This is a genomic window from Amycolatopsis melonis (assembly GCF_040064235.1).
Taxonomy (GTDB): Bacteria; Actinomycetota; Actinomycetes; order Mycobacteriales; family Pseudonocardiaceae; genus Amycolatopsis; species Amycolatopsis melonis.
On sequence record NZ_JBDZYD010000025.1, the window covers coordinates 1 to 55355 of the forward strand.

General features: G+C 71.4%; 57 protein-coding genes (1 of these 57 running past the window's edge). 29 read left to right on the plus strand and 28 right to left on the minus strand.

Translation table 11 applies throughout. The features are described 5' to 3' along the window. Nucleotides 1-688 precede the first annotated feature (688 nt). Nucleotides 689-1900: a L,D-transpeptidase gene (locus ABJI51_RS43170; RefSeq protein WP_348956727.1), complete on the minus strand. Its 1212-nt coding sequence runs from the start codon at nucleotides 1898-1900 to the stop codon at nucleotides 689-691. A gap of 103 nt (nucleotides 1901-2003) precedes the next feature. Beyond that, entirely contained in the window at nucleotides 2004-2873 is an 870-nt protein-coding gene (locus ABJI51_RS43175) for a patatin-like phospholipase family protein (RefSeq protein ID WP_348956728.1), read from the minus strand. A 69-nt stretch (nucleotides 2874-2942) separates the two neighbouring features. Between ABJI51_RS43175 and ABJI51_RS43180 the strand changes: the two genes are divergently transcribed. The 3 genes from ABJI51_RS43180 to ABJI51_RS43190 all read left to right on the plus strand — a co-directional run bounded on the left by ABJI51_RS43180 (nucleotide 2943) and on the right by ABJI51_RS43190 (nucleotide 5293). Continuing rightward, a complete protein-coding gene (locus ABJI51_RS43180) occupies nucleotides 2943-3890 on the plus strand; it encodes a LysR family transcriptional regulator (RefSeq protein ID WP_348956729.1) in 948 nt (315 codons plus the stop codon). A 99-nt stretch (nucleotides 3891-3989) separates the two neighbouring features. Further along, nucleotides 3990-4556: a papain-like cysteine protease family protein gene (locus tag ABJI51_RS43185; RefSeq protein WP_348956730.1), complete on the plus strand. Its 567-nt coding sequence runs from the start codon at nucleotides 3990-3992 to the stop codon at nucleotides 4554-4556. Then, nucleotides 4553-5293 carry a hypothetical protein gene (locus ABJI51_RS43190; protein WP_348956731.1) on the plus strand — a complete coding sequence of 247 codons (741 nt, stop codon included), beginning with the start codon at nucleotides 4553-4555 and terminating at the stop codon, nucleotides 5291-5293. Before ABJI51_RS43185 ends, ABJI51_RS43190 begins: the two co-directional genes overlap by 4 nt. A gap of 298 nt (nucleotides 5294-5591) precedes the next feature. On the opposite strand, the gene ABJI51_RS43195 is transcribed toward ABJI51_RS43190, so the two are convergent. The 4 genes from ABJI51_RS43195 to ABJI51_RS43210 are packed head-to-tail and all read right to left on the minus strand — an operon-like array spanning nucleotide 5592 to nucleotide 8805. Continuing rightward, nucleotides 5592-6248: a DedA family protein gene (locus ABJI51_RS43195; protein WP_348956732.1), complete on the minus strand. Its 657-nt coding sequence runs from the start codon at nucleotides 6246-6248 to the stop codon at nucleotides 5592-5594. 45 nt (nucleotides 6249-6293) lie between these two features. Continuing rightward, complete coding sequence (gene lipA / locus ABJI51_RS43200; protein WP_348956733.1) at nucleotides 6294-7295, minus strand: lipoyl synthase; 1002 nt, start codon at nucleotides 7293-7295, stop codon at nucleotides 6294-6296. Between the two features lie 25 nt (nucleotides 7296-7320). Beyond that, entirely contained in the window at nucleotides 7321-8265 is a 945-nt protein-coding gene (locus ABJI51_RS43205) for an oxidoreductase (protein ID WP_348956734.1), read from the minus strand. A gap of 18 nt (nucleotides 8266-8283) precedes the next feature. Beyond that, complete coding sequence (locus ABJI51_RS43210) at nucleotides 8284-8805, minus strand: hypothetical protein (RefSeq protein WP_348956735.1); 522 nt, start codon at nucleotides 8803-8805, stop codon at nucleotides 8284-8286. 131 nt (nucleotides 8806-8936) lie between these two features. Here ABJI51_RS43210 and ABJI51_RS43215 point away from each other — a divergent pair, with 131 nt between their 5' ends. Next, complete coding sequence (locus ABJI51_RS43215; protein WP_348956736.1) at nucleotides 8937-9548, plus strand: TetR/AcrR family transcriptional regulator; 612 nt, start codon at nucleotides 8937-8939, stop codon at nucleotides 9546-9548. Between the two features lie 5 nt (nucleotides 9549-9553). Then, nucleotides 9554-10489, plus strand: a complete 936-nt coding sequence (locus ABJI51_RS43220) for an LLM class F420-dependent oxidoreductase (RefSeq protein ID WP_348956737.1) — start codon at nucleotides 9554-9556, stop codon at nucleotides 10487-10489. Between the two features lie 109 nt (nucleotides 10490-10598). On the opposite strand, the gene lipB is transcribed toward ABJI51_RS43220, so the two are convergent. The 6 genes from lipB to lpdA form a co-directional block, all read right to left on the minus strand. After that, on the minus strand, nucleotides 10599-11339 hold the full coding sequence (lipB, locus tag ABJI51_RS43225) for a lipoyl(octanoyl) transferase LipB (protein ID WP_348956738.1): 741 nt from the start codon (nucleotides 11337-11339) through the stop codon (nucleotides 10599-10601). Next, nucleotides 11336-11959, minus strand: a complete 624-nt coding sequence (locus tag ABJI51_RS43230; RefSeq protein WP_348956739.1) for a phosphatase PAP2 family protein — start codon at nucleotides 11957-11959, stop codon at nucleotides 11336-11338. Before ABJI51_RS43230 ends, lipB begins: the two co-directional genes overlap by 4 nt. Beyond that, nucleotides 11956-12831: a TIGR01777 family oxidoreductase gene (locus ABJI51_RS43235; protein WP_348956740.1), complete on the minus strand. Its 876-nt coding sequence runs from the start codon at nucleotides 12829-12831 to the stop codon at nucleotides 11956-11958. Before ABJI51_RS43235 ends, ABJI51_RS43230 begins: the two co-directional genes overlap by 4 nt. Continuing rightward, a complete protein-coding gene (locus ABJI51_RS43240) occupies nucleotides 12819-13766 on the minus strand; it encodes a serine hydrolase (RefSeq protein ID WP_348956741.1) in 948 nt (315 codons plus the stop codon). The genes ABJI51_RS43235 and ABJI51_RS43240 overlap by 13 nt, the downstream gene beginning before the upstream one ends. Nucleotides 13767-13858: 92 nt before the next feature. Beyond that, nucleotides 13859-15619 (minus strand): 2-oxoglutarate dehydrogenase, E2 component, dihydrolipoamide succinyltransferase, encoded by a 1761-nt coding sequence (gene sucB / locus ABJI51_RS43245; RefSeq protein ID WP_348956742.1) that lies wholly within the window; start codon nucleotides 15617-15619, stop codon nucleotides 13859-13861. Between the two features lie 55 nt (nucleotides 15620-15674). Continuing rightward, nucleotides 15675-17048 (minus strand): dihydrolipoyl dehydrogenase, encoded by a 1374-nt coding sequence (gene lpdA, locus ABJI51_RS43250; RefSeq protein WP_348956743.1) that lies wholly within the window; start codon nucleotides 17046-17048, stop codon nucleotides 15675-15677. 182 nt (nucleotides 17049-17230) lie between these two features. Between lpdA and ABJI51_RS43255 the strand changes: the two genes are divergently transcribed. Together ABJI51_RS43255 and ABJI51_RS43260 are read left to right on the plus strand one after the other, a co-directional pair. Then, nucleotides 17231-17575, plus strand: a complete 345-nt coding sequence (locus ABJI51_RS43255) for an oxidoreductase (RefSeq protein WP_348956744.1) — start codon at nucleotides 17231-17233, stop codon at nucleotides 17573-17575. Beyond that, nucleotides 17576-18520 (plus strand): SMI1/KNR4 family protein, encoded by a 945-nt coding sequence (locus ABJI51_RS43260; RefSeq protein ID WP_348956745.1) that lies wholly within the window; start codon nucleotides 17576-17578, stop codon nucleotides 18518-18520. It begins immediately after the preceding gene. Nucleotides 18521-18876: 356 nt separating this feature from the next. On the opposite strand, the gene ABJI51_RS43265 is transcribed toward ABJI51_RS43260, so the two are convergent. From ABJI51_RS43265 to ABJI51_RS43275, 3 genes are all read right to left on the minus strand, one after another. Next, entirely contained in the window at nucleotides 18877-19848 is a 972-nt protein-coding gene (locus tag ABJI51_RS43265; RefSeq protein WP_348956746.1) for a TAXI family TRAP transporter solute-binding subunit, read from the minus strand. Continuing rightward, nucleotides 19845-21809 carry a TRAP transporter permease gene (locus ABJI51_RS43270; RefSeq protein ID WP_348956747.1) on the minus strand — a complete coding sequence of 655 codons (1965 nt, stop codon included), beginning with the start codon at nucleotides 21807-21809 and terminating at the stop codon, nucleotides 19845-19847. The genes ABJI51_RS43265 and ABJI51_RS43270 overlap by 4 nt, the downstream gene beginning before the upstream one ends. 135 nt (nucleotides 21810-21944) lie before the next feature. Continuing rightward, a complete protein-coding gene (locus ABJI51_RS43275; protein WP_348956748.1) occupies nucleotides 21945-23444 on the minus strand; it encodes a leucyl aminopeptidase in 1500 nt (499 codons plus the stop codon). Between the two features lie 109 nt (nucleotides 23445-23553). Between ABJI51_RS43275 and ABJI51_RS43280 the strand changes: the two genes are divergently transcribed. Both ABJI51_RS43280 and ABJI51_RS43285 read left to right on the plus strand, forming a co-directional pair. Then, nucleotides 23554-24399: a hypothetical protein gene (locus tag ABJI51_RS43280; protein ID WP_348956749.1), complete on the plus strand. Its 846-nt coding sequence runs from the start codon at nucleotides 23554-23556 to the stop codon at nucleotides 24397-24399. Next, entirely contained in the window at nucleotides 24392-25066 is a 675-nt protein-coding gene (locus ABJI51_RS43285; RefSeq protein ID WP_348956750.1) for a DUF402 domain-containing protein, read from the plus strand. The genes ABJI51_RS43280 and ABJI51_RS43285 overlap by 8 nt, the downstream gene beginning before the upstream one ends. On the opposite strand, the gene ABJI51_RS43290 is transcribed toward ABJI51_RS43285, so the two are convergent. Then, nucleotides 25023-25322: a hypothetical protein gene (locus ABJI51_RS43290; RefSeq protein ID WP_348956751.1), complete on the minus strand. Its 300-nt coding sequence runs from the start codon at nucleotides 25320-25322 to the stop codon at nucleotides 25023-25025. The genes ABJI51_RS43285 and ABJI51_RS43290 overlap by 44 nt on opposite strands. Before the next feature lie 96 nt (nucleotides 25323-25418). Here ABJI51_RS43290 and ABJI51_RS43295 point away from each other — a divergent pair, with 96 nt between their 5' ends. Then, nucleotides 25419-26522, plus strand: a complete 1104-nt coding sequence (locus tag ABJI51_RS43295; RefSeq protein ID WP_348956752.1) for a branched-chain amino acid aminotransferase — start codon at nucleotides 25419-25421, stop codon at nucleotides 26520-26522. A 68-nt stretch (nucleotides 26523-26590) separates the two neighbouring features. Here ABJI51_RS43295 and cobT read toward each other — a convergent pair whose 3' ends face one another. Then, nucleotides 26591-27667, minus strand: coding sequence for a nicotinate-nucleotide--dimethylbenzimidazole phosphoribosyltransferase (cobT, locus tag ABJI51_RS43300; RefSeq protein ID WP_348956753.1), 1077 nt, complete (start codon nucleotides 27665-27667; stop codon nucleotides 26591-26593). A 142-nt stretch (nucleotides 27668-27809) separates the two neighbouring features. On the opposite strand from cobT, the gene ABJI51_RS43305 reads away from it, so the two are divergent. Further along, on the plus strand, nucleotides 27810-28487 hold the full coding sequence (locus ABJI51_RS43305; protein ID WP_348956754.1) for an IspD/TarI family cytidylyltransferase: 678 nt from the start codon (nucleotides 27810-27812) through the stop codon (nucleotides 28485-28487). Here ABJI51_RS43305 and ABJI51_RS43310 read toward each other — a convergent pair. Continuing rightward, the gene (locus ABJI51_RS43310; protein WP_348956755.1) at nucleotides 28484-28939 is read right to left on the minus strand and encodes a hypothetical protein; all 456 of its coding nucleotides are present in this window, start codon (nucleotides 28937-28939) and stop codon (nucleotides 28484-28486) included. The two genes, ABJI51_RS43305 and ABJI51_RS43310, sit on opposite strands and share 4 nt — an antisense overlap. Nucleotides 28940-29076: 137 nt before the next feature. Here ABJI51_RS43310 and ABJI51_RS43315 point away from each other — a divergent pair, with 137 nt between their 5' ends. The 3 genes from ABJI51_RS43315 to ABJI51_RS43325 are packed head-to-tail and all read left to right on the plus strand — an operon-like array spanning nucleotide 29077 to nucleotide 30870. Further along, complete coding sequence (locus ABJI51_RS43315) at nucleotides 29077-29826, plus strand: GntR family transcriptional regulator (protein ID WP_348956756.1); 750 nt, start codon at nucleotides 29077-29079, stop codon at nucleotides 29824-29826. After that, nucleotides 29823-30665 carry a phosphoribosylaminoimidazolesuccinocarboxamide synthase gene (locus tag ABJI51_RS43320; protein ID WP_348956757.1) on the plus strand — a complete coding sequence of 281 codons (843 nt, stop codon included), beginning with the start codon at nucleotides 29823-29825 and terminating at the stop codon, nucleotides 30663-30665. The genes ABJI51_RS43315 and ABJI51_RS43320 overlap by 4 nt, the downstream gene beginning before the upstream one ends. Continuing rightward, entirely contained in the window at nucleotides 30658-30870 is a 213-nt protein-coding gene (locus tag ABJI51_RS43325) for a hypothetical protein (RefSeq protein WP_348956758.1), read from the plus strand. Before ABJI51_RS43320 ends, ABJI51_RS43325 begins: the two co-directional genes overlap by 8 nt. 32 nt (nucleotides 30871-30902) lie before the next feature. On the opposite strand, the gene ABJI51_RS43330 is transcribed toward ABJI51_RS43325, so the two are convergent. Both ABJI51_RS43330 and ABJI51_RS43335 read right to left on the minus strand, forming a co-directional pair. Continuing rightward, nucleotides 30903-31892, minus strand: a complete 990-nt coding sequence (locus ABJI51_RS43330; RefSeq protein ID WP_348956759.1) for an aldo/keto reductase family protein — start codon at nucleotides 31890-31892, stop codon at nucleotides 30903-30905. A gap of 83 nt (nucleotides 31893-31975) precedes the next feature. Continuing rightward, complete coding sequence (locus ABJI51_RS43335; RefSeq protein WP_348956760.1) at nucleotides 31976-32623, minus strand: DUF3043 domain-containing protein; 648 nt, start codon at nucleotides 32621-32623, stop codon at nucleotides 31976-31978. Between the two features lie 147 nt (nucleotides 32624-32770). On the opposite strand from ABJI51_RS43335, the gene ABJI51_RS43340 reads away from it, so the two are divergent. Further along, entirely contained in the window at nucleotides 32771-33148 is a 378-nt protein-coding gene (locus tag ABJI51_RS43340; protein WP_348956761.1) for a HesB/IscA family protein, read from the plus strand. A gap of 71 nt (nucleotides 33149-33219) precedes the next feature. On the opposite strand, the gene ABJI51_RS43345 is transcribed toward ABJI51_RS43340, so the two are convergent. Continuing rightward, a complete protein-coding gene (locus ABJI51_RS43345) occupies nucleotides 33220-33390 on the minus strand; it encodes a hypothetical protein (RefSeq protein WP_348956762.1) in 171 nt (56 codons plus the stop codon). Between the two features lie 148 nt (nucleotides 33391-33538). On the opposite strand from ABJI51_RS43345, the gene ABJI51_RS43350 reads away from it, so the two are divergent. After that, nucleotides 33539-34531, plus strand: a complete 993-nt coding sequence (locus ABJI51_RS43350) for a carbohydrate kinase family protein (RefSeq protein WP_348956763.1) — start codon at nucleotides 33539-33541, stop codon at nucleotides 34529-34531. A gap of 72 nt (nucleotides 34532-34603) precedes the next feature. Here the strand turns inward: ABJI51_RS43350 and asnB are convergent, their stop codons facing one another. After that, the gene (gene asnB, locus ABJI51_RS43355) at nucleotides 34604-36538 is read right to left on the minus strand and encodes an asparagine synthase (glutamine-hydrolyzing) (RefSeq protein ID WP_348957011.1); all 1935 of its coding nucleotides are present in this window, start codon (nucleotides 36536-36538) and stop codon (nucleotides 34604-34606) included. Between the two features lie 184 nt (nucleotides 36539-36722). Between asnB and ctaC the strand changes: the two genes are divergently transcribed. Together ctaC and ABJI51_RS43365 are read left to right on the plus strand one after the other, a co-directional pair. After that, a complete protein-coding gene (gene ctaC / locus ABJI51_RS43360) occupies nucleotides 36723-37667 on the plus strand; it encodes an aa3-type cytochrome oxidase subunit II (RefSeq protein WP_348957012.1) in 945 nt (314 codons plus the stop codon). Nucleotides 37668-37697: 30 nt separating this feature from the next. Then, nucleotides 37698-38117 carry a cytochrome c oxidase subunit 4 gene (locus ABJI51_RS43365; protein WP_348957013.1) on the plus strand — a complete coding sequence of 140 codons (420 nt, stop codon included), beginning with the start codon at nucleotides 37698-37700 and terminating at the stop codon, nucleotides 38115-38117. Between the two features lie 187 nt (nucleotides 38118-38304). On the opposite strand, the gene trpD is transcribed toward ABJI51_RS43365, so the two are convergent. The 3 genes from trpD to ABJI51_RS43380 all read right to left on the minus strand — a co-directional run bounded on the left by trpD (nucleotide 38305) and on the right by ABJI51_RS43380 (nucleotide 40230). After that, nucleotides 38305-39339 (minus strand): anthranilate phosphoribosyltransferase, encoded by a 1035-nt coding sequence (gene trpD / locus ABJI51_RS43370; RefSeq protein WP_348957014.1) that lies wholly within the window; start codon nucleotides 39337-39339, stop codon nucleotides 38305-38307. Nucleotides 39340-39344: 5 nt separating this feature from the next. Then, nucleotides 39345-39755, minus strand: coding sequence for a response regulator (locus ABJI51_RS43375; protein ID WP_348957015.1), 411 nt, complete (start codon nucleotides 39753-39755; stop codon nucleotides 39345-39347). Nucleotides 39756-39816: 61 nt separating this feature from the next. After that, entirely contained in the window at nucleotides 39817-40230 is a 414-nt protein-coding gene (locus ABJI51_RS43380; RefSeq protein WP_348957016.1) for a hypothetical protein, read from the minus strand. Nucleotides 40231-40325: 95 nt separating this feature from the next. Between ABJI51_RS43380 and ctaE the strand changes: the two genes are divergently transcribed. The 4 genes from ctaE to qcrB all read left to right on the plus strand — a co-directional run bounded on the left by ctaE (nucleotide 40326) and on the right by qcrB (nucleotide 44668). Beyond that, nucleotides 40326-40952, plus strand: a complete 627-nt coding sequence (ctaE, locus tag ABJI51_RS43385) for an aa3-type cytochrome oxidase subunit III (protein ID WP_348957017.1) — start codon at nucleotides 40326-40328, stop codon at nucleotides 40950-40952. Between the two features lie 61 nt (nucleotides 40953-41013). After that, nucleotides 41014-41832 (plus strand): cytochrome bc1 complex diheme cytochrome c subunit, encoded by an 819-nt coding sequence (gene qcrC, locus ABJI51_RS43390; protein ID WP_348957018.1) that lies wholly within the window; start codon nucleotides 41014-41016, stop codon nucleotides 41830-41832. Next, nucleotides 41829-42995: a cytochrome bc1 complex Rieske iron-sulfur subunit gene (qcrA, locus tag ABJI51_RS43395; RefSeq protein WP_348957019.1), complete on the plus strand. Its 1167-nt coding sequence runs from the start codon at nucleotides 41829-41831 to the stop codon at nucleotides 42993-42995. The genes qcrC and qcrA overlap by 4 nt, the downstream gene beginning before the upstream one ends. Further along, nucleotides 42992-44668, plus strand: coding sequence for a cytochrome bc1 complex cytochrome b subunit (gene qcrB / locus ABJI51_RS43400; protein WP_348957020.1), 1677 nt, complete (start codon nucleotides 42992-42994; stop codon nucleotides 44666-44668). The genes qcrA and qcrB overlap by 4 nt, the downstream gene beginning before the upstream one ends. Nucleotides 44669-44729: 61 nt before the next feature. Here the strand turns inward: qcrB and ABJI51_RS43405 are convergent, their stop codons facing one another. Continuing rightward, nucleotides 44730-45011 (minus strand): Lrp/AsnC family transcriptional regulator, encoded by a 282-nt coding sequence (locus ABJI51_RS43405; protein WP_348957021.1) that lies wholly within the window; start codon nucleotides 45009-45011, stop codon nucleotides 44730-44732. A gap of 175 nt (nucleotides 45012-45186) precedes the next feature. Then, nucleotides 45187-46890, minus strand: coding sequence for a DEDD exonuclease domain-containing protein (locus tag ABJI51_RS43410; protein ID WP_348957022.1), 1704 nt, complete (start codon nucleotides 46888-46890; stop codon nucleotides 45187-45189). 130 nt (nucleotides 46891-47020) lie between these two features. Here ABJI51_RS43410 and ABJI51_RS43415 point away from each other — a divergent pair, with 130 nt between their 5' ends. The 4 genes from ABJI51_RS43415 to ABJI51_RS43430 all read left to right on the plus strand — a co-directional run bounded on the left by ABJI51_RS43415 (nucleotide 47021) and on the right by ABJI51_RS43430 (nucleotide 51495). Then, on the plus strand, nucleotides 47021-48421 hold the full coding sequence (locus tag ABJI51_RS43415) for an NYN domain-containing protein (RefSeq protein ID WP_348957023.1): 1401 nt from the start codon (nucleotides 47021-47023) through the stop codon (nucleotides 48419-48421). 87 nt (nucleotides 48422-48508) lie between these two features. Further along, nucleotides 48509-48766, plus strand: a complete 258-nt coding sequence (locus ABJI51_RS43420; RefSeq protein ID WP_348957024.1) for a hypothetical protein — start codon at nucleotides 48509-48511, stop codon at nucleotides 48764-48766. Between the two features lie 437 nt (nucleotides 48767-49203). After that, nucleotides 49204-50256: a C40 family peptidase gene (locus tag ABJI51_RS43425; protein ID WP_348957025.1), complete on the plus strand. Its 1053-nt coding sequence runs from the start codon at nucleotides 49204-49206 to the stop codon at nucleotides 50254-50256. A gap of 81 nt (nucleotides 50257-50337) precedes the next feature. Further along, nucleotides 50338-51495: a glycosyltransferase family 4 protein gene (locus ABJI51_RS43430; protein ID WP_348957026.1), complete on the plus strand. Its 1158-nt coding sequence runs from the start codon at nucleotides 50338-50340 to the stop codon at nucleotides 51493-51495. A 105-nt stretch (nucleotides 51496-51600) separates the two neighbouring features. On the opposite strand, the gene ABJI51_RS43435 is transcribed toward ABJI51_RS43430, so the two are convergent. Further along, the gene (locus tag ABJI51_RS43435; RefSeq protein WP_348957027.1) at nucleotides 51601-52218 is read right to left on the minus strand and encodes a nucleoside/nucleotide kinase family protein; all 618 of its coding nucleotides are present in this window, start codon (nucleotides 52216-52218) and stop codon (nucleotides 51601-51603) included. 64 nt (nucleotides 52219-52282) lie between these two features. Between ABJI51_RS43435 and ABJI51_RS43440 the strand changes: the two genes are divergently transcribed. The 3 genes from ABJI51_RS43440 to ABJI51_RS43450 form a co-directional block, all read left to right on the plus strand. Next, nucleotides 52283-52696: an SRPBCC family protein gene (locus ABJI51_RS43440; protein WP_348957028.1), complete on the plus strand. Its 414-nt coding sequence runs from the start codon at nucleotides 52283-52285 to the stop codon at nucleotides 52694-52696. A 24-nt stretch (nucleotides 52697-52720) separates the two neighbouring features. Then, nucleotides 52721-53929 (plus strand): cytochrome P450 family protein, encoded by a 1209-nt coding sequence (locus ABJI51_RS43445; RefSeq protein WP_348957029.1) that lies wholly within the window; start codon nucleotides 52721-52723, stop codon nucleotides 53927-53929. Between the two features lie 411 nt (nucleotides 53930-54340). Then, a protein-coding gene (locus tag ABJI51_RS43450; RefSeq protein ID WP_348957030.1) for an adenosylmethionine--8-amino-7-oxononanoate transaminase crosses the window boundary here: on the plus strand, nucleotides 54341-55355 show its 5' portion. It continues 266 nt past the right edge of the window; 1015 of the gene's 1281 nt are visible here — the first part of the coding sequence; it begins with the start codon at nucleotides 54341-54343; its stop codon lies off the right edge, out of view.

Sequence of the window (55355 nt, forward strand, 5' to 3'; positions counted from 1 at the left end):
GACAGCGCCGATGGTACTGCAACCGAAGGGTTGTGGGAGAGTAGGACACCGCCGAACTTACCTTGAAGGTGAGGGCCTGGGCCCGGTCGAGACCAGCAGTCTCCCGGCTCAGGCCCTTTCCTTATGCCCGCCTGGCGTGATGCCCCACCAACCACACGCGATGCCCGCTCGATCACGCGTGATGCCCGCGCAGTCACGGATGATGCCTCTCCAATCACGGGCGATGCCCGTGCAGTCACGCGAGATGCCCCGCTGGGCACGCGAGATCCGCGGCCAATCACGCGAGTTCCGGGCTCCATCACGCGAGATCGGTCCCCACTCACGCGAATCCCGCCCCCGAGCACACCAACCGGCGACCCCGGAAAGACGGGCCGCCCGCCCAGAGCCGCAAACCGACCCTCCAGGCACGCAAACCGACCCTCCAGGCACGCGGACCGACCCTCCGGGTACGCCAGCCGACCGCCTGAGCAGGCGAACCCGCCCGGATCACGCAAGTCCCCCGCGGGAAGCCGGAACTGGCGTGACGGAAGAGGCCTCCCGCGTGATCAGGCGGGCATCTCCCGTGACTGCGCGGGCATCTCCCGTGACTGGAGGGGCATCACCCGTGATCCCACGGGCATCACTCCATAGCCGCGCAAGAGAAAGGGGCCAGGAGCGAAGCTCCTGGCCCCGGAACCCGAAACCGGACCTACTTGAGAGCCGAGCCGGCTTGCCAGTCGGCCCAGGACTTGGACCAGTCGCCGTACAGGTCCCATACCGGGAGCTGGGGGCCGCCTGAGTTGGTTACCTCCACGACGTCTCCCAATCCCATGTTCTGGAAGAACCACTGGGCGTTCGCGTCGTTCAGGTTGATGCACCCGTGGGACACGTTCGCGCTGCCCTGCTGGCTCACGCTGTTGGGGTTCTCGTGGACGAACTCGCCGTCGTTCGAAATGCGCTCCGACCACTTCTCGTTGGACCGGTACGCCTTCGGGTCCGGCGGGCAGACTCCGTACGTGCACGAATCCATCGTGTAGTTCGCCTGCTTGTCCGAAATGACGTGCGCGCCCAAATGGGTGGGTGTTGCGTCCTTGCCCATCGAGATCGGCATCGACTTGACCATCTGGCCGTTGTGGAAGATCTGCATCTGCTCGGTGTTGCCGTCCGCCTTGGCGATCCAGGAATCGTGCACCTTGTACGTCTCGGTGCGGTCCTCGGCGCCGAACACGCCGTTTCCGAAATCGACTCCGTAGATCTTCGCCGTCACCTTGAGCGTCGTGCCGGCCTTCCAGTACTCCTTCGGCCGGTAGTGGACGTTCGAGTCGTCGATCCAGTACCAGCCGCCCTCCTGCTTCGGGGTCGACTCGACCGTCAGCGCCTTCTCCACCGCCGCCTTGTTCTTCACGGCGATCTTGCCGAAGCTGAACACGATCGGCTGCCCCACGCCGACGCCCGTGCTCGCCACCGCGGACGGGGCCGGGATCAGGTTGGCGTTCGCCTGCTTCTTCGGCGACAGCGTCGTGATCTGGTTGTCCTGCTCGACCGGTTTCCCGTTGGCGCCCTGGGCGTGCGCGACGATCTTGTACGTCGCCCCGTAGCCGAGCGGCTCGGTCGACGTCCACGTCGACCCGTCCGGGGCGAGGGTGCCGGCCACCGTCTTCCCCTTGGCGGTGTTGGTCACCGTGACGTCGACGAGCTTCCCGTTGGCCGCCTTGACGACGATCGGCGTCGCCGGGTTCACCCCGGTGCCGCCCGCGGGCTCGAACGTCACCGCGACCGGCGTCTCGGACGCCGAGGCAGGCCCCGACGCCGGCGCCCCACCGGCGGGCGAACCGCCGTCGTCACCGGACGAGCAGGCGGAAAGCAGCAGTGCTCCGGCGAGGATTCCGGCCACCGAAAGTAAAATCTTCTTGGGGAGCATATTGTCTCTTTTTGGGAATTGGGATCGGCGGGCATTCGTCATCAAAACTACGCGATAGCGATGACGTCCTGACCGGCGGATCGGTGCATCGGCGTGACGCGGATCACGTGATGACGAGTCCCGGTGCGCCGTAAAGTCCCGGCCCGTCCACCGAAACCGCCTCCAGATACTCCCGCGCCGCCGTGTACGCCTCGTCCGCCAGCGTTTCCGTGTGCCCGAAATCCAGCGGGTTCACACGTACGGGTGCCGGTCCCGGCAGATACAGCACCGGCACTTCGGCCGCGGCCAGCGGCGCCTCCAGCACCGCCTGGTTGCGCATGCTGATCATCGCGGTAAACATCATCACCTCGGCGAACGTCCGCGGCGCGCCCGGCATCTTGCCCGGGAACGCGCAGTCGAGCACCACCAGCGACTTCGCGCCCATCGTCAGCGCCTGCCGCATCGGGACGTTCGCGACGAGCCCGCCGTCGTACAGCAGCCGCCCCTCGTGCTCCACCGGCGGGAAGATTCCCGGGATCGCGCAGCTGGCCAGCAGCGGCTCGAGCAGCCGCCCGGACCGGATCAGCAGCGGCTCGGCCGTGTCGACCTGCGTGGTGACGACGCCCAGCGGGATCGCCAGGTCCTCGAACCGCGTCTCGGCGCCGAGGTGCTCGGCGACGATCCCGGCCAGCCCGGTGTTGGGGAACAGGTGCGTCTTGCTTTGCGTCAGCATCCGGACCCGGCTGAGCACGCCGCCGGGGAAGGCCTCGTCGCGCGTCATGTGCGCCCAGATGCTGCGCAGGCTCGCGAGGGCGTCGCCGCCGAAGCGGGCGAGGACGGCCGCGTTGAGCGAGCCGACCGACGTGCCGACCGCCAGGTCCGGCGTCACCCCGGCGTCGGTCAGCGCGCGCAGCATGCCGACCTGCATGGCGCCGAGGCTGCCGCCACCGCCGAGGACGAAGCCGATCGGCCGGGGAAGATCCGCGAGACTCATACCGCCGAATGTAGTAAGCCCGACTTTCGCAGGTCGTGCGGGTCGCGCACCTGGCGTTAGCCTGCCGGGGTGGCCGAGCTGGAGCTGCGCCATCTCAGGGCCGTCCGCGCCGTCGCGGACGGCGGCAGCGTGAGCCGCGCCGCGACCGTGCTCGGCGTCAGCCAGCCCGCGCTCACCGCCCAGCTCAAGCGGATCGAGCGGATCCTCGGCGGCGAGCTGTTCGTCCGCGGCCCCAGCGGCGTGCGGCCCACCGAGCTGGGCCGGTTCGTGCTCGCCCGCGCCGACGCGCTGCTATCCGACATGCAGGCCCTCGTCGCCACCGCGCGGCGGCACGGCGAAAGCGGCCCCGGCACGCTGCGGATCGGGTACGTGCCGCTGCTGATCATCGGCCGGTTCATCGAGGAGCTGGGGGAGCTGGACCTCGACGTCCGGACGTACGCCGAACCCGCGTCGCTCACCCTGCTGAAGCTGCTCTCGACCGGCCGGGTCGACGTCGCCCTGCTGGAACGGTTCGACGGCACCGAAGCTCACCACTTCGCCGGCCTGGCCGTGCGGACGCTCGCCACCGAGCCGATCTTCGTCGGCATCGCCGAGGGGCATCCGGCGATCCGCGGCGGTGCCGTCGCACTCGCCGACCTGGCCGGCTGCGACTGGATCCTGCCGCCGCCGCACGAGAACTGCGTCCGCGTGCGGTTCGTGCAGGCGTGCGCGGCGGCCGGGTTCACGCCGCGCGTGCGGCACTTCACGTCGGAGGCGGGCACGGCCGGGACGTTGATCGCCCAGGGCGCGGTCTGCCTCGCGCAGGCGGCTTCGGCGCCGCCGCCGGGCCTGCTCGCGCTGCCGCTGGCAGGCGACCCGCTGTGGACGACGCTGTTGTTCGCGACGCGCGAGGACGACGCCCGCACGGCGGTGACCGACGCCGTGTTCCGGTGCGCGGAGGTCGCGCATGCCGCGTCCCGGCACCGGAATCCGCACTTCGCGCGGTGGTGCGGCGAGCGGCTCGCCGTCGTCCGGTAGGCGGCATAACGCCGGTGTTATCCCCGCTGGGATTACTGCCCGGCGCGGCAACGGGAGAAGCTCACGAAGTCCCCACCTGTTGCCGACAAGGAGCAACGAATGCACTTCAGACGAGCAAAGGCGCTCGGTGTGCTGTGTGCCGGGCTGGCCGCGCTGCTGGCCCCACCCGCGGCCGCGGCGCCGGAGGCGGCCACCACGCTGTCCATCAGCCAGCTGGTCCAGGAGCAGAACCAGTGGTGCTGGGCCGCGAGCGGCCTGACCATCGCCCGGTTCCTCGGCTACGGCACCGGCGTCAGCCAGAACACGTTCTGCGACTACTCCCGCGGCTACCCGGCCGGCTCGCAGTGCCCCAACCAACCCGGCGAGCTGACCTGGGTCCAGCGCGGCTACCAGGCGCTCGGCCTGCGGCCCGGCACGGTGACCGGCGCGCTCAGTTTCGCTTCGGTGCAGGGCGAAATCGGCGGCAGCCGCCCGATCGAGACGGGCATCTACTGGACGGCGGGCGGCGGGCACGCCCAGGTCATCTACGGCTACGACAGCAGCGGGCTCGTGTACTACGGCGACCCGTGGCCGAGCAGCCGGCGCTACAGCGCGATGGCGTACTCGAGCTATGTCCGCAATGGACAGTTCCAGTGGGCCCAGTCCCTCTACCGGATCGGGGCGTGACCATGAACCTGTTCCGTGGATGTGCCGTCCTGGTGGTGGCGCTGATGTTCGGGTTCGGCGGAACGGCGTCGGCAGCGCCGAAGGACGACGTCGCGGCCGCGGTCGCCTCGGCGGGGCCGCAGCTTTCGGCGTTCTTCGGCCAGCTCGACCGCCAGGCGGGCGTCGCCCGTGCCGCTGCTGCGCAGGCACCCGAAGTGGCCGGCGAGCCGCTGGCTGTGTATTCGCTGGACCCGGCGTTCGTCGCGGGAACCCCGGGAGCGGCACCGGCGTCGTTCGGCTTCTACGCGGTGCGCGCGAAGGCGTCGAGCGGGCGGCAGGCGACCGTGTGGGTGACGCGCGAAGCGTCCGGCTGGACGGCGACCAACTTCACGACCGGCACCGAGGAGCTGACGTTCCCTGCCCAGGCCGCCGGCGAGCTGGTGTTCACCGAACCGCAGGTCAACGCGTGGTACCGGGTACACGAGGGGCGCGTGCTGCCGCTCAACGACCCGGCCCGGCAGCGGGTCGGCGATGGGGTGACGGTGGCGGGGTACCAGCAGCTGGTGCACCGGCTGTACGGCGACAAGCTGCCGGGTTCGGCTTACCGGGCGCAGGGCAAGCTCGGTGGGTACGACCTGGCGTCGCCGCCGTCGCCCGGAGGGGGCGTGGGGTCCTGGCCGTTCGTCGCCGGCGGGGCACTGCTGGCGCTCGGGTTGATCGGCTGGGTCACCGGCAAGGCGGTGCGCGCTCGCCGCTGACGCCGGGAGGGTGCGGCTCGGGGGACCGGGCCGCACCCTCGCGGGCGTCGGGGGTTCGGGCGCCCCAACGTGGGCTTGGGTCGGGCGCGGCGAGGGCGGCGTTGGGTGCGGCGGGGGTTGGCCTCGGGTGGGTTGGGCGCGGCGAGGGGCCTGGGGAGTTGGGTGCGTCGCGCGCACCAGGGGGCGTTGGGCGCGGCGAGGGTGGCCTCGGGTGCGTTGGGCGCGGCGAGGGCGGCCTGGGGTGCAGCGCGGGTGGCCTTGGGGCGCTTGAGGTGGGGCCGGGCAGGGACGCGCTCGGTCAGGGGACGCGTTCGGGTTCCGGTTCCGGCGTCTCGACCGCCGCGAGGGCCTTGCGCTTCTTCAAGCGCAGCAAGAAGAACACTCCCACCGCTGCCAGTGCGGCGACCACGATCAAGCCGCCCGTGTTCAGGGCGCCTTCGATGCGCTTTGCCGCTTCGCCCAGGGCCGCGCCGATGCTGATGTGGACCAGGGACCAGCAGAACGCGCCCGCCGCGGCGGCGGGGAGGAACTTGCGGAACGGCAGGCCCGAGGTGCCCGCCGCTGCCGGGGTCAGCGTGCGGATCACCGGGAGGAACCGGGCGAAGAACACCGCCCAGGCGCCGCGGCGTTCCAAGACTCCGGTGGCCTTGTCCCAGGCGTCGAGGCCGTACTTGCGGATCAGTTTCGTCTCGCGCAGGCGCGGTCCGAAGCGGCGGCCGATCGTGTAGCCGAGTGCGTCGCCCGCTGTTGCGCACAACGTCACCACCAGCCACAGCACCAAGAAGCGCGGGACCGTGTTCGCCGTCGTCGCCGCGACGAGCAGCCCGGATTCGCCCGGGGCCAGGAAACCCAGCCCGATCGTGCATTCGGCGAACACCAGGCCGCCGGTCGCCGCGACGAGTCCCGGTTCCGGGAGTCCTTGCAGCCAGCTCAGAAGGTCCGAAACCAGGGCCATGCGATCCACTTTACCGATCCTTTAAGGACCGTCGAGTGACGTGCGTCACCTCGCCAGCAGGGACGCGGCTTCCTGGGCGGCGGGCCCTTCGGCGGCCAGGTGGGCCAGGTTCTCCGGGAGGACTTCGCCGCGGTGGGCCTTGGTCTGGGCGTACAGGCGTCCCGCGCGGTACGACGAGCGCACCAGCGGCCCGGCCATCACACCGGCGAAGCCCATCGCCTCCGCAGCCTGCGAGTGCTCCACGAACTCCTCCGGCTTGACCCACCGGTCCACCGGATGATGCCGCGGCGACGGACGCAGATACTGCGTGATCGTCAGGATCTCGCACCCCGCGTCGACCAGGTCCCGCATCGCCGGAGCCACCTCGTCCGGGGTCTCCCCCATCCCGAGGATCAGATTGGACTTCGTCACCAATCCGGCCTCACGCGCAGCCGTGATCACTTCCAGGGACCGAGCGTACCGGAATCCCGGACGAATACGCTTGAAAATCCGCGGAACTGTCTCCACGTTGTGCGCAAGAACCTCCGGCCGCGACCCGAAAACCTCCGCCAGCTGCTCCGGATCCGCATTGAAATCCGGAATCAGCAACTCCACACCCGTACCCGGATTCAACGCATGAATCTGCCGCACCGTCTCCGCATACAGCCACGCGCCACCATCGGGCAGGTCATCCCGCGCCACACCAGTCACCGTCGAGTACCGCAAACCCATGGCCTGCACGGACTCCGCGACCTTGCGCGGCTCGGTGCGATCCAACGCGGCAGGCTTACCGGTATCGATCTGGCAGAAATCACACCGCCGGGTGCATTGATCCCCGCCGATCAGGAACGTCGCTTCCCGATCCTCCCAGCATTCGTAGATATTGGGACACCCGGCCTCTTCACAGACCGTGTGCAAACCCTCACGCCGCACCAGACCCTTGAGTTCGGTGAACTCCGGGCCCATCCGCACCCGCGTCTTGATCCACGACGGCTTCTTCTCGATCGGCGTCTCACTGTTGCGCACTTCCAGGCGCAACAGCTTCCGGCCCTCAGGAGCAGCACTCACGCCCTCAACCGTACGCCCGTTCGGGCTAGGCCGGGTCGGGGGTGACGCCGGTCAGCTCCGCGGTGACGTCCCACAGCCGGGTGCCCAGCGACTCGCTGCGCGCGGCGGCCAGCGGGCGCAGCTTCACGGGGTAGCCGCGGACGCCGCCGAGGCCGCCCGGACCGATGTAGTCGCCGTTGCCGACGCCGTCCGCCGTCGCCGCGTACAGCTGCGGGAGCGTGCCCTGGCGGACGTTCTGCGCGAACAGCGTTTCGCCGATCCGGTGCCCGCCCGCGATCACCGAGCGGAGGATCGGGTTCGTGTACGAGCGCGCCATGCCGCTGCCGAGCCCGGTCGCGGTGTAGCCGGGGTGGGCGGCGACGCTGATGACGTCTTCGCCGCGCAGCCGCCGCGCCAGTTCCAGCGCGAACACCTGGTTGGCGAGCTTCGACTGGCCGTACGCCGCCGCCGGGTTGTAGCGGCGGTGCTCGCCGTTGGGGTCGTCGAGGTGGATGCGGGCGCCGACCGCCGCGAGGCTCGACAGCGTGACGATCCGGGCGTGCTTGCCGCCGCGCAGGGCAGGCATCAGCAGCCACGTCAGCGCCGCGTGGCCGAGGTGGTTGGTGCCGAGCTGCAGCTCGAACCCGTCGGCCGTGCGGCCGCGGGCGGTTGCCATCACGCCGGCGTTGTTGACCAGCACGTCCAGCGCGTCGCCGGTGCGTTCCCGCACCGACGCGGCCGCCGCGCGCACCGACGCGAGCTCGCTCAGGTCCAGTGGGACGAGCTCGGGTCCGGCGCCCGCGGCCACCGCGCGGACCTGGTCGAGGGCCTTCGCGCCGCGCTCGGCGGAACGGCAGGCGAGGAGCACGCGGGCGCCCTTGCCCGCGAGCACCTGGGCGGTGCGCAGGCCGAGCCCGGAGTTCGCGCCGGTGACCAGGACGGTCCGGCCGCTCTGGTCGGCGATGTCGGCTTCGGTCCAGCGCTGCGTCATGGTGACACTTAACTCCGTTTATGCACTGGGCGCGAGCAACCGGCGCAGGTGTCCGATCATCGGACGCCGGCGGACAGGCTCTTCGCGGCCGGTGCGCAGCAGTGCTTCGAACGCGTGGCCCACCTTGACGATCTCGTCGGCCGGCTCGCGCGGGTCGGCCAGCCCGGCCGTGACGGCCAGCATCCGCAGCTCGCCCTCGTGCATGCGGCGCAGCGAGGCGTGCCGCTCGTACGCGCCGTCGAGGACCGCGCGCAGGTCGGCGTGTTCCGCCGCGGCGGCCTGCCACGCGCGGGTGACGGCGTCGACGTTGTCTCCGAGACCGTCGGCGTCGTCCGGGTCGGCGACCTCGGCGCGCAGGCGGCCGCTCAGCGTCCGCGTCCACTGGTACTGCAGGGCGGCCAGGAGGTTTTCCTCGCTGCCGAAGTGCTCCTCGGCCCCCGGGACCTCGGCCAGCGGCAACGGCGCGCCCGGGTTCCGGGCCGCGCGGCGCACGGCGGCTTCGAGGATCTCCTGGCGCCGGTAGAAGTCGGTCCAGCTCATCGTGTGGCTCCCCTTCCGTGGCCCGGGTCATACCGCGGGTCTGCGGCATACTCCCGGTACGGACCTGACACGGCGAACATACCATGAGTATGGAGAGATCCTCCGGGCGTAAAGTTGTGAAGGTGGCGACAATGAGGTCCAGACGACTCGACTACTCCGAGTCGACGCGGTCCGCGCTGGTCGACAGCGCGGTCGAACTGTTCACCAAACGCGGTTACGCGGGTACCTCCCTCGACGAGATCGCCAAACGCGCGCGCGTCACCAAGGGCGCGCTCTACCACCACTTCAGCGGCAAGCAGGCGCTCTTCGAAGCCGCGTTCGACCAGGTCGAAAGCCTCGTCTACGACCGGCTCGACAAGATCGTCAACGGCGACGGCACCCCGTGGGAACGGGCGCTGGCCGGGCTCAACGCGTTCATCCGCGCCTGCCTCGACCCCGCCTACCAGCGGATCGCCATCCACGAGGCGCCGGTCGTGATGGGCTGGGAACGCTGGCGCGAGGCCGAGGAGCGGTGCAGCTTCGGGCTCGTGCGCTCGGGCCTGCAGTCGCTGATCGACGCGGGCGAGGTCGAGCCGGTCCCGGTCGAGGTCACCGCCCGGCTGCTGTTCGGCGCGCTGTCCAGCGCGGCGACCGAAATCGCCAGCTCGCCCGACCCGAAGAAGGTCGGGGCCCAGATCGAGGACGTCATCGTCCGCATGCTGGTCCGCCTGCGGCGCACGGAACCGGATGTCTCTATAGGCTGATCTTCGTGGACTTGAGGATCTTCACCGAGCCCCAGCAGGGGGCCAGCTACGACGACCTGCTGCGCGTCGCCAAGGCGACCGAAGCCGCCGGGTACGACGCGTTCTTCCGCAGCGACCACTACCTGAAGATGGGCTCGGCCGACGGCCTGCCCGGCCCCACCGACGCGTGGATCACCCTGGCCGGCCTGGCCCGCGAGACCAGCCGGATCCGGCTCGGCACGCTCGTCACCGCGGCGACGTTCCGGCACCCCGGCCCGCTGGCCATCTCGGTCGCGCAGGTCGACCAGATGTCCGGCGGCCGCGTCGAGTTCGGCCTCGGCTCCGGCTGGTACGACGCCGAGCACGAGGCGTACGGCCTGACGCTGCCGCCGCTGAAGGAGCGCTTCGACCGCTACGCCGAGCAGCTCGAGATCGTCACCGGCCTGTGGAAGACGCCGGTGGGCTCGACGTACTCGTTCTCCGGGCAGTACTACACGCTCAAGGACTCCCCGGCGCTGCCGAAGCCGGCGCAGTCCCCGGCGCCGCCGGTGATCGTCGGGGGCGGCGGCAAGAAGCGCACCCCGGCACTGGCCGCCCGGTTCGCCGACGAGTTCAACCTGCCCTTCGTCGACGCCGAGACGGCGGCGGCCCAGTTCGCCCGCGTCGACGAGGCGGCCAGGGAGATCGGCCGCGACCCCAAGGAGATCCTGCGCTCGGCGGCGCTGGTGATCGCGGTCGGCCGGTCCGACGCGGAGGTCGCGCAGCGGGCGTCGGTCCTCGGGCGCGACGTCGACGAGCTGAAGGCCAACGGCCTGGCCGGGTCGCCCGCCGAGGTCGTCGAGCGGATCGGGCAGTGGCGGGAGAAGACCGGCATCACGCGGCTCTACCTGCAGCTGCTCGATCTGTCCGATGTGGACCAGATCGAGCTGGTCGCCGCCGAGGTCGCGCCCCAGCTGGACTGAGCAGCCCCCGATTTCCAGGCTAGCGGAGGGTACCGACAGTTCCGGGCCCCGAACGCCGTGAATGCCACATTGAGGGACTTCAAGTCCCTCAATGTGGCATTCACGGACTTCAGTTCTGGAGGGCGAAGGTGACGCCGGGGGCCTGGGGAGCCTCGGGGCGGGGGAGCCAGCGGTCCTCGCTCACCGGCAGCTCGCCTTCCAGGGCCGCCAGGACCGCGTCGCGGGCCAGGGGCAGCACCGCCTCCACCGTCACGTCGCGCTGCAGCTCGTACGACAGCGACGTCACGCCCGCGTCGCGGATGCCGCACGGGACGATGGCGTCGAACGCCGACAGGTCCGCATTGCAGTTCAGCTCGAAGCCGTGCATCGTCACGCCGCGCTGGACGCGGATGCCGATGGCTGCGATCTTCCGCTCGATGCCGCGGTCGTCCGCCGGGATCCACACGCCGCTGCGGCCCTCCACGCGGCCGCTGTGCACGCCCAGCTGGTCGCACACGTGGATCAGCGCCTCCTCCAGGCGCCGCACATAGTGCACGACGTCGATCGGGTCGGCGAGCTTGACGATCGGGTAGCCGACCAGCTGGCCGGGACCGTGCCAGGTGATCTTGCCGCCGCGGTCGACGTCGATCACCGGGGTGCCGTCCACCGGCCGGTCCGCCGGCTCGGTGCGCTTGCCCGCGGTGTACACCGACGGGTGCTGCAGCAGGAGCATCGTGTCCGGTGCGGTGCCGTCCGCACGGGCCGTCAGGAAGCTGCGCTGGAGCTCCCAGGCTTCGGTGTAGTCGATCGTGCCGAGCTCCCGGACGTCGACGGGCTCGGCGCTGGCGCGGCAGGTACGGGAAGAACTCACCCGTCGAGGCTACGCCGGTCACCCGGGGGAAGCAGCCGCAAGGCACATGCTGAGAGCAGCCCGACACCGGTCACCGCCAGCACTGCGCCGATCGTGTCGGTGACCCAGTGCACCCCGAGCACGACCCGGCAGGCCGCCGCCAGCACCACCGCGGCCGCCACGGCCACCGCCACCCGTTTCACCAGGTGCGGCCACAGCCACGCGCACAGCAGCAGGAGCACGAACCCGGTGCTCGCCACCGCCGTCACGTGCCCGCTCGGGTAACTCAGGTCCGGGTAGTCACGCGGACGTTCCCGCAGGAAGACCGGCTTGAACACCAGGCTCGTCAGCCGGCACAGCAGCAGCACGACAGCCAGCCGGACGCACAACCCGAGATAGGCCCGCCGTCGCAGCGCCAGCGCGAGCAGCGCCACGCCGAGGACGTACGGCAGCACCGGGCCGAGGATGTCGCTGCCGATCTCCGCCACCCGCCCGAGCGGCTGCGTGTAGACGCCGTGGAGGGCGTTCGCGACCTGGGCGTCGAGCGTCAGCGGCTGCCGGGCGACGCCGAGCCCGAGCGCGAAGAAGGCGGCGGCCAGCGCGAACCCGACGACGAGCCAGCGCTTGAGCGGGACGGTCATGCCGCCGCGAGCGCGCCGGCCAGCGTGCGGTGCCGGAACGCGTAGCCCGAGTGCTCCAGCGCGGCCGGGACGGCCCGCTGCCCGTACAGCGCCATCTCCTCGCCCGCCTGGCCGAGCGCGGCCTTGAGCGCGATCCCCGGCACCCACCACGGCGCGGGCCGGTGCAGCGCACGGCCGACGGCCCGGGTGAACTCCGCGTTCGTCACCGGCTCCGGCCCGGTCAGGTTCACCGGCCCGGAGACGTCTTCATGCGTCAGGACGTGGACGATCGCGCCGACCTCGTCGTCGAGGGAGATCCACGGCATGTACTGGCGGCCGGAGCCGAGCCGCCCGCCCAGGCCCAGCCGGAACAGCGGGCGCAGCAGCCCGTACAGCCCGCCCCGCGCCGACAGCACCAGCCCGGTCCGGATCTTGACCACGCGGGCGTCCCCGGCCGCGGCCGTCGCCCCTTCCCACGCTTCGCACAGCTCGGCGAGGAAACCGCGCCCGCGCGGCGCCGACTCGTCCACAATGGACGACCCGGCGTTGCCGTAGTAGCCGACCGCGGACGCGTTGACCAGCACGCCGACGCCGTGTTCGGCGACGGCTTCGGCGAGCACCTCGGTCGGCTCGACCCGGCTGTCGGTGAGCTGCTGCTTGCGCATCGCGCTCCACCGGCCGGGGAACAGCCGCTTGCCGCCCAGGTTCACGACGGCGTCGACGCCCTCGAACGCGCCGCTCGCGATGGTGCCCGACGGCGGATCCCAGCGGAATTCGCCGCCCTCGCGGGCCTCCCGCCGCACCAGGCGCCGGACTTCGTGACCCTCGCGCCGCAGGCGGTCGCCGAGCGCCGACCCGATCAAGCCGCTCGCGCCGGCGATCAGTACTCGCATGGTCCGATCGTGGCCCATCCCGGTTCCGGGCGCACGCCCAGGTCCCGCGCGAACGCGGCCAGGTCGGACAGGATCGCCACGCCGAACGGGGCGAGCGGGACGTCCGGGAAGTCCGTGCCGGTGTAGAACATCGCGATCGTCGCCCCGCCCGTGGACAGGCCGAACCCGCGGCTGCGCGGCAGGACCCCGCCCTTGAACAGCACGGGCTCGCCCTCGTACCGCGCGGTGGCGCCCAGCTTCCGGCGCGCGAGCCGGGCGGCCGGGGTGTCCGCGGTGGCGAGGTGGCGGTGGAAGGCGAACAGCTGCGCGGCGGTGCCGTGCGCGGTGCCCTGTGTCCAGGCCCACTCCGCCGCATCGGAAACCGGCTCGCCCCGGACGCGGTCCAGGACTTCCCGCCGGAACGCGGGATCGGCGGTGAACCGGGCGGTCAGGTCGCCCTCGCCGGGGAAGTACGAACGCAGCGTTTCGCCGCAGAACCACCGCAGGTCCGCGCCGGCCCAGCCGCCGTCCGCCGCCGCGGCCCGCAGTGCGTCGTCGCCGAGGCGGGCCCGCAGGTAGTCGGGGGCGGCGTTGTCGCTTTCGGTGATCATCGCCGTGGCGATCGCGTCCAGCGGGACGCGCTGTTCCGGGTCGCGGGCGACGCCGAACTCGTCGCAGCCGACGCCCAGCGCCGTCAGGGCCCGGTGGTGGGCACCCGCGCCCCGCGGGCCGTCGCCCTCGAAGGGGTGCCAGGCGTCCCAGTCGCCGACCCGGACCGGCTCGGCCGGATCGAGCCCCTCGGCGACCGCGGTGGTGTAGGCGAGCAGGTGGACGACCTTGATCGTCGAAGCCAGGACACGCGGCACATCGGCGTTGTGCGCCAGGTGACAGTGGCCGTCGTCCGCGACGACCGAGACGTCGTCGCGGTGCGCGGCGAACCACGTCGGCTCCGCCATCCCCGGTCCCTTCCCGAATGCCCCGGATGCTCCGAAGGCCACCATCAGGGCGTCAGACGCCCTGATGGTGGCCTTCAGAGGCTTTCAGTTGCTCAGAGGCCGAGCTCGTCCTCGAAGTTGCCCTCTTCCAGACGCTGCTTGATCGTCGTCAGGAAGCGGCCCGCGTCGGCCCCGTCCACCAGGCGGTGGTCGTAGGTCAGCGGGAGGTACACCATCGACCGGATCGCGATCGTGTCGTTGCCGTCGGCGTCGGTGATGACCACCGGGCGCTTGACGACCGCGCCGGTGCCGAGCATGCCCGACTGCGGCTGCACGATGATCGGCGTGTCGAACAGCGCGCCGTTCGAGCCGATGTTCGTGATGGTGAACGTGCCACCGGTCAGCTCGTCCGGCTTGATCTGGCTGGCACGGGCCCGCGCCGCCAGGTCGGCGATGCGGTGCGCGAGACCGGCCAGGCTCAGCTCGCCCGCGTCGTGGATGACGACCGAGAGGAGACCCTTTTCGGTGTCCACCGCGATGCCCAGGTGCACGGCGCCGTGGTAGGTGATCTCCTTCGTTTCCTCGTTGTAGGACGCGTTGACGTTCGGGTGCTGCTTGAGCGCCTCGACCGTGGCCTTCGCGAAGAACGGCAGGAACGTCAGGTTGACGCCCTCGCGCTCCTTGAAGGCCGCCTTCGCGCGCTGGCGCAGCTTGGCGATCTTCGTGACGTCGACCTCGTGCACCTGCGTGAGCTGCGCGGAGACCTGCAGCGACTCGCGGGTCTTGGTGGCCGTGATCTGGCGGATCCGGCTCGCCTTCTGCACGGTGCCGCGCAGTGCCTGGACCTCCGGGGACACCGCGGCGGCCCGCGGGGCGGACGGCGCCGACGAGGCAGCGGCAGCCGGAGCGGCGGCCGGGGCCGGCGCCTGCTGCTTCTGCTTCGCCTCGGCCGCGGCCAGGACGTCCTGCTTGCGGATCCGGCCGCCGACGCCGCTGCCGGTCAGCGTCGAAAGGTCGATGCCGTGCTCGGCGGCCAGCTTGCGGACCAGCGGCGTGACGTACGGGCCGTCGGCCGAGCCGTCCTTCGCCGCGGCGGCCGGGGCCGACTGCGTCGCGGCCGCCGCCGGGGCGGCCTGCGGAGCCGGCGTGGGCTCCGGCTTCGGCTCGGGCTTGGCCTGCTGCTGGACCGGCTCGGGCTTGGGCTCCGGCTTCGGTTCCGGCTTGGGCTCGGGCTTCGGCTCCGGCTTGGCTTCGGCCTTCGGCGCCGCGTTCGCGTCGCCGATCACGGCCAGGACGCCGCCGACCTCGACGGTCTCGTCCTCGCCCGCGCGGATCTCCAGCACCGTGCCCGCCACTGGCGACGGCACCTCGGTGTCGACCTTGTCGGTCGAGATCTCCAGCAGCGGCTCGTCGACCTCGACGGTGTCGCCGACCTGCTTCAGCCACCGCGTGACGGTGCCCTCGGTGACGCTCTCGCCCAGCTCGGGCAGCTTCACCTCGGTGCCCTCGCCACCGGAGGCCGGCGCGGTGTCGGGCTTGCTCGGCGCGCTCTCCTCGGCCTGGGCCTGCGGCTCCGGCTGCGAAGGCTGCTCGGGCTCTTCCTGCGCCGGGGCGGAGGACTCGGGCACCCCGCCGGTGCCGTCGTCGATCACGGCGAGCTCGCCGCCGACCTCGACGGTCTCGTCCTCCTGGGCGCTGATCTTCACGACCGTGCCCGCCACCGGGGAGGGCACCTCGGTGTCGACCTTGTCGGTCGAGATCTCGAGCAACGGCTCGTCGACCTCGACAGTGTCGCCCTCCTGCTTAAGCCACCGGGTGACGGTGCCTTCGGTGACGCTCTCCCCGAGCTCCGGCAACGTGACGGAGTAGGCCATCGTTCGCTGACTCCTCTTCCAAGTTCTGCGTGGTCTGGATTCTGCTGGTGAGACGTCAGCTGTGCACGTGCAGCGGCTTGCCCGCGAGGGCAAGGAACGCTTCACCGAGGGCCTCGGTCTGGGTCGGGTGGGCGTGGATGAGCGGCGCGACGTCCTCCGGGAAGGCCTCCCAGCTGTAGATCAGCTGCGCTTCGCCGATCAGCTCGCCGACGCGGTCGCCCACCATGTGCACGCCGACGACCGGGCCGTCCGGCGCCTTGACCAGCTTCACCCCACCGGAGGTCTTGAGGATCTGGCTCTTGCCGTTGCCGCCGAGGTCGTAGGTGAACGTCGTGACGCCCGCGCCGTACTTGTCCTTGGCCTGCGACTCGGTCAGCCCGACCGACGCGACCTCCGGGTGCGAGTAGGTGACCCGCGGGATGCCGCTCTCGTCGATCACGCGCGGGTTCAGCCCGGCGATCTCCTCGGCGACGAAGATGCCCTGCTGGAAGCCGCGGTGCGCGAGCTGCAGGCCCGGGACGATGTCGCCGACGGCGTAGACGTTCGGCAGGTTCGTGCGCAGCCGCTCGTCGGTGAGGACGAACCCGCGCTCGATCTTGACGCCGGCCTCCTCGTAGCCGTGGCCCGCCGAGTTCGGCCCGCGGCCGACGGCGACCAGCAGCAGGTCGGCCTCGAGGGTCTCGCCCGACTCCAGCGAGACGCTCACGCCGTTGTCGTCCTGCTTCGCGCCGGTGAACTTCACGCCGGTCTTGAAGGCGATCTTGCGGCGGCGGAAGGCGCGCTCGAGCTGCTTGGACGCGAACTCGTCCTCGTTCGGGACCAGCCGCGGCAGGGCCTCGACGATGGTGACGTCGACGCCGAAGGAGGCCCAGACGCTGGCGAACTCGACGCCGATGACGCCGCCGCCGAGCACCACGACCTTCTTGGGGACGTAGTCGAGCGCGAGCGCCTGCTCGCTGGCGATGATGCGGCCGCCGAGCTCCAGGCCGGGCAGCGTGCGCGAGTACGAGCCGGTGGCGAGGATGACGTTCTTGCCGGTGTAGCGGGTGCCGTCCACCTCGACGGTCGTGCCGCCGACGAACGTGCCGCTGCCCTCGACGAGGTTCACCTTGTGCGCCTTGGCCAGGCCCTGCAGGCCCTTGTACAGGCGGGCGATGATGCCGTCCTTGTACTTGTTGACCCCGGCGATGTCGATGCCCTCGAAGGCGGCCTTGACGCCGACCGCCTCGGCTTCACGGGTCTCGTCGGCGACCTCGGCGGCGTGCAGCAGGGCCTTGGTCGGGATGCAGCCCCGGTGGAGGCACGTCCCGCCCAGCTTGTCCTTCTCGATCAGCGTGACGGAAAGGCCCAGCTCGGCCGCGCGGAAAGCCGCGGCGTAGCCGCCCGATCCGCCTCCCAGGATCACAAGGTCGGCGGAGGTGTCGGTCACTTCAATAACTCCTCGGCAAGCGGTGGGGTGATGCTCTGTCGCCGCGCGCGCCCGGTATAACCGCGCGCGCGACATCCGCCATCTTGTCACTACGCCGAACGAGGCTGCGACCTAGCCGGGTGTGCGACGCCGACCACACGCGGACATCCGGATAATGAGTGGTGAATCTCTCGGGAGGGAAGGTGGTCGAGGTGGGGCTCTTCGACTCGCTGCGCAGGCGGGCCAAGGGGGGTCAGCGGGCCGGCACGCTGCGGAAAGCCAGCTCCGAGGACACCCGCCACCTCGAGGAATGGGCCGCCACCCGGCGCGGGGTCGAGGCCTATGTGGAGCCGAAGACGAACGTCACCGACACCACTGTGGTGTTGATCGCCCACGACGGCGAATGGACCCGCCGCCGCATCGGCAGCCTGGAGGCCGCGCAGCAGTTCGGCCACCGCCGGTCCATCCCGGTCTACGAGGTGGCACGCGTCGGCTACCCGAAGCGCATGCGCGAGTACACCGAGCGGAAGAAGCGCGGCCAGGTCTAGGTGGACCGCGACGCGTACCTGGAGGCCGCGGTCCGCGACGTGCTGACCGGCGACGCCGACGCCCGCATCGGCCACGCGGCCCTGCTGCTGGCGGCATCCGGGGCGGCCGCGGACGCCGATCGCCTGGTCCGGCAGTGGCAGGCCCGCACCGGACGGCCGGTCACCGCGCTGGTGCCCTCGGCGGTGGCGGCCCGCGCCTGGGAGATGCTCTTCGAGGCCCGCGGCGAACGTCCGGACTGGGCCGCCGCGCTCCCGCCCCTGGACCTCGACGCCGAGGAACGCGCGCACGTGGCGTACCTCGCCCGGCCGGTCTCGGGGTTCGACGGGACCCCGCTCGCGCCGGTCGCCCAGGTCGTCGCGCCCTCCCGCCCGGACCGGCTCCGCGCCGCGGTCGCCCGCGGTGACCTGCGGGAATGGGCTTCCCTGGCCGGGCGTCAGGCACTCCCGGACGTGGCCTCGCTGGCGGCGTCCCGGACGCTGGCGCCCCGGCTGGCCGCCGGCGCCGACCCGCTCGGCCTGGGGGAGTGGGCGGGCGTCTGCGCGGACGCGCTCGTGGCCGCACTTTTTCGGAGATTTCCGCCGGACACGGGATCGTGGTCCGACCTCGTCGGAGAGATCCTGCGGTTACGCGGGCTGCGCACGGCACCGCCCCCGGCGTCCCCGCGGGCCGTCGACGCCGCCGAGGCCCGGCTGGGCGTCCGGCTGCCGCACCGGGAGTTCCTGCTGACGTGCGACGGGCTGCCCGCCGACGTCGTCTTCCCGCGGCTGCTGGGCACCGCGGAACTGCGGGTCGTCGACGACGTGCTGGTGCTGTCCGACCCGGCGGTGCTGCTGTACGCGCGGGGGCACGTGGTGGAGGTCGACCCGGTGCTCGGCTCGACCGTCCACGACTCGGTGCGGGCGGTGCTGGAGCAGCACCTGCGGCTGCTCCAGCAGAGCGCCTAGCCCAGTGCCTGCTTCGCGCCCGGGTGAGCTGAAAGGCCCTTTCGTCTCGTCCGGTGCGATGAAAGGGACTTTCATCGCGTCAGACGCCAGGAACGTCCCTTTCAGCCCGCGCCGACCCAAGGCGAACGGCCAATTGGTGACCTACTGCCCCCCGACGGGCAGAGCGCAGGCCCGGCGCGGGCGGCCTGGCTCACCTCAGCGTCTTGAATGACTCATTCAGGACCTCCGAAGACCTGAATGAGTCATTCAAGACACCGCACCACCCTCCGACCGCACCCGGGCCACGGTTCCCCGCAAAACGTAGGTCAGCAATAAGGTGGCTCGCCAAGGCCACATGGGATGCTCCAGCAGAGCGCCTAGCCCAGTGCCTGCTTCGCGCCGGGGTGCAGCGGGACCGGGTCGGTCTGCGTGGCCAGCTGCCTGCTGATCTCCTTGGCCGCCGGGTGGACCTTGGCCAGCTCCGCCTGCTTGTCGAAGATCAGCTTCGTGATCGCGCACGCGTTGCCCGCCGGGAAGTCGTTGCGTACCAGCAGGAGGTTGGGGACCACGACCGTCGGCACGTCCGACGGCTGCCCGTAGGCCGCCGCCGGGATCGAGCCCGTGTCGTACACCGGGTTGACCTGCTTCAGCTTCGGCAGCAGCGGGGTGATGTCGAGGAACTTCACCTTGCCCTTGAGTGCCGTGGTGATGTCGGTGATCTGCGCGGTCGGCAGGCCGCCGGACCAGACCAGGCCGTCGAGGGTGCCCGCCTTCATGCCGTCCGCGGTCTTGGCCAGGTCGAGGCGCTGGGCCTGGACGTCGCCGTCCTTGAGGCCCGCCGCCTGCAGCAGGCGGTTCGCGATCACTTCGGTGCCCGACTTCGGCGAGCCGGTCGAGATGCGCTTGCCCTTCATGTCCGCGACGCTGTTGATGCCCGCGTCCGTGCGGACCAGCACCTGCGTCGAGTTCGGGTAGATCCGGGCCAGTGCCTGGACCTTCTGCGGCTTGCCGTCGAAGGCACCCTTGCCGTTGACCGCGTCCGCCGCGGTGTCGGCCAGCGAGAACGCGACGTCGTAGTTGCCCGCGACCAGCTGCTGGATGTTCTGCACCGACGCGCCGGTCTCCGCGGCTGTCGCGCGCAGCTTCGTGTTGCTGCTGATCAGCTGGGCCAGACCGCCGCCCAGCACGTAGTACACGCCGCCGCTGTTGCCGGTGGCGATGGTGATCCGGCCTTCGCCCGCTTCGCAGGACTGTGTCCCGCCGGGCGCGGCCTGGTCGGTCTGCTGCTTCCCGCCGCAGCCGGTGACGGCCAAGGCGAGCACCGCGGCGGCGGCGAGTGCGCGTTTCATGCTGTCCTCCTCTTGATCACGGCATGGGCGAGCAGGCCGGCCACCCCGCACGCGGCGCCGATCGCGATCGGCACCGGCTCCAGGTAGAGCAGGCACAGGGCGGTGGGCACGAACAGCAGCCGCACCGGCAGGCTGACCGGCCCGAAGAGCCAGCCCCCGGTCACCACGGCCAGCGCGGCGACGGCGACCGCGGAGACCGCCGCCACCCACAGCACGGTGAGCGGGTCGGACTCCAGCAGCAGCGCGGCGCCGTTGTCGGTCAGCACGAAGGCGATCGGCACCAGGAACGCCGGAAGCGTGTACTTCCAGCACTGCCACATCGTGCCGAGCACCGAGCCGCCGGTGATCGCCGCCGAGGCCACCGCGGCGAGCGCGGTCGGCGGGGTCACCTCCGACAGCACGGCGTAGTAGAAGATGAACATCGCGCGTTCGGCGTCGGCGACGCCGAGGGTTTCCAGCGCCGGGCCGATCACGACCCAGGCGATGATGAAGCTGGCCGTGACGGGCACCGCGAGCCCCAGCACGCCGACGGCGATCGCCGAGAGCAGCACGGTGAGAACGAGGATCACCGTGCCGTTGTCGGTGAGCGCGCCGGCCAGCTCCACCAGCGCGTCGGCGAGTTCGAGGCCGAGGCCGGTCTTGGTGATGGTCGAGGTGATCACCCCGGCGGCCGCGCACACCGCGATCACCGGCAGCGCCCCGCGCACGCCCGCCGAGAGCGCGTCGACCATGTCCCTGGCCCACCCGCGCACGTCGTGACGCCGGGCGAGCAACGCGAACAGCGCGGCGACGCCGGTGGCGTAGACGACCGCGGCGAACGGCGGGATGTCCAGGGCGAGGAACACGACGATGATCGCCAGCGACAGGAAGTGGTAGCCGCCGGTGCGCAGCAGCCGCCACGGATTCCCGTGCGGGACGTCGACGGCCTCGGCCTTGAACCGCCGCGCGTCGGCCTCCATCGCGAACACGATGCCGAGGTAGTAGAGCAGCGTCGGGACGGTCGCCCAGATCAGCACCTTCAGGTACGACGTCTGCAGGTACTCGGCGATGATGAACGCCGCGGCGCCCAGCGTCGGCGGCGAAAGGATGGCGCCGATCCCGGACGCGGCGAGCAGCCCGCCCGCGTTTTCCCTGGGGTAGCGGGCTTTCTTCAGGATCGGCCAGGTGATCGAGCCGAGGCTGACGGCGGTCGCGGTGCCCGAACCGGAGACCGTGCCGAGCAAGAAGCCGGACAGGACGGTCGTGCGGCCCGGCGCCGTCCGCGACCGGCGGAAGGCGGCGAAGGAGATGTCCACGAAGAACTGGCCGGCCCCGGAGGCGTTGAGCACGGCGCCGTAGAGGGTGAACAGCACGATGTAGCTCGCCGCGACGTCCAGCGGCGTGCCGTAGAAGCCGCTCGCGTCGTTGAAGAGGGCGTTGACGATCTGGCTGAAGTCGATGCCCGCGTGCGCGATGCCCCAGTTCTGCGGGAGGTAGCCGCCGTAGTAGGCGTAGGCCAGGAAGAGCAGGCAGACGATCGGCAGGACCAGCCCGGTGGTGCGCCGGGTCGCTTCGAGGATCAGCAGCAGCAGGAGCGCGCCCGCGACGATGTCGAGCGGGGACAGGATGCCCTGCCGGTTCAGGAAGTCGTCATAACCGACGAGGACGGGATAGAGGCCGACGGCCAGGGCGAGGACGGCGAGCGCCCAGTCGGTCCAGCCCGGGTTGTCCCGCCCGCGCAGCCGCGGGCGGTAGCAGAGGAAGACCAGCGGGAGCGTCACGCCGAGGAAGAGGACCAGGTAGAACTGGTTTCCCTTGGCGAAGGGGAAGAAGACCTGCTTGAGCACCAGCACGGCCACGGCCAGCGCGACGAAGTAGACGACGCGGTCCGGGCCGGGCGACAGCCGGCGCGCGGGCCGTTCTTCGTCGTGCTCGGCGGCGATTTCGGCGGGGGAGGCGCGGTCCACCGGCTCGGTCGTCACCCGGCCACCGTACGGTGTCGCGGATCACATCGAAAGCGACATTTCGATCACCGTGCCCGAACCGGCCTCGAATGCTCCGAAGGCCACCATCACGGCACCGGATGCCGTGATGGTGGCCTTCAGCGGCTTCGGACCTCAGCCGTTGGCGGCGATGTCGGCCAGCACCGCGGCGATCGACCGGACCGGGACGCCCGTGCCGCCCTTGCCGGTGTAGCCCCACGGCGAACCCGTGTTGAACGACGGGCCCGCGATGTCGATGTGGACCCAGTCGAGGCCGTCGGCGACGAACTCGCGCAGGAAGATGCCCGCCGCGAGCATGCCGCCCCAGCGGTGGCCGGTCACGTTGGCCAGGTCGGCCAGGCGCGAGTCGAGGTCGGCGCGCAGTTCCTCCGGCAGCGGCATCGCCCAGCCGTTCTCGCCGGTGGCCTGCATGATCGCCGCGACGCGGTCGCGGAAGTCGTCCGAGCCCATGACGCCGGCCGTGCGGTTGCCGAGCGCGACGACCTGGGCGCCGGTCAGCGTGGACGTCTCGATCAGGTAGTCCGGGTTCTCCTCCGCCGCGCGGACCATCGCGTCGACCAGCACCAGACGGCCCTCGGCGTCGGTGTTGAGCACCTCGACCGTCTTGCCGCCGTACATGGTCAGCACGTCGCCCGGGCGGTACGACGTCCCGGACGGCAGGTTCTCCGCCAGCGGGATGTGCGCGACGACCTCCAGCGGGTACTTCAGCTTCGCCGCCAGCACCACGGACGCGAGCACGCCTGCCGCGCCGGACATGTCCGAGGTCATGTGGTCCATGTTCGCGGCGGGCTTGAGGGAGATGCCGCCGGAGTCGAACGTGATGCCCTTGCCGACCAGCGCGACCTTCTTGGCGGCCTTGGCGGGCTGGTAGGCCAGGCGCAGCAGCCGCGGCGGGCGGGACGAGCCGCCGCCGACGCCGAGGATGCCGCCGAAGCCCTTGCGCTTGAGGGCCTTCTCGTCGAGCACCTCGAACTCGAGGCCGTTGTCCTCGGCGAGCTTCTTCGCGCGGTCGGCGAAGGAGGCCGGGTAGAGGTCGTTCGGCGGGGTGTTGATCAGGTCGCGGGCGATGATGACGGCCTCGGCGATGGCGCCTGCCGCCTTCAGCGTCGCCTTGTGCTCGCGGGCGGTGCCGCCGGCCGGGCTCGCGAAGTCGAGCTTCGCGACCGGGGCGTCGCCCTTCTCGGAGCGGTAGGCGGTGAAGACGTACGAGCCGAGGATCGCGCCCTCGACGGCGGCCTGCAGGTCGAGTTCCGACAGCGTGACGAGCGCGCGGTCGGTGCCTGCCAGCGCGCGGCCTGCGGCGCCCGCGGCGCGGCGGACCTGCTCGGGGGTCACCCCGTCGCCTTCCTTGCCGAGGCCGACGGCGAGCACGACACCCGCGGGGAGCTTGCCCAGGGTCGGGACCTTGACGACCTCTTCGGCCTTGCCGCTCGCGCCGAGCGTGGCCAGCAGGCCGGCGAGTCGGCCGTCGAAGGCGGCGTCCACGGCGGCGGCGCCGGGAGCGAGTACCGGGCCGTCCTCGCCCTGCAGGGTGCCGATGACGACCACGTCGGCGCGCGTCTTGGCCAGTGCCTCCCCGGTGTTGTCGGACAGGGCGAGCTTAGGCACGGTCACTTCTGGCTCCTCGCGCGTTCTCGGTGGTACCGGGCACCGGCCCGGTCGGGATCGTGAGCCATGCTAATGACGACGGAACCGCGGGTGAACACAGGTACGGGGAGGCTGCGTGCGGCTGGGCGGTGGGCTGCTGGTGCTGCTGGCGGCCGCGGCGGCGGGTGCGGGCTGGTGGCTGCTCGCCGCGCTGGTGCTCGCGGCGGTGGCCGCGGGCGTGTCGGCGCGGGTGCCGGAACCGGGGGACTCCCTGGTCGAGCGGGTCGTGGTGGCGGTCGCGCGGCTGGCGGAGGTGACGGTCTACGCGATCGCGTTCGGGGCCTACGTCTTCCCGGCGCACCGCGAGATCGCGGCCGCGGCGTTCGCCGTCGTGGTGACCGGGGCGGGCTTCGCCGGGCTGAAGATCCCGACGATCGTCGTACGTGTCGCGTGTGGACTGCTGCTCGTGGCGGGCCTGGTGCTGGCCGGCGTGTGCGTGGCCGTGCCGCCGGTGGGCCGGGCCGGCGGCCTGGAACTCCCGGGTTTCGCGGGCATCCTGTTCGTGGCGGTGCTGGCGCTGCCGTTCCTGCGGCCCGCCGGGCGCGAGGACGCGGGACGGCGCGTCCTGCTCCTCGGCGCGGTCGCCGTCCTGGCCGGGTTCGCCGCGCTCTACCAGCTCGGCTCGGTGCGGCTCGGGCTGTCGCTCACGTCGCTGCGTGACCTGCTCTCGGCCGCCGACGCCGACGCGCTGCAGCCGCTGCTCACCGTCTTCGCCGTCGTGGCGACCGTGCTGCCCGCGCTCGCCGCCGGGTCCGGCGTCCGCGAGCGCACCGGGACGCCCGGGGTCGCGGGACTGGCCGCCGCCGCGGCCGCCGCGTACTTCCTGCCGGTGCTGCCCGTTCTCCTGGTCGCCGGGCTCGCGACGGTGACCGAGCTGCTACTGGGTGTACGCATGCGCAGGTACAGTGGGACGCGTGACTGATCGACGCTGGCTCCCCGGGCAGACGGTGATCGAACGGTTCCACCGCCCGGACGGCTCGATCGGCCAGGTCCACCCGCTGCGCGTGCTCGCCGACGACGGCCGCGTCCTGCTCGCCTGGCTGCCGGCAGGCACCCCGATCGTCGGCAGCAGGCTCGCCGACGGGCGCTCGCTCGCGGAAGCGCCGCTGCACCAGCGGTTCCGCATCCCGCGCGTGCCGGTCCCGGACTTCTGGCACCGCACGTCCACGCTGCGCCGCATCGCCGACGACGAGTGGTCGTCGGTGTGGTGGTTCTTCGACGCCGCCGGGCAGTTCACGAACTGGTACGTCAACCTCGAGGTCCCGCTGGGCCGGAACCCGGCCGGGGTGGACCGCATCGACGGCGTCCTCGACGTGGTCGTCGATCGGGACGGCACGTGGCGCTGGGACGACGAGGACGAGGCCGAGGTGGCGATCGACGCCGGGCGGCTGACGCGCGAGCAGCTGGACCGGCTGCGTGCCGAGGGCGAGCGGATCGGCGCGCTGGCCGAGCGCGGCGCGTATCCCTTCGACGGCACGGACACCGACTTCCGCCCGGACCCGGGCTGGCCGGCGCCGCAGCTGCCCGCGGGCGCGCTGGCCGGGCTCAGCCCGCCAGCAGGAACAGGGCCAGCGTCAGGAGGGCGTTGAAGGCCGCGAGGTAAATGACGGACTTCGTCGGGAGCACCGGCGGGAACGCCTTGCCGTGGATCTTGCGCCACCACACGACGCCGAAGACGCCGGCGACCAGGCCGAGGAACCCGCCGAAGCCGCTGCCGAGCACGGCCCAGCCGAACATGCCGAGCAGGCCGACGCCGAAGGTCAGCAGCACCGCGGTGACGAACGTCTTGACGTCGGCCGCGCCGGTCCTGGGCCGCGGGGCCGGCTGCGTGGAGTGATAGGTCACGGCGTCATCCTAAAGCCGTCACGGCCCGGGCGCGGGAGTCCCGGAACAGATGGACATCCGACTAACGCGCCTCCGACCAAGCGGTATCGTCTAACCATGACGACCACGACACAGTTCGCCCATGTCCCGCACCCGAGTCCTGCGAGCGCGGACCGTGTCGCGGAAGTACTCGCCAACCCCGGGTTCGGGGTGCACTTCACCGACCACATGGTCACCGTGAAGTGGTCCAAGGCCGACGGCTGGCACGACGCCCAGGTCGGCCCGTACGCCCCGTTCACCCTCGACCCGGCGACGTCGGTGCTGCACTACGGCCAGGCGATCTTCGAAGGGCTCAAGGCCTACCGCCAGCCGGACGGCTCGATCGCGTCCTTCCGCCCGGACGTCAACGCCGCGCGGTTCCGCCAGTCGGCCGAGCGGCTCGCCATGCCGCAGCTGCCCGAGGACGTCTTCGTCGAGTCGCTGCGCGAGCTCATCGCCGTCGACGGCCGGTGGGTGCCCACCCGGCAGGGTGATTCGCTGTACCTGCGGCCGTTCATGATCTCGACGTCCACCGGACTGGGCGTCAACAGCCCGGCCGCCGACTACGTGTACACGGTCATCGCGTCCCCGGCAGGCTCGTACTTCTCGGGCGGGGTCAAGCCGGTCAGCGTCTGGCTGTCCACCGAGTACGTGCGCGCGGCACCCGGCGGCACCGGTGCTGCCAAGTGCGCCGGCAACTACGCGGCGTCGTTCGTGGCGCAGGCGCAGGCCGTCGAAAAGGGCTGTGACCAGGTGGTCTGGCTCGACGCGGTGGAGCGGCGCTGGGTCGAGGAGATGGGCGGGATGAACCTGTTCTTCGTCTTCGGCTCTGGCGAGAACGCCCGGCTGGTGACCCCGGAGCTGACCGGTTCGCTGCTGCCGGGCGTGACCCGCAAGTCGTTGCTGCAGCTGGCTTCCCGGCTCGGCCACAAGGTCGAGGAGCGCCGGATCTCCACCGACGAGTGGGAGAAGGCGGCGGCCTCTGGCGAGCTGACCGAGACGTTCGCCTGCGGCACCGCGGCGGTGATCACCCCGGTCGGCCACGTCAAGCACGCGGGCGGCGAGTTCACCATCGCCGACGGGCAGCCGGGCGAGCTGACGATGAAGCTGCGCGACGAGCTGACCGGCCTCCAGGAGGGCAGCCGCCCCGACCCCGACCACTGGATGATCAAGCTGGGCTGACGCTCACTTCGTGAAGGCCACCATCACGGCGCTGGATGCCGTGATGGTGGCCTTCAGCGCACTCGGGGTCAGGAAACGGGGGCCGGGATGAGCGGGCCGGAAACTCCGGCCTGCTCGTGCGTGGCCGTTTCGGCCAGGACGCGGGCCGCCATCATCAGCAGCGGCAGGGCGGTCACCGCGCCGGTGCCTTCGCCGAGGCGGACGTCCAGCTCCAGCAGCGGGCCGAGGTCGAGGTGTTCGAGGGCGAGGGCGTGTGCCGGTTCCGCGGTCCGCTGGCCCGCGACCCACCAGCGGCGGGCGCCCGGGGCGAGGTCCTCGGCGACCAGCGCCGCCGCGCAGGCGACCAGCCCGTCCAGGACCACCGGGGTCCGCCGGGCCGCGGCCTGGGCGAGGAAGCCCGCCATCGCCGCGATGTCCGCGCCCGCCGTCGTGCGCAGCAGGTCGAGCGGGTCGGCCAGGACCGCACGGGCCCGGCGCAGCGCGTCGCGCACCGCGGCGGCCTTGCGCATCCAGGCGGCGTCGTCGATGCCGGACCCGCGTCCGACGACGGCCACCGGCTCGCTGCCGGTCAGCGCCGCGACGAGCACCGACGCCGGTGTGCTGTTGCCGATCCCGAGGTCGCCGGGGATGAGCAGGTCGGCGCCGCCGTCGACCTCCGCGTCGGCGATCGCGATGCCCGCCCGGACCGCGGCCTTCGCCTCGGCGGCGGTGAGCGCGTCCTCGACGTCGATGGAGCCGGAGCCGCGGCGGACCTTGAACTCGCCGATCGAGCGGGTCGCCGGGGCCTCGGTGTCCACGGCCAGGTCGACCACCCGGACGCTCGCACCCGCGGCGGCGGCCAGCACGTTGATCGCGGCGCCGCCGGTCAGCATCGTGCCCAGCAGCTGCGCGGTGACCTCGGGCGGATAGGCCGAGACGCCCTTCGCGGCGATGCCGTGGTCGCCGGCGAACACGACGACGCGGGGCCGCGTGAACGGCCGCGGCGGCGACTGCCCCTGGCAGGCGGCGATCCAGACACCCAGCTCTTCCAGCCGTCCCAGCGACCCGGCGGGCTTGACCAGCTTGTCGTGCAGGGCGATCGCCGCGGACCGGGCGTGGTCGTCGGGCGGGGTGATCTCGGGGAACTCGATGTCGTCCGGCTCCACACCAGTGCCTTTCACCGCTTTTGGGGGTTCCGGGTGGCGGAGCCCCCGGCCCGGGGCGGAGCCCCGGTTTCAACACTGCAACACTGCACGGCAACGCTGTGGCCAACTTACCGGGCGAGGGTGCCGGGTAGTCTCGCGGCTCGTGGAGACGACGGCGGCCGCGGTGGTGCTGGCCAGCGGCGCGGGCACCCGCGTCGGCGCGAAGCTGAACAAGGTCTACCTGCCGCTGGCCGGGCGCCGCGTGGTCGCCTGGTCGCTGGACGCCTTCCGGCGCGTCCCGGGCATCGGGGTGCTCGTGCTGGTCATCCGGCCGCAGGACCGGGAACTGGCCGAGGAGGTGGCCGGCGGCGACATCGAGATCGTGCACGGCGGCGACACGCGGCAGGCCTCGGAGCTGAACGCCCTGCGCCACCTCGCGCCGCGCATAACAGAAGGCCGGGTCGACGCCGTGCTGTTGCACGACGCCGCCCGGCCGCTGGTCCACCCCGAGCTGATCGGCACGGTGCTGACCCGGACACGCGAGGACGGGGGGGCTGTGCCGGGCCTGGCCGCCGACGACGTCGTCGGGGTGGATGCCGGGCACCTGGTCGCCCAGGTGCCCGGCGCGATCCGCGTCCAGACGCCTCAGGGCTTCCGGGCCGGACCGCTGCTCGAGGCCTACGAACAGGCCGAGCGCGAAGGTTTCCTGGGGACGGACACTTCCTCGTGCATGGAGCGGTTCTCCTCCCTGCCGATCCGGTGGGTCCCGGGTGCTCCCGAGAACCTCAAGATCACCTATCCCCACGACCTGGTGGCCGCGGAACGGCTGCTCGCCCGCTAGGCGCAGGCGGGCGGCCCGCTGTCGTCGTCTCCTTCGGTCGTCTGCGTGGTGCTGGTCGGCCGGATCGTCACGTCCCGCCGCAGCTCGGGCGGGATGTGGCAGCCCGGCTGCGGGCGCAGTGCCTGCAGCGGCGCGCCCGGGGTGCCGGGCTCGGCCAGGGTGAGCACCGCCCGCAGCGTCCACACCGGGGTGGCGTGGTACTGCCAGGTGACCACCCGCGGGGCGAACACGTCGGTGCCGGGGAAGGTCGGCACGCGGTAGGCGCTGGCCCGGTGCTCGTCGCGGAGGATGATGACGTCCGCGCAGGTCGGCCACCGGTGCACGGCCGCGTAGAGCTCCGGTGCTTCGCGGCCGCCGAACAGGTGCAGCACCCACTTGCGGCGCCGGAGTTCCTCGAGGAGTTCCTCGAGGCCCTGGCCGCTGGAGCCGGTGTGCGGTGTGGGCGGGGACACACTTTCGAGGGTAACTTGCGTACTAGAGCACAGTCCAGCGCGTGTACTAGTACACCTGGGTGGTTCTGAACAGGGCTTTGTGGGAGACACCCTGGCGTGCTAGAACACTTGTGCGTCCGTTCCTGTGAGGAGCCGCCTTGCCCACCCTCGACCGTCCTGAGCCGCCGTACCTGCAGATCGCGGGCCGGATCCGGGAAGACATCCTGTCCGGCCGGCTGCAGGAGGGCGACGCGGTGCCCTCCGCCCGCGAGATCGCCCGCACCTGGACCGTCGCGATGGCGACGGCGACCAAGGTGCTGGCCACGCTCCGCTCGCAGGGCCTCGTGCGCCCGGTGCGCGGCGTCGGCACGGTCGTCGACCGTGGCGGCCTGCACCGCACGGCCCGCGACCGCAGCGTGGCGTCCGCCCGCACGGGCCGGATCTACCCGCCGGGCCACTACGCGGTGATCCGGTCGGCCGGGCTCGAACCGGCGTCCGAACGCGCCGCGGCGGCGCTCGGCATCGACGAGGGTGCCCCGGCGATCCGGCGGCAGCGCACCACCTACGGGCCGGACTCGCAGCCGCTGTCGACGTCGACGTCGTGGTTCGACGGCGCGCTGTCGGCCAAGGCGCCCGCCCTGCTGGTGGCCGAGCGGATCGTCGAGGGCACCGCGGCCCACGCGGCGGCCCGGCTGGGCACGAAGATCGTCACGACACAGGAACGGCACGCGGCGGGCCGCGCGGGCGAGGAGGAGGCGGCCGAGCTGGGGCTGCCGGAAGGGTCGCCGGTGCTGCTGGGCCGGAGCACCTTCCTGGCGGCCGACGGCACGGTCGTCGAGTACGGTGAGTCCGCCGCCCTGCCCGACCACTGGGTTTTCTACGAGTACACAACCGAGGACGGCGAATGAAGCACATCCACGCGGGCAAGGTCCGTGACCTGTACGAACTCGACGGCGGGGACATCCTGCTGGTCGCGTCCGACCGGGTTTCGGTCTACGACGTCTCGCTGCCGACGCCGATCCCGGACAAGGGCAAGCTGCTCACCCAGCTGTCCGCGTGGTGGTTCGAGCGCATGGCCGACGTCGTCCCGAACCACGTCGTGTCGACCACCGACGTGCCGGAGCAGTTCGCCGGCCGGGCGATGCGCTGCAAGCCGCTGAAGATGGTCAAGGTCGAGTGCATCGCGCGCGGCTACCTCGCCGGGCTCGGCCTGCGCGAATACCGGCGCGACGGCAAGATCTCCGGCGTCGCGCTGCCGCCGGGCCTGGTCGAGGGCGACAAGCTGCCCGAGCCGATCTTCACGCCGACGACGAAGGAGTCCGACACCGGGCACGACGAGTTCATGACCTTCGACGAGGTCCTGAACGAGATCGGCGAGGACACCGCGAAGCGGCTGCGCGAGCTGACCCTGGAGATCTACACCAAGGGCGCCGAGCACGCGGCGAAGCAAGGGGTCATCATCGCGGACACGAAGCTGGAGTTCGGCTTCGACGCCGACGGCGTGCTGACCCTCGGCGACGAGGTCCTGACCTCGGATTCCTCGCGTTTCTGGCCGGCCGACGAGTGGGAGCCGGGCCGTCCGCAGCACGCGTTCGACAAGCAGTTCGTCCGCGACTGGTCCCTGACGACCGGCTGGGACAAGACCCCGCCCGGCCCGGAGATCCCGGCCGAGGTCGTCGAGCAGACGCGGCAGCGCTACACCGAGGTCTACGAGCGGATCACGGGGAAGACCTGGGTCCGTGGGTGAGTACGACCCGTACCGGCTGATCGACGAGGTCGAGACGCTGCTGGTCGCGCACGGCCTCACGCCGTCGCGGCTGCCCGGGCGGGGAGGCGACCGGCTCGCCGGGGCCAGCCGCCTCCTGCGCGGGTTCGGGCTGGAGCCCCGGCTGTCCCCGGAACACGCCCTCGACCTCGACGTGCCGTTCCAGGGCCGGATCAACCAGGACTGACAGCCGCGACACTTGCACCCGGCCCCGGCTCGTCAGGGGCTCTTGGTCAGGCTGGGGTCGCGCTCGACGACGTCGCCGAGGACCTCGTCGATGGCGGTCATCAGGTCGGCGTCGAGCTTCTTGCCCGCGGCCTGGACGTTGTCGTGCACCTGCTCGGGCCGTGAGGCGCCGATGATCGCCGAGGCGACGTTCGGGTTCTGCAGCACCCACGCGACGGCGAGCTGGGCCATCGTCAGGCCCGCCTCCTTGGCCAGCGGTTCCAGCTTGGCGACGCGCTCGAGGACGGTCTCGTCGAGGAAGCGGGCGACCATGTTCGCGCCGCCCTTGCCGTCGGTGGCGCGCGAGCCCTCGGGGTAGGCCTGGCCGGGCTTGTACTTGCCGGTGAGCACGCCCTGCGCGATCGGCGACCAGACGATCTGGCTCAGCCCCTCGCGCTCGGAGGCCGGGATGACCTGGTCCTCGATGACGCGCCAGAGCATGTTGTACTGCGGCTGGTTGGAGACGAACGGGATCTTCAGCTCGCGGGCCAGCGCGGCACCCCGGGCGATCTGCTCGGCCGTCCACTCCGAGACGCCGACGTAGAGCACCTTGCCCTGCCGCACGAGGTCGGCGAAGGCGAGCATGGTCTCTTCGAGCGGCACGGTCCGGTCGAACCGGTGCGCCTGGTAGAGGTCGACGTAGTCGGTGCCGAGCCGCTTCAGGGACGCGTGCGCCGACTCCATGACGTGCTTGCGGGACAGGCCCTTGTCGTTGGGGCCCTTAGGCCCGGTCGGCCAGTAGACCTTGGTGAAGATCTCCAGGCTCTCCCGCCGCTGCCCCTTCAGGCCGCGCCCGAGCACGGACTCGGCGGCGGTGTTGGCGTAGGCGTCGGCGGTGTCGAAGGTGGTGATGCCGGCGTCGAGTGCGGCCTGGATGCAGGCGTGGGCCTGGTCCTCCTCGACCTGGGAACCGTGGGTGAGCCAGTTCCCGTACGAGATCTCACTGACGTTGAGGCCGCTGCGGCCGAGACGACGAAACTCCATGGTCGCGAGCTTAGGCGGAAATCGTTCGCCTTGCTAACGATCTGGACGTGACTCCGGCCTCGCCGCGGCTTCTCCGGAACCGCTCAGTTCGGGATCGGGTCGCCCGGCTTGAGCCGCGGCTTGGGGACCCGCAGCTTCCGGATCTGGGAGGCCCGCACGAACGCGTACCAGCCGATCGACCGGCCGTTCACCGTCTCCTTCGGGAACCGCTCCCGCACCAGCTTCGCGATCTTGCGGCCGTTGACGAAGCCCTCGATCGCCATCACCAGCAGCATCGCCGTGCACAGCAGCGTGATGTACGACTGCACCTGGGGCAGCGGCACCAGCAGCGCCAGGAACACCACGATCGCCAGCGGCATGAACAGCCCCAGCAGGTTGCGGCGGGTGTCGACCAGGTCGCGGACGTACGCCTTGACCGGCCCGCGGTCGCGCGGGAGCAGGTACTTGTCGTCGCCCGCCATCATGCGGTCGCGGCGGAGCTTGGCCGCCGCGCGGCGGTCTTCCTTGCTCTGCGGGTTGGCCTTGCGCAGTTCCTTGTTGCGCTTCATCGCCTCGCGCATCGTGGTGGGCGGGGGCGCCACCGGGCCGCGCCGCTTCGCCTCCGCGTCACGACGCTTCGGCGTGGCCTTGCCCTTACCGGGCGTGTAGGCCTTGCCGCCGACGTCGACGGCTTCCGTCTTCTCCGGCTCTTCGGCGGCGGTGTCTGTGGTGCTTCGGCGCAGGAACCTCACCTCACCAGGGTATTGCAGGCGTCACGCCGCCGTTCACCAGGTCGATCCATGTGCGACCATGGTGGGGGAACAGATCGGACGCCCCGGGTGTTGAACAGCTCAGCACGAGGAGTATCCGCAGCGAGTTCGAACCTAAGAGGGAGTGCCATGACGACCGCTGAGCACGCCGGCGCGACGCAGGCCGAGACCGCCGAGGAGACCCACGGCGTCACGTTGACCGACGCCGCGGCCGCCAAGGCGAAGGCCCTGCTCGAGCAGGAGGGCCGCGACGACATGCACCTGCGCATCGCCGTCCAGCCCGGTGGCTGCGCGGGCCTGCGCTACCAGCTGTTCTTCGACGAGCGCACGCTCGACGGTGACCTGTTCCGCGACTTCGACGGCCTCAAGGTCGCCGTGGACCGGATGAGCGCGCCGTACGTGACCGACGCCGTCATCGACTTCGTGGACACGATCGAGAAGCAGGGCTTCACGATCGACAACCCGAACGCCACCGGCTCCTGCGCCTGCGGCGACTCGTTCCACTGAGCCACAACAGCACGTAAGAAGGCCCCGCCTCCCGGATCGGAGGGCGGGGCCTTCTCGCGTGCTGCGGAAAATTACACGTACGCGTCGAGGTCCGCGACCTGGGCCTGGCACGCGTCGTCGACCTGCCACGGCTTGGCCGTGACGCGGGGGAGCGGCAGGCTTTCGGCCTGGAGCGTCGCCGGGATGAGCGCACAGTCGGCGATCAGCTCGGACAGGGTCTCGGGTTCGGTGACGGCGTTCACGATTCGTAACGCTATTGATCCGCGCTCGACTGGAGAAGGAGTACCAGCCGGTAGTGTCGGCTGGGCGTGCGCGAACTACCCGGATGGGTCATGACCCGGGGGTAACTTCGCGCCTTTTGCCGTGAGGTCGAGCACAAAGGAGCAGCCGGTGGCAGACAAAGCCAGGATCGCGGTGTCCGGCAGTATCGCGACCGACCACCTCATGCATTTCCCCGGCCGGTTCGCCGAGCAGCTGGTCGCCGAGCAGCTGCACCGGGTGTCCCTGAGCTTCCTCGCCGACGACCTGGTGGTCCGGCGCGGCGGCATCGGCGCGAACATCGCCTTCGGCCTCGGGGTGCTCGGCGTGCAGCCGGTCCTCGTGGGTGCGGTCGGCGCCGACTTCGCCGACTACCGCTCCTGGCTGGAGCGGCACGGGGTGGACACCTCGGGGGTGCACGTGTCGGAGGTCGCGCACACCGCGCGGTTCGTCTGCACCACCGACGAGGACCTCTGCCAGATCGCGACGTTCTACGCCGGCGCGATGGCCGAGTCCCGCAACATCGAGCTGCAGCCGATCGCCGAGCGCGCCGGCGCGCTGAGCCTGGTGCTGATCAGCCCGGACGACCCGGAGGGCATGATCCGCCACGCCGAGGAGTGCCGCCAGCGCGGCTACGCCTTCGCCGTCGACCCGTCGCAGCAGCTGGCCCGGATGACCGGCGAGCAGGCCCGCGCGTTCATCGCCGGCGCGGAGTACCTGTTCAGCAACGACTACGAGTGGGAACTGCTGCTGCAGAAGACCGGCTGGACCGAGGCCGACGTCCTCGCCCAGGTCGGCATGCGGATCACGACGCTGGGGGAGAAGGGCGTCGAGATCGTCGGCAAGGACGGCCTCGCCCTGCAGATCGGCGCGGTGCCCGAGCGCGCGAAGGCGGACCCGACGGGCGTCGGCGACGGCTTCCGCGCGGGCTTCCTCGCGGGCCTCGACGGCGGCCTCGGCGTCGAGCGCGCCGCCCAGCTCGGCTCGCTCATCGCGGTACTGGTGCTGGAAACGGTCGGCACGCAGGAGTGGACGTTCGACCGCGCGGAGGCCTTGGCCCGCATCGGCGACGCCTTCGGCCCGGACGCCGCCGACGAGATCGCCGCGGTCCTGCCCGCCGCCTGACGCTCCCGCCGGTCGTGAGTGAGAAACAGGGTTCTAACCCTGTTTCTCACTCACGACCGGCCGCGGCAGACCTCAGAGCTTGACGGGGTACACCGGCTCGGGGATTTCGGGCTTGATGCGGTGCTCGACGAAGATGCCGTGCCACAGCATGAACACCAGCAGGGCCCACAGCTGGCGGCTGCGGTCCAGCTGACCGGCCTTGTGCTCGTCCAGCAGGGCCAGGACGGCCTTCTTGTCCAGCAGCTCGTCGGTCTTCGAGTCGCTGATGATGCCGCGGGCCCAGTCGTACATCTCGTTGCGCAGCCACAGCCGGATCGGGACCGGGAAGCCGAGCTTGCGGCGGTTGAGCACGTGCGCCGGGATGATCTTGGCCAGCGCCTGCCGCAGCGCGTACTTCGTCGTGCCGTGGGCCAGCTTCTGGTCCAGCGGGATCGACGCGGCGACCTTGAACACCTCGGCGTCCAGGAACGGCACCCGCAGCTCCAGCGAGTTGGCCATGGTCACCTTGTCGGCCTTGACCAGGATGTCGCCGCGCAGCCACGTATAGAGGTCGACGTGCTGCATGCGGGCCACCGGGTCCCAGCCGCGCGAGACCTCGTACCAGGGCGCCGTGACGTCCTTGAAGCCCACGCCCTCCTGGTAGGTGCGCAGGACCGAGCGCAGCTGGTCGTCGCGGAAGTTGCGGGCGTTGCCGTAGTAGCGGTCCTCCAGCGGCAGCGCGCCGCGGCGGAGCAGGTCCTTGCCGCGGGTGCCCTCCGGGATCTTCGTCGACACCTTGCCGATCAGCTTCCGCATGCCGCCCGGGATCTTCTCGAACGGCGCCAGCGAGATCGGCTCGTTGTAGATCGTGTAGCCGCCGAACAGCTCGTCCGCGCCCTCGCCGGACAGGACCGCCTTGACGTGCTTGCGGGCTTCCCGCGCGATGAACCACAGCGGCACCAGCGCCGGGTCGGCCACCGGGTCGTCGAGGTACCAGACGATGAGCGGCAGCGCCTCCATCATCTCGTCCGCCGACACCGTGCGGACCACGTGCTTCACCCCGATCGCCGCGGCCGACTCGGCGGCGACGTCGACCTCGGAGTAGCCCTCGCGCTCGAACCCGGTGGTGAACGCGATCAGGTTCGGGTTGTGCTCCTTGGCGAGCGTGCAGGTGGCCGTGGAGTCGATGCCGCCGGACAGGAACGCGCCGACGGTGACGTCCGGGTCGGAGATCATGTGCTTGCCGACCGAGTCGCGCATCACGTCGGCGATGCGCTGGTACAGCTCCTCGGCCTCGGCGGGCCCGTTGACCGGCTTCGCGGTGAACTGCGGGTGGAAGTAGCGCGTGAACTTCACCTCACCGCCGGGCACCACCTCGAACGAGGTGCCGGACTCCACCCGCCGGATCGCCTGGTGCAGCGACTCCGGTTCGGGCACGTACTGCAGGACCAGGTAGTGCTGCAGGGCCGTGCGGTCCAGCTCCTGGGCGACGCCGAGGACGTCCGACAGCTCCAGCAGGCTCTTCTTCTCGCTGGAGAACGCCACGCCGCCGGGGCCCGCCGAGTAGAACAGCGGCTTGATCCCGAACGGGTCGCGCGCGCCGAAGACCCGCTTCTCCTGGGAGTCCCAGATCATGAAGGCGAACATCCCGCGCAGCCGCTTCACCCAGTCGGCGCCCAGGTAGTGGAAGCCGGCGACGATGGCTTCGCCGTCGCCCTCGGTCTCGAACTTCGCGCCGTGCTTTTCGGCCAGCTCGGCGCGCAGCTCCAGGTAGTTGTAGATCTCGCCGTTGAAGTTCATCGTGTACCGGCCGGGCGCCTCCGGCGGGCCCCAGACCAGCGGCTGGTGCGCGTGCTCGACGTCGATGAAGGCGAGCCGGTTGAAGCCGTAGACCACCTCGGCGTCGGCCCAGGTGTCCTGCTCGTCGGGGCCGCGGTGGCGCTGGCAGCGCATGGCCGCGCCGACGGCGTCACGCGCGTTCGCCGCGCCGGTCTCGGTCGCGCAGATCAGTCCAAGCAGGCCGCACACGGGTACTCACACACCTTCAGGGTCTTCGCCGGGCTGGGGAAGTGCCCAGTATGCCGGGCGGGCCGTGGCGCGTATTACGCGCGTCGGGGGTTACCCCTTGGTCAGCGGGGCGCGCCAACTCGGCTAGAGTCCGGCTGTCACAAAGATCGGTCGTAGGAGGCTCTGGGTGAAAGGGCGAGGCGCAGTGGGACAACCCGAGCGCACCCTGGGGAAGCGGACCTTGCGCGTCGCGGCGCTGGCCGTGCTGGTCGCGCTGACCGCGACGGGCTGCTCCGGCGACGAGATCCTGCGGTTCGGCTGGCCGGTCGGCGTCACGCAGCAGGCACAGGACATGCGGACGCTGTGGACGTGGGCCGTCGTGGCCGCGCTGGTCGTCGGCGTGATCGTGTGGGGCCTGATCTTCTGGACCGCCACGTTCCACCGCAAGAAGAAGACCGCCGACGGCGAGCCGGAGGAGCTGCCTCGGCAGTTCCAGTACAACATCCCGCTCGAGCTGTTCACGGTCGTCGTCCCGACGATCATGGTCTGCGTCCTGTTCTTCTTCACCGCGACGACGGAGTCCAAGGTCCTCGACAAGGTCCCGAACCCGGACGTCAAGGTCCAGGTCGTGGCCTTCCAGTGGAACTGGGAGTTCAAGTACGAGGACGCGAACGCGGCGAAGCCCGACGGCAGCGGCCAGGTCAGCACGATCGGCTCCTCCGGCGAGATCCCGCTGCTGGTGCTCCCGGTCGGCAAGACCATCCAGTACGACCTGGTCTCCACCGACGTCATCCACTCGTTCTGGGTGCCGGAGTTCCACTTCAAGCGGGACGTCTTCCCGAACCCGGAGAAGAACAACCAGGACAGCTCCTTCCAGAACAAGATCGACCGCGAAGGCTCCTTCGTCGGCCGGTGCGCGGAACTGTGCGGCACCTACCACGCGGTGATGAACTTCGAGGTCCGCGCGCTGTCGCCGGACAAGTTCGACCAGTACATCCAGCTGCGCAAGCAGGTGAACCCGGCGACCGGCCAGACGTTCACCGCGGCCGAGGCGCTGGCGAAGATGAACTGCGGCGAGCTGTGCACCCCGCACGCGGTGACCACCCAGCCGTTCAACACCGACCGCACGGCGCGGACCGCGTCCAACTGACGCCGTCACACAAGGAGTAGGAAGAAGACCATGAAGGTCGAAGCGCGCATCTTCTTCATCGTGGCGGTCTTCGCCGTGTTCATGGCGGTCGTCTACTGGGTGTGGACCGGGGCGGCCGCGACCCACGGCCCCGAGCCGGTGGGCATCGTCGCGCTGTTCCTCACCGGCGGCCTCGCGTTCCTGGCGGGCAGCTACATGCAGTTCGTCGCGCGCCGCATCGAGCCGCGCCCGGAGGACCGCGAAGACGCCGAGATCAGCGACGGTGCCGGTGAGCTGGGCTTCTTCAGCCCGGGCAGCTACTGGCCGGTCGGCATGGCCGCCACCGCGGCACTGGCGGGCCTGGCGCTGGCGTTCTTCCACGTCTGGCTGCTGGTCATCGCGCTGGTCGCGCTGCTGATCACGATCGGCGGGCTGGTGTTCGAGTACCACACGGGCCCGTCGCACGACTGACCCGCGGTTTCCGGAACCGGCCGTCGCACCTCGGTGCGGCGGCCGGTTTCGTGTTCGGAGACGTAACCCGCGTGATCAGGGACGTAAGCCACGTGATTGGGGCCGGAACTCGCGAGATCCGGCCCCAATCACGCGAGATCCGGGTTCCGTCACGCGAGTTCCGGCCCGGATCACGCCGGTTACGGGTTCAGCTGAACGCGATCCAGCGGTCCAGCAGGGCCGCCGCGGCGCCCGAGTCGATCGCCTCCGCGGCGCGGGCGAGGCCGGCACGCAGATCGTCCTCCAGTGACCCTGAGAAGCCCGTGAAGGCCGCGAGCGCGGCCGCCGCGTTGATCAGGACCGCGTCGCGGACCGGGCCCGGCTTGCCGCCCACCAGCTCGCGGACGACCTGGGCGTTCGCCGCCGCGTCGCCGCCGCGCAGGTCCTCGGCCGTCGCCCGCGGGATGCCCAGCGCCGCCGGGTCGAGCGAGCGCTCGGTGACCGTGCCGCCGGAGACCACCCACACCGTCGACGTCGTCGTGGTGGTGATCTCGTCGAGGCCGTCGTCGCCGCGGACGACCAGCGCCGTGGTGCCGCGGCGGGCGAACGTCTCCGCCAGCACCCGGGTCTTGTCCTCGTACGCGCAGCCGATCAGTGCCGCACCCGGCTGTGCCGGGTTGGTCAGCGGGCCGAGCAGGTTGAACGTCGTCGGGATGCCCAGCTCGCTGCGCACCGGGCCGGCGTGCCGCAGTGCGGGGTGGAACGCCGACGCCAGGAAGAACCCGACGCCGACCTCGGTGAGGCAGCGCAGCACGTCCTCCGGCGGCAGGCTGATCCGCACGCCGAGGGTCTCCAGGACGTCGGCCGCGCCGGACTTCGACGACGCGCTGCGGTTGCCGTGCTTGGCCACCGGTGCCCCGGCCGCCGCCGTGACGATCGTCGCCATCGTCGAGATGTTCACCGAGTTCGAGCCGTCGCCGCCGGTGCCGACGATGTCGACCGCCGGGCGGTCCAGCTCGACCCGCCGGGCGTGCGCCAGCATCGTGGCCGCCATGCCGGCGATCTCCTCGGGCGTCTCGCCCTTGGCGCGCAGCGCCACCGCGAACCCGGCGATCCGGGCCGGGCTCGCGGCACCGCTCATGATCTGGTCCATCGCCCACGCCGTGTCCTCCGCGGAGAGGTCGGCGCCCGCGACGAGCTGCTTGAGCAGGGGTGGCCAGGTGCGGGGGACCGGGGTGGTCACCGGGCTCAGCCGTTCACGACGGGGACCCGTCGCGCGCGCAGCACGTCGGCGACGGTCTCCGCGGCGGTCAGCGGGTCCAGCGGGTGCACCAGCACGGCGTCCGCCTGCGACCAGGTGGCCAGCCACCGGTCGTCCCGGCGCCGCACGGCGACCACGATCGGCGGGCAGTCGGCGATCTCACTCTTCAGCTGGCGGCAGAGGCCGATCCCGCCGGTCGGCTGCGCCTCGCCGTCGAGGATCGCCAGGTCGACGTTCCCTTCGTCCACTTCGGCCAGCACGTCGGCGATCCCGGCCGCCTCGACGTACTCGACGCGCCCCAGGTCCGCGGCGGGCCGGCGGCCGACCGCGTTCACGATCGCCTCGCGCACCTCCGCCTTGTGGCTGAACACCAGGACCCGCATCGACCGCTCGCCCATTGAGCACGCCTCCAACCTCGTCATGCACGACTGAGGTCGATCGTATCGGCCGAGACCGACATCACGCGGTCGGCTCCGGCTGTTGCGCGTCCCAGCCGAGCGCGTCACCGCCCAATCGTTGCGCCAGCCCCGCCATCCGGGACCGTTCCTGGGCGCAGTGCAGGGCGTCGAGCACCTGGACGCGGACCGCGAGCACCCGCGCGAGATCGCCGTCGGGCGACTGTTCCCGCAGCTCGTAGCCGTCCTGGGCGAGGATCGACGCGGCTTCGGCGACGCGGTCCGGCGGCAGCAGCAGGTGGTGCCGCAGGACGGCCGGGGCGGTGGCGACCCAGCCGGGTGAACCGGCGAGCACGGCGGAGTCCGCGACGGCCGGGTCGAAGGCCTCCGCGACGATCTCCAGCCCCGGCGTGTCCGGGGTCAGACCGGGCGTTTCCCGCTTCTTGACCAGGTCAAGCAGCCGGTGGAGTAAACCCATGAGTAGCTCTCACCTTCCCGGGCATCCGGTGTGATCGGTTACGCAGACGACCCGCCGTGGACCCACCCGGCGGGGCGGTGGTGCGAGAGGACATAATGCGACGCGTGACAACGGCAGCTCCCACCATCAGTCAGCGGGTCCACTCGCTGAACCGGCCGAACATGGTCAGTGTCGGCACCATCGTGTGGCTTTCCAGCGAGCTGATGTTCTTCGCCGGACTCTTCGCGATGTTCTTCACCGTCAAGGCGCAGAACCCGGTCGGCGAGACCTGGCCCCCGCGGCTGCACGGTGAGCACTTCGAGCTCAACGTGGCGTACGCGATCCCGTTCACGGTGATCCTCGTGCTGTCCTCGCTGACCTGCCAGTTCGGGGTCTTCGCCGCGGAGCGCGGCGACGTCTACGGGCTGCGCCGGTGGTACATCGTCACGTTGATCATGGGCGCGATCTTCGTCGCGGGCCAGGGCAACGAGTACCACAACCTGGTCGAAGAGGGGCTGACCATCCCGTCCGGCCCGTTCGGCACGGTCTTCTACCTCGCCACGGGGTTCCACGGCCTGCACGTCATCGGCGGGCTCGTCGCCTTCGTGTACCTGCTCATCCGCACCAAGTTGAGCAAGTTCACGCCCGCCCAGGCCACGTCGGCGATCGTCGTGTCCTACTACTGGCACTTCGTCGACATCGTGTGGGTCGGCCTGTTCGGTGTGATCTACCTCCTCCCGTAGGTCCGCCCAGCCGCCACCACCATCACCATCGGCCTGAACTGACAGCAAGGGTTGCCGCAAGATGACCACCAGCACCAAATCGTCGGAGCGCCGCTACCGCGCGCGGTCGAAGCTGCGGAGGCGGTTCGCCGGCCTGCTCGCGCTCGGCATCGCGCTGGTGGGTGCCGGCGCCGTGTACGCCGTGTTCGCCCCGGAGCCGCAGACCGCGCAGGCCCAGGGCACGCCGGCGCAGCTGCGCCTCGGCGAGCAGGTCTACAACAACACCTGCATCGCCTGCCACGGCGCGAACCTCGAGGGCGTGCAGGACCGCGGCCCGAGCCTGATCGGCATCGGCGACGCCGCGGTGTACTTCCAGACCTCTTCGGGCCGGATGCCCGCCGCGCGCCAGGAGGCGCAGGTCGAGCGGAAGCCGCCGAAGCTGACCGAGGCCGAGATCGACGCGGTCGGCGCCTACATCCAGGCGCACGGCGGCGGCGTCCAGCGCCCGGCGGAGAAGGGCGAGGCCCTGCGCGGGTCCGACCCGGCCCGCGGTGGCGAGCTGTTCCGCCTCAACTGCGCCTCGTGCCACAACTTCACCGGCCGCGGTGGCGCGCTGTCGGCGGGCAAGTACGCGCCCAACCTGGACCCGGCCAGCGAAGAGCAGATCTACACGGCCATGCTGACCGGCCCCCAGAACATGCCGAAGTTCTCCGACCGGCAGCTGTCGCCGGAGGAGAAGAAGGACATCATCGCCTACGTGAAGTCGGTGTCCGACGGCAACAACAACCCGGGTGGTAACGGCCTCGGCGGGGTCGGCCCCGCTTCGGAGGGCGTGATCGCCTTCATCGTCGGAATCGCCGCGCTGATCGGCGTGACGTTGTGGATTGGATCGAAGGCATGAGTGCCGAGGGGCCTAAGCCGCCGACGGAGGCGGAACTGGCTGAAATGGACCGTGACCAGCTGCTCAAGCTGGGCGGGCAGCTCGACGGCGTCGAGATCGTCGAGTACCCGACCCCGTGGCCCGTGGAGGGCACGCGGGCGGAGCGGCGCGCCGAGCGCCTGGTCGCGTTCTGGTTCGCCCTGTCCGCGCTGGCCGGGATCGGGTTCGTCGTCTCGCTGATCTGGTGGCCGTGGAAGTACGAGTCGCCGGACAACGAGAGCGGCCACTTCTGGTACAGCCTCTACACCCCGATGCTCGGCCTCACGCTCGGCCTGGCCATCCTCGGCCTCGGCATCGGCGTGATCCTGTACACGAAGAAGTTCGTGCCCGCCGAGGTCGCAGTGCAGCAGCGCAGCGACAACATGGGCGAAGGGTCGGCCGAGGTCGACCGCCAGACGATCCTCGCGCACCTGGCCGACGCCGGGAACCGCAGCACCATCGCCCGCCGCTCGCTGATCAAGCGCTCGGCGATCGCCGGCGCCGGTGCCCTCGGCCTGGCCGCCGCCGCGCTGCCGGTCGCGTCCTTCATCAAGAACCCGTGGAAGGACAGCGAGTCCCGCGACTCCCTGTGGCACACCGGCTGGCAGCCGAACTACCCGGGCGAGAAGGTCTACATGCGCCGGGCCACCGGCAAGCCGGTCGAGGTGGAGCACGGCAAGGAGACCGAGATCTCGCTGGTCAAGGCCGAGGACCTCGACGCGGGCGCGATGGAGACGGTGTTCCCGTTCCGCGAGTCCGAGCGGAACGACCCGGAGGCGCTGGCCAAGGCGCTCAAGCGCGTCGACAACCCGGTCATGCTGATCCGCCTGCGCCCGACCGACGCCGCCAAGGTGGTCAAGCGGGCAGGCCAGGAGGACTTCAACTTCGGCGACTACTACGCGTACACGAAGATCTGCAGCCACGTCGGCTGCCCGACCTCCCTGTACGAGCAGCGGACCAACCGCATCCTGTGCCCGTGCCACCAGTCGCAGTTCGACGCCCTCCACTACGCCAAGCCGATCTTCGGCCCGGCGACCCGTCCGCTGGCCCAGCTACCGATCACGGTGGACGAAGAGGGATACTTGATCGCGCGAGGCGACTTCATCGAGGCCATCGGTCCGGCCTTTTGGGAGCGTAAGTCATGAGTTCACTCACCACGCCGACCAAGGGCTCGAGTGCCGTGGAGCGGCACCTGGGCGAGGCCGCGAACAACGCCGACCAGCGCTACCACCTGGCCAAGGGCCTGCGGCACCAGATGAACAAGGTGTTCCCGACCCACTGGTCGTTCCTGCTGGGCGAGATCGCGCTCTACAGCTTCATCATCCTGCTGCTCACCGGTGTGTACCTGACGCTGTTCTTCGACCCCTCCATGCAGGAGGTCGTCTACCACGGCAGCTTCAAGAACATGCAGGGCCTGGAGATGTCCCAGGCGTTCCGCACGACGCTGGACATCTCGTTCGACGTCCGCGGCGGCCTGTTCATGCGGCAGCTGCACCACTGGGCCGCGCTGATCTTCGTCGCGTCGATGGCCGTCCACATGCTCCGGATCTTCTTCACCGGCGCGTTCCGGCGGCCGCGTGAGGCGAACTGGGTGATCGGTGGCCTGCTGCTGATCCTCGGCTGCTTCGAGGGCTTCTTCGGCTACTCGCTGCCGGACGACCTGCTCTCCGGCACCGGTATCCGCGCGACCCTGTCGGGCATCGTGCTCGCGGTGCCGGTGATCGGCACCTGGCTGCACTGGGCGCTGTTCGGCGGCGAGTTCCCCGGCGACCAGATCATCCCGCGCCTGTACACACTGCACATCCTGCTGCTGCCGGGCATCATGCTCGCGCTGGTCGGGGCGCACCTGGCGCTGGTCTGGTACCAGAAGCACACGCAGTTCCCGGGCGTGCGCCGCAAGGAGACCAACGTCGTCGGCGTGCGGATCATGCCGTACTTCGCGCTCAAGGGCGGGGCGTTCTTCACCCTGGTCGTGGGTGTGCTGGCGCTGATGTCGGGCCTGTTCCAGATCAACCCGGTGTGGAACTTCGGCCCGTACAACCCGGCGCAGGTGTCGGCGGGCTCGCAGCCCGACTGGTACATGGCCTGGGCCGACGGCATGCTCCGGATCTGGCCGGCGTGGGAGGTCTACCTCGGGAACTACACGATCCCGGCGGTGTTCTTCCCGGGCGCGGTCGGCATGCCGATCCTGTTCGCGCTGCTGCTGACCTACCCGTTCCTGGAGCGGAAGCTGTCGGGCGACACCGCGCACCACAACCTGCTCCAGCGGCCGCGTGACGCACCGGTCCGCACGGCGCTGGGCGCGATGGCGCTGGGCTTCTTCATGGTGATCGAGCTGTCGGGCTTCAACGACATCATCGCCGACCAGTTCGACATCTCGCTGAACGCGACGACGTGGGCGGGCCGCATCGGCGTGCTGATCGTGCCGCCGCTGGCGTACTACTTCACGTACCGCATCTGCCTCGGCCTGCAGCGGGCCGACCGCGAGGTGCTGGAGCACGGCGTCGAGACGGGCATCATCAAGCGGCTGCCGCACGGTGAGTTCATCGAGATCCACCAGCCGCTGGCGGGCGTCGACAGCCACGGCCACGCGATCCCGCTGGAGTACCAGGGCGCTTCGGTGCCGAAGAAGATGAACAAGCTGGGCTCGGCCGGCCAGGCCATGCCGGGCACGCTGTGGTCGCCGGACCCGGTCGAGGAGACCGCGGCCCTGCAGCGCGCCCACGGCAACGGCCACGGCGAGAACGGCCAGCACGGCCAGCACGGCGAGTTCGACTCCGCCGAGGCGGCCTCGTCGGCCAAGCAGGCGGACCACTAGGTCCGCGGACGCTCTGACGCCGAAGCCGCCCTCCGGACCTCCGGAGGGCGGCTTCGGCGTTTCAGTCTTCGACGCCGATGGAGAAGGCCGATTCCGTGTCGGTGCGGGAGTAGGACCGGAACGCGATGTGCGTGACGGTGTCCAGCACGCCAGGCACCTTCCCGATCCGGCCGGGGATCAGGTCGGCCAGCTCCTCGTGCGCGGACACCTTCACCGTGGCAATGAGGTCGACGTCCCCGGCGCACGAGTAGACCTCGCCGACGCCCTCGATGTCGGCGATCGCCTGCGCCGCGTCCGGGATCGCGTCCGCCTCTACCTGGATCAACACGATCGCGGTGATCACCTGGGTCCTCCAAGACTTCGTCTGCGGGTGTCGCCCGCGATCCTAGTGAGGTCAGTACCCGCACGGTCGGCTCGCGTACCTGGAGGGTCGGCTCGCGTACTTGGAGGGTCGGCTCGCGATCCGACGCTCCAGGTACGCAGTCCGACTCTCCAGGTACGCCGTCCGACCCCTCCGGTCAGCCGACGTGTTCCAGTGAATGCGCGTCCGCGACCAGGTCGAGCCAGCCGCGCCAGCCCGCGACCGCCGCCGGTTCCGCCCAGGGCCTCGTCGTGCGGACCAGGCGTACGCCCGGCCGGGCCAGCCAGCGCAGCAGCACGCCCACCTCCTCCGGAGGCGCGCCGTGCAGGGGGCCCGGCTCCGGCAGCACCGTCTCCGCCGAGGCCACCAGTGCCTCCACCACCGGCATCGGCGGCACGCCGCGGCGGGCGACGCCGGCCGAGGCCAGCCTGCCGTAGCGGATCACCGCCAGCTCCCAGCCGCCGTTGCCGTCCGGGGCCGCCGCGATCAGCTCGCCGATCGAGGCCAGGGACGCCTGCCGGTGCGCCCGGCCCAGTGCGCGGATCAGGCCCGCCAGCTCGTCCCGGTGCCGCGCCGCCTGCTCGTAGTGCTGGCCCGCCGCCAGCCGCTCCACGTGCGCCGCCGCCGTGTGCAGCGGACGGCCGTCCACGCCCGCGATCAGGCCCGACACCGACTCGACCGCCGGGGTGTACGCCTCCACGCTCTGCCGCCCCGCGCACGGTGCCCCGCAGCGGCCCAGCTCGGCCAGCACGCACGGCGTGCCGTTCGCGGTGCGGGGCGAGATCCGCTGCGTGCACGTCCGCAGCCCCGACGCGCCCGCCAGCGTGTCCGCCGTCGTGCGTGCGTCCGCCTGGTTGCGGAACGGTCCCAGCACCCCCGGCCGCGGCAGCCGGACCACCGACAGCCGCGGGAACGGCTCGTCGGTCAGCCCGATCCACCAGCCCTGGTGGCGGTTCTTCGACCGCCGGTTGTAGGCGGGCCGGTGCGCCGCGATCAGCCGCAGCTCCCGCACCTCCGCCTCCAGCGCGTGCGCGCAGACGACGTGGTCGACGCGCTCGGCCAGCGCGACCATCTCCCGGATCCGGCTCCGGCCCTCCGAGCCGGTGAAGTACGTCCGCACCCGCCGCCGCAGGTCCTTCGCCGTGCCGACGTACAGGACCTCGTCCTTCGGCCCCTTGAACAGGTAGACCCCCGGCGCCGAGGGCAGGTCCGCCGCCAGGTGCCGCTTCGCCCGCTGGGCGACCGTCACCTCCGGCAGGTACCCCATCAGCTCCTCGAGCGAGTGCACGCCGAGGTTGCCGACGCGCTCCAGCAGCCCGTGCAGCACGTCGACGGTCGCCCGCGCGTCGTCGAGCGCCCGGTGCGTCGGCCGGGTCCGCGCCCCGAACAGCAACGCCAGCGCCGTCAGGTTGTACCGGCCGACCTCGTCGCGCGGGACGACCCGGCGGGCCAGCCGGACCGTGCAGACCACGGTCGGCTTCGGCCACGCGTAGCCGTGCGCCTCGCACGCCGCGCGCATGTGCGAGGTGTCGAACCCCGAGTTGTGCGCCACCAGCACCGCACCGCCGATGAACTCCAGGAACGCCGGCAGCACCTCCTCGATCGGCGGTGCGTCGTAGACCATCGCCTGCGTGATCCCGGTCAGTGAGACGATCTGCGGGGGAATGGGCATGCCGGGATTCACCAGCGTCGCGAACTCACCCAGCACCTCACCTCCCCGCACCTTCACCGCGCCGATCTCCGTGATGCCCGACGGTCCCGGCGGCGCCCCGGTCGTTTCGAGGTCGAAGACGACGAATGTCGTGTTCCGCAACGGGGTTCCCAGCTCGTCGAAGGCGAGCTGTGCCTGGACCGAACGCATGGTCGAGACCCTAGAGGCGACCACCGACAGTTTTCGGCGGCACCGCCGCCGCGAGGGCGGAGCCGCTGGTCGGAGCGTGGTCCGTGTGGCGCGCGGGGCGGGCTGGAGGGGTGGGGCCTACCCTGGACCAATGCACCCGCAGCCGCTCGTGCCGGAGCCGTCCGAGGAACCCGCCGGTCCCTCGGGTGTCGCGGCGCGCCCGGAACCGGCCGAGGACGTCGCCGGCCCCGGTGGTGAGCGGCCCGAACCCGCCACCTGGCCCGCCCTGCCCGAGCCGGTGCGCGACCGCATCGCCGAGCTCGCCGCGGCCGCCGTGGCGAAGCTGTCCAGCACCGACGTCCCGCGCCAGCTGCGTCCGGTGGCGAAGTTCGCCCCCGCCAAGCGCGCCAAGCTCGGCGGGGCCGCGCTGCTCGCCGCGCTCGGCGAGTCCTCGCAGTTCCGCACCGCGGTCATCGAATGGCTGCGGGAACACCGCACCGACGCCCTCGACCCCAACGCGGGCGACTCCGTGGCCGCGGCCGCCGCGGCCGTCCTCCTCGGGGAATCCGGGGCCGCCGGCCGCGTCCGGCTCGTCGCGAAGAACGCCGAGGAAAACGCCCTGCGCGCCGAGCGTGACGCCGCGCTGGCGCGCAACCAGCGGCTCGAAGCCGAGCTGGCCCAGGTCCGTGCCGAACTCGCCGAAGCGAAGCAAGCCGCGGAGAACGCCCGTGGCGAGCGCGAGGGCGAAGTCGAGAAGCTCCTGAAACGCCTGCGCGAGCAAGGCGTCCAGCTGCGCCAGGCCCGCGACGCGGCCGAAGCGGCGGCCGCGGAGGCCGAACGCGGCTCGGCCGCGCGGGCCGACGAGATCGCCGCCCTGAACGCCCAGCTCGAGCGCGAACGCCAGCGGGTCGCCACGGAACGGGCCCGCGCCGAACGGGCCGCCGCCGACGCCGAGATCGCCCGCCAGTCCGCCCGCGAGGCCCGGCAGGCCGACGAGGTCCGGCTGGCCCTGCTCGTCGACACCATCGACGGCGCCGTCACCGGCCTGCGCCGCGAACTGGCCCTCGGCGCCCGCGGCGCCCGGCCCGCCGACATGGTCCGCGGCGCCAGCTCCGGCCTCGGCCAGGGCGGCAAGATCGCCGACGTGTCCACGCTGGACCGCTACCTCGCGCTGCCCAACGTGCACCTGATCGTCGACGGCTACAACGTCACCAAGACGGGCTATCCGGAACTGGCCCTCGCGGACCAGCGCGACCGGCTGGTCCACCAGCTGTCCGCACTGGCGGCCCGCACGTCCGCCGAGGTCACGGTCGTCTTCGACGGCGCGGGCGTGCTGTCCGTCCCGGCCTCGGTGCCCCGCGGGGTCCGCGTGCTGTTCTCCGACCGCGGCGTGCTGGCCGACGACGTCATCCGCAACCTGGTCGCGGCCGAGCCGGCGGGCCGCCCGATGGTCGTGGTGACCTCGGACCGCGCGGTCGCGGACTCGGTGCGGGGCAGCGGGGCGCACCCGACGCCGTCGGCGGTGCTGATCAGCCGCCTTTCGCGGGTCTGATTCCCAGGTCGGGGGCCTGTTCGGCGAAAATTGTCGGTGGTGACCCTTACCGTCGTCCTCAGTCAGTTTCCGCGTGAGGAGGACCACATGAGCGGCACCCCTGAGCTGTCCGAAGTGGACGTCTCGCACATCTCCGTTTCCGACATCGAGAACCTCGTGGTCGATTGCGACCGCTGCGTGGTGCGCGGCATTTCCTGCCACGACTGCGTCGTCAGCGTTCTCCTCGGCGCGCCACCCGCCGTCGTCTGGGACGCCGACGAGCGCCGCGCCGTGGACGCGCTGGCCGAGGCGGGGATGGTGCCCCGGCTGCGCCTGGTCGAGGGACCGGTCAGGCGGACCGCCTGACATGCCCGTTTCGTGTCGGCGCGCCGAGCGGTCGTTCGGATCAGGTGAACGGTAGGTAGCCGAAAGGAGGATCGGAGAAACCCCAGCGTGTAACGCCCATCACATCTTTTCTCCCTTGCTGGTCCGATGGTGTTTCCCGGTGTCACGGAGAGTTTTTGGCGCCGGGGTGGTGGACGCGGCAGCGCTCTTTTCGTAACCTGTCCGAGATCTCGTGGCCCCCGGCCGTCGATGAGGCGGCGACGCGAGATCGCCGCCGGACGCAGCTTTGTCGGGAAGCTGGGAACCGGAACACCACCGCGTGCCTCACCTGTTGCAGTACCGCTTTGCTGCGGCACAGCCTGGCCCGCGCGGTGGGGACAGCGGCGAAGAGGACTCCCCGGCCTCTTCGTGCCCCGGTCCCCGACGGCGGCCGAGACGCAAAGGAGACCCGCGCGACCGTGCAGTCGCATCCAGTCAGGCGCGTGGTGTCAGGAGCCCTCGCCGCGGCTGCGGTGATCACCCTCGTCACCGTGGCCCAGCCGACGGCCACCGCCGCCCCCGTCCCCGTCCTCCAGGCCCCGCCCACCGGTTCGGACGCCCTCGCCCAGTACCGCGACCTCGCGGCCCAGGCCGAAAAGCTCAACGAAGACCTGCTGAAGGCCCAGGACGACCTGAAGGCCAAGCAGGCCGAGCTCGACAAGGCCAACAACGACGTCAACGCGGCGAAGGACCAGGCCGCGAAGGCGGTCGAGAACCAGAAGAAGTACCAGGCCGAGGTCGACAAGTTCGCCGGTGCGTCGTTCACCAGCGGGGTGCAGCTGAACAAGCTGTCCGCGCTGCTGGCAGGCACGTCCACGCAGGACTTCCTGGACCGCTCGTCGGCACTGGAGGTCATCGCGACCGAGAAGAACGGCGCGATGGGCAACCTCACCGGCGCCGTCCAGCAGGCCACCGACGCCACCAACAAGGCCACCGACGCCGCCAAGCGCGCGCAGGACGCGCGTGACGCCGCGGCGAAGCTGACCCAGGACATCCAGGCGAAGCAGAAGGCGCTCAACGACCAGATCGCCCAGCTCAAGGCCGCCAACAAGAACCTGAGCGCCGCCGACAAGGCCGCGCAGGGCGACACCGGCGGCGAGCGGCCCAACGTCCAGGCACCCACGGCGGCCGCGCAGACCGCGGTCAACGCGGCGCTGAGCAAGCTCGGCAGCCCGTACGGCTGGGGCGACACCGGGCCGAACTCGTTCGACTGCTCGGGCCTGATGCTCTGGGCGTACGGCAAGGCCGGGATCAAGCTGCCCCGGTCCAGCCGGGAGCAGTCCACGTTCGGCGCCGCGGTGCCGCGTGACCAGCTCCAGCCGGGCGACCTCGTGTTCTACTACTCGCCCGTTTCGCACGTCGGCATGTACATCGGCGACGGCAAGATGGTCCACGCGCCAGACACCGGTGACGTCGTGAAGATCTCGCCGCTGCAGAGCCAGTACGCGGGAGCGCGCCGCCCGACGGCGTGACCCTGAAGCGATTCGAAGGGGCGGTACCGCACACGCGGTGCCGCCCCTTCGCCGTCGGTGGCCCCCGCTAGCCTCTGGGGCGTGCTCAAGACCCTGCTCGTGACCAACGACTTCCCGCCGCGGCCCGGGGGGATCCAGAACTACCTGAACTCCCTGGCCACCCGGCTGCCGTCGGACGACCTGGTCGTCTACGCGCCGTCGTGGGAGTCGCGGACGGGATCGCACGAGGAGTTCGACGCCGAGGCGCCGTTCGAGGTCGTCCGGCATCCGACGTCGCTGATGCTGCCGACGCCGGACGTGCTGCGCCGCGCGAAGCAGATCATGCGGGCGCGGGGCTGCGAAGCGGTCTGGTTCGGCGCTGCCGCGCCGCTGGCGCTGCTCGGTCAGCCGCTGCGCCGGGCCGGTGCCCGCCGGGTCGTGGCGTCGACGCACGGGCACGAGGTCGGCTGGTCGATGCTGCCGGCGGCGCGGCAGGCGTTGCGGCGTATCGGCGACACCGCCGACGTCGTGACCTACGTCAGCCGCTACACCCGCGGCCGGTTCGCGGCGGCGTTCGGGCCGATGGCCGGGCTGGAGCTGCTGCCGTCCGGGGTGGACACCGGCCTGTACCGGCCGGACCCGGCAGGCCGCGCGGAAATCCGCGCCCGGCACGGCCTCGGCGACCGGCCGACGGTCGTCTGCGTGTCGCGGCTGGTGCCGCGCAAGGGCCAGGACCAGCTGATCCGCGCGCTGCCGCGGATCCGCGAGCGCGTCCCGGACGCGGCGCTGCTGATCGTCGGCGGTGGGCCATACCGGAAGAAGCTCGCGGAGCTGGTCACCGGGCTGGGCCTGGAGCGCGACGTCGTGCTGACCGGGTCGGTGCCGTGGGCCGAGCTGCCCGCGCACTACGCCGCCGGCGACGTCTTCGCGATGCCGGCCCGCACCCGCGGCAAGGGCCTCGACGTCGAGGGGCTCGGCATCGTCTACCTGGAGGCGTCGGCGACGGGCCTGCCGGTGGTCGCGGGCAATTCCGGCGGCGCGCCCGAGACGGTGCTCGACGAGGTCACCGGGCACGTCGTCGAGGGCCGCGACGCGGAGCAGCTCGCCGACACGCTGGCGAGCCTGCTGGCCGACCCGGTCCGCGCGCGCCGGATGGGCGAGGCGGGGCGGGCCTGGGTGAGCGAGAAGTGGCGCTGGGACACCTTGGCTGGCCGCCTGGCGGGCCTGCTGGACGGCGATCCGGTGGCCGTTGTCCGCTGAACCAGCGGATCACCGGCGGGTGGTCTGCCGCGGCTTGTCGTGAGTGGTAATTCGCGTTAGAACCCTAATTGCCACTCACGACCACGGACCGGCGGCGGGAGCGGCTCACGGCGTGTAGAGCGCCGGGTGCCGCGGATCGTCGACGCGCACGACGACGTCGGCGAGCGAACGCGGGTCGGCTTCCTCCTCGTAGCGTTCGTATGCCGGGATCGCCCACGCGTCCGGCACGCGGCGGCGCAGGGCCGCGGGGGAGAGCCACAGGTGCACGGCCAGGTCGAAGGCCAGCCCGGCACCCAGCAGCAGCTCGCCGTCGACGAGCACGACGCCGCCTTCGGGGACCGGCACCCGCTCGGCGCGGGTCGCGCGGTCGCGCTCGGCGTCCCACAGGGAGGGCAGGATCTCGCCGGATTCCTTCAGCGGATCCAGGACTTCGCGGCGGAGCGCGCCGACGTCGAGCCACTCGGTGTAGCGGGCGTCCGGGTTGGTGCGGCCGTGCTCGAAGCGCAGCGACGCCGGGCGCAGGAAGCCGCGGGCCGGCACGCGCAGGGCCGCGCGGCCGCGCAGGCGCAGCGGGTCGACCAGGGCGTCGGCCAGTTCCGTGGTTTCGGTCGCTCCCGCCGCGCCGTCGACGGCGACCGCGATGCGCCGTCGTCCGGCGAGCGCGTCGATCCGCTCGGTCAGTTCGTCGGCGAGGACAGCGGGGGAAATCGGGCGGTAGCGCACGGAATCCGATCCTCCCACCGGGCCGGTTGCCGTTTTTGTCGTACCCCGGTGCGAGGATGCGGGCATGACTTCTTCAGTGGGGAAGACGGCCGGCGTGGGCTGGAACATCGGTGTTTCGCGAACCCTGCCGTACGACGGCAGGACCGTCTGGGACTTCCTGGTCAGCCGTGAGGGCGTCGCGGTCTGGCTGGGGCCCGGCGCCGAGCTGCCACGCGAGAAGGGCGCGGAGTACGAGACGGCGAACGGCACGGTGGGCGAGATCCGCAGCTATGTCGACGGTGACCGCGTGCGGCTCACGTGGCGGCCGAAGGACTGGGACCACGACTCGACGGTGCAGGTGCGGCTGAGCGGCTCGGGAGCGAAGACCACGTTGCGCTTCCACCAGGAATGGCTCGCCGGCGCCGAAGAACGCGAGGAACAACGGGCATACTGGGAGGACGTGACCGAGCGCGTCGTGGCGGCACTCGCCGAGCGCTGACGCGGCGACGCTGGTGGGGGCGACATGACGACCGACGAACTGTTCGAGATGGCGGAGGACTACGCGCAGGACGCGCACCTGTTCACCGAGCTGCTGCGCGCGGGCGGCCCGGTGCGGCGGGTGCGGATCCCGCGTGGACTGCCCTGCTATCTGGTCACCGGGTTCGCGGAAGCGCGGGCGCTGCTGGCCGACCCGCGGCTGAAGAAGGACAGCGCGCGCACCCGCGAGCTGTTCGAGGCGAAGCTGCCGCCGGAGGCCATGCAGGCCGGTCTGGGGCAGGACCTGAGCTTCCACATGCTCAACTCGGACCCGCCGGACCACACGCGGCTGCGGAAGCTGGTGAACAAGGCGTTCACCGCGCGCACGGTGGCCCGGCTGCGGCCGCGGGTCGAGGAGATCACCGCGGAGCTGCTGGACGCGCTGGCCGGGCAGGAGCGGGCCGACCTGGTGGCGGCGTTCGCCGCGCCGCTGCCGATCACGGTGATCTGCGAGCTGCTCGGGGTGCGCGAGGAGGACCGCACGAAGTTCTCCGGCTGGTCGCGCACCCTGCTGAACACGGCGATGCAGCCGGAGGAGGTGCAGGCCGCGGCGCAGAACATGTTCGCGTACCTGACCGACCTGATCGCGCAGAAGCGTGCCGAGCCGGCCGCCGACCTGCTCTCGGACCTGGTGCACGCCAGCGACGACGGCGACTCGCTGTCCGGGCCCGAGCTGGTGTCGATGGCGTTCCTGCTGCTGGTGGCCGGCCACGAGACGACGGTGAACCTGATCGCGAACGGCGTGCTGGCGCTGCTGCGCGAGCCGGAGCAGCTGGCCCGCCTGCGCGCGGACCCGGAGCTGCTGCCGGCCGCGGTGGAGGAGTTCCTCCGCTTCGACGGCCCGATCCACCTGGCAACGCTGCGTTTCACGGCCGAGCCGGTGGAGGCGGGCGGCGTGACGATCCCGGAGGGCGAGTTCGTGCTGATCTCCCTGCTGGGCGCCAACCGCGACCCGGAGCGCTACCCGGACCCGGCCAAACTGGACATCACCCGGGCAGCGGGCGGCCACGTGGCGTTCGGCCACGGAATCCACTACTGCGTGGGGGCGCCACTGGCCCGGCTGGAGGCGGAGATCGCGATCGGCGGGTTGCTGGAGCGGTTCCCGGACCTGGCGCTGGACGCGAAGCCGGACGAGCTGGTGTACCGGTCCAGCTCGCTGGTCCACGGATTGGAGACGCTGCCGGTGCGGTTGTGAGGGGGAGTTGATCGGGCCGGGGGCGGGGCCGGGCCGGGCCGCCGGGGCAGGGGCCGGGCTGGGCCACGGCTGGGGTGGTGCGGTGATCGGCTTGGTGCTGGGGAAGTGGGCTCGCCGGAGTGGTGCTGGGAGCGGCCGGGTGGCCCGGTGGCCCGGTGGCCCGGTGGCCCGGTGGCCCGGTGGCCCGGTGGCGGGGAAGTGGGCTTGCCGGAGTGGTGCTGGGAGCGGAGTGGTGCTGGGAGCGGCGGGGTGGTTTCGTGGCTCGGTGGCGGCCGCGGCGCTCGAGCGGTCGGGCAGGCTCGTGACCTGGTCGGCGGAGCGGGCCGGCAATCGCGAGCGCGGTCCGAGCTGCCGCAGCCCGTCAAGTTCCGGGCCGCCGACACCCCACCCACCGTGTCGTAAGGTCGGCCCATGGACCCCGCCACCCTTCTTTCCCTCGATGCCCGGCACGTCTGGCATCCCTACGCGCCGATGCCTGCGAAGGTGCCTTCGCTGCTGGTCAGCGAGGCCAACGGGGTTCGGCTGACGCTGGCCGATGGCCGGGAACTCGTCGATGGGATGTCCTCGTGGTGGTCGGCCATCCACGGCTACCGGCACCCCGTGCTCGACGCCGCCCTTGCCGCGCAGGCCGGGCGGATGAGCCATGTCATGTTCGGGGGCCTCACTCACGAGCCCGCCGTCTTGCTCGCCAAGACCCTCGTCGACCTCACGCCCGACGGGCTCGAACACGTCTTTCTCTGCGACTCCGGCTCCGTCTCCGTCGAGGTTGCCGCGAAGATGTGCCTGCAGTACCAGCGTTCCCGCGGCCTGCCCGGCAAGCGGCGGCTGCTCACCTGGCGGGGCGGCTACCACGGTGACACCTTCACCCCCATGAGCGTCTGCGACCCCGAGGGTGGCATGCACTCGCTCTGGCGGGGTGTCCTGCCCGACCAGGTCTTCGTGCCCGCGCCTCCCTCCGGGTTCGACACCCCGCTCGATCCGTCCTATGTGGACGTTCTCGCCAAGGAAATCGAAGCGCACGCGCCGGAACTGGCCGCCGTGATCGTCGAACCCGTGGTGCAGGGCGCCGGAGGGATGCGGTTCCATCACCCCGGCTACCTGCGTGCTCTGCGGGAACTCACCGAGGCGCATGACGTCCTGCTGATCTTCGACGAGATCGCGACCGGCTTCGGGCGCACCGGCGCGCTCTTCGCCGCCGAGCACGCCGGGGTCACGCCGGACGTTCTCTGCCTCGGCAAGGCCCTCACCGGTGGCTACCTCAGCATGGCCGCCGCCCTGTGTACTCCCGTCGTCGCCGACGGCATTGCGCGTGGCGAACTTCCCGTGCTCGCCCACGGTCCGACGTTCATGGGCAACCCCCTCGCCTCCGCCGTCGCCAACGCCTCGCTCGGCCTGCTCGCCGAAGGGACATGGCGCCAGGACGTGG

What these genes read in the sequence shown, in the direction of transcription:
- ABJI51_RS43170 (WP_348956727.1), bottom strand. Translation starts at nt 1,900, where the DNA reads ATGCTCCCCAAGAAGATTTTACTTTCGGTGGCCGGAATCCTCGCCGGA.
- ABJI51_RS43175 (WP_348956728.1), bottom strand. Translation starts at nt 2,873, where the DNA reads ATGAGTCTCGCGGATCTTCCCCGGCCGATCGGCTTCGTCCTCGGCGGT.
- ABJI51_RS43185 (WP_348956730.1), top strand. Translation starts at nt 3,990, where the DNA reads ATGCACTTCAGACGAGCAAAGGCGCTCGGTGTGCTGTGTGCCGGGCTG.
- ABJI51_RS43195 (WP_348956732.1), bottom strand. Translation starts at nt 6,248, where the DNA reads ATGGCCCTGGTTTCGGACCTTCTGAGCTGGCTGCAAGGACTCCCGGAA.
- ABJI51_RS43205 (WP_348956734.1), bottom strand. Translation starts at nt 8,265, where the DNA reads ATGACGCAGCGCTGGACCGAAGCCGACATCGCCGACCAGAGCGGCCGG.
- ABJI51_RS43210 (WP_348956735.1), bottom strand. Translation starts at nt 8,805, where the DNA reads ATGAGCTGGACCGACTTCTACCGGCGCCAGGAGATCCTCGAAGCCGCC.
- ABJI51_RS43215 (WP_348956736.1), top strand. Translation starts at nt 8,937, where the DNA reads ATGAGGTCCAGACGACTCGACTACTCCGAGTCGACGCGGTCCGCGCTG.
- ABJI51_RS43230 (WP_348956739.1), bottom strand. Translation starts at nt 11,959, where the DNA reads ATGACCGTCCCGCTCAAGCGCTGGCTCGTCGTCGGGTTCGCGCTGGCC.
- ABJI51_RS43235 (WP_348956740.1), bottom strand. Translation starts at nt 12,831, where the DNA reads ATGCGAGTACTGATCGCCGGCGCGAGCGGCTTGATCGGGTCGGCGCTC.
- ABJI51_RS43240 (WP_348956741.1), bottom strand. Translation starts at nt 13,766, where the DNA reads ATGGCGGAGCCGACGTGGTTCGCCGCGCACCGCGACGACGTCTCGGTC.
- sucB (WP_348956742.1), bottom strand. Translation starts at nt 15,619, where the DNA reads ATGGCCTACTCCGTCACGTTGCCGGAGCTCGGGGAGAGCGTCACCGAA.
- ABJI51_RS43265 (WP_348956746.1), bottom strand. Translation starts at nt 19,848, where the DNA reads ATGAAACGCGCACTCGCCGCCGCCGCGGTGCTCGCCTTGGCCGTCACC.
- ABJI51_RS43295 (WP_348956752.1), top strand. Translation starts at nt 25,419, where the DNA reads ATGACGACCACGACACAGTTCGCCCATGTCCCGCACCCGAGTCCTGCG.
- ABJI51_RS43320 (WP_348956757.1), top strand. Translation starts at nt 29,823, where the DNA reads ATGAAGCACATCCACGCGGGCAAGGTCCGTGACCTGTACGAACTCGAC.
- ABJI51_RS43330 (WP_348956759.1), bottom strand. Translation starts at nt 31,892, where the DNA reads ATGGAGTTTCGTCGTCTCGGCCGCAGCGGCCTCAACGTCAGTGAGATC.
- ABJI51_RS43340 (WP_348956761.1), top strand. Translation starts at nt 32,771, where the DNA reads ATGACGACCGCTGAGCACGCCGGCGCGACGCAGGCCGAGACCGCCGAG.
- ABJI51_RS43365 (WP_348957013.1), top strand. Translation starts at nt 37,698, where the DNA reads ATGAAGGTCGAAGCGCGCATCTTCTTCATCGTGGCGGTCTTCGCCGTG.
- ABJI51_RS43375 (WP_348957015.1), bottom strand. Translation starts at nt 39,755, where the DNA reads ATGGGCGAGCGGTCGATGCGGGTCCTGGTGTTCAGCCACAAGGCGGAG.
- ABJI51_RS43380 (WP_348957016.1), bottom strand. Translation starts at nt 40,230, where the DNA reads ATGGGTTTACTCCACCGGCTGCTTGACCTGGTCAAGAAGCGGGAAACG.
- ctaE (WP_348957017.1), top strand. Translation starts at nt 40,326, where the DNA reads ATGCGACGCGTGACAACGGCAGCTCCCACCATCAGTCAGCGGGTCCAC.
- qcrC (WP_348957018.1), top strand. Translation starts at nt 41,014, where the DNA reads ATGACCACCAGCACCAAATCGTCGGAGCGCCGCTACCGCGCGCGGTCG.
- qcrA (WP_348957019.1), top strand. Translation starts at nt 41,829, where the DNA reads ATGAGTGCCGAGGGGCCTAAGCCGCCGACGGAGGCGGAACTGGCTGAA.
- qcrB (WP_348957020.1), top strand. Translation starts at nt 42,992, where the DNA reads ATGAGTTCACTCACCACGCCGACCAAGGGCTCGAGTGCCGTGGAGCGG.
- ABJI51_RS43410 (WP_348957022.1), bottom strand. Translation starts at nt 46,890, where the DNA reads ATGCGTTCGGTCCAGGCACAGCTCGCCTTCGACGAGCTGGGAACCCCG.
- ABJI51_RS43415 (WP_348957023.1), top strand. Translation starts at nt 47,021, where the DNA reads ATGCACCCGCAGCCGCTCGTGCCGGAGCCGTCCGAGGAACCCGCCGGT.
- ABJI51_RS43420 (WP_348957024.1), top strand. Translation starts at nt 48,509, where the DNA reads ATGAGCGGCACCCCTGAGCTGTCCGAAGTGGACGTCTCGCACATCTCC.
- ABJI51_RS43440 (WP_348957028.1), top strand. Translation starts at nt 52,283, where the DNA reads ATGACTTCTTCAGTGGGGAAGACGGCCGGCGTGGGCTGGAACATCGGT.
- ABJI51_RS43445 (WP_348957029.1), top strand. Translation starts at nt 52,721, where the DNA reads ATGACGACCGACGAACTGTTCGAGATGGCGGAGGACTACGCGCAGGAC.